Source organism: Pseudoalteromonas sp. A41-2 (assembly GCF_015767615.1).
GTDB classification, from domain to species: Bacteria; Pseudomonadota; Gammaproteobacteria; order Enterobacterales; family Alteromonadaceae; genus Pseudoalteromonas; species Pseudoalteromonas lipolytica.
This window is the reverse complement of the sequence record NZ_CP065231.1, coordinates 337501-395171: the sequence shown is the minus strand read 5'-3', so window position 1 is coordinate 395171 and position 57671 is coordinate 337501. Positions and strand designations below refer to the sequence as shown.

The 57671-nt window shown below is 43.7% G+C and carries 40 protein-coding genes, 1 tRNA gene and 2 rRNA genes (1 of these 43 running past the window's edge); 12 read left to right on the top strand and 31 right to left on the bottom strand.

Going from position 1 to position 57671, the window contains the following annotated elements:
* Positions 1–11 precede the first annotated feature (11 nt).
* The 6 genes from IT970_RS01870 to ilvG form a co-directional block, all read right to left on the bottom strand.
* Positions 12–1190 carry a methyltransferase gene (locus IT970_RS01870; protein ID WP_036971512.1) on the bottom strand — a complete coding sequence of 393 codons (1179 nt, stop codon included), beginning with the start codon at positions 1188–1190 and terminating at the stop codon, positions 12–14.
* A gap of 51 nt (positions 1191–1241) precedes the next feature.
* Positions 1242–2246, bottom strand: a complete 1005-nt coding sequence (locus IT970_RS01865) for an ABC transporter substrate-binding protein (protein WP_065978264.1) — start codon at positions 2244–2246, stop codon at positions 1242–1244.
* Positions 2247–2364: 118 nt separating this feature from the next.
* A complete protein-coding gene (gene ilvA, locus IT970_RS01860) occupies positions 2365–3918 on the bottom strand; it encodes a threonine ammonia-lyase, biosynthetic (RefSeq protein WP_065978247.1) in 1554 nt (517 codons plus the stop codon).
* Between the two features lie 2 nt (positions 3919–3920).
* A complete protein-coding gene (ilvD, locus tag IT970_RS01855; RefSeq protein ID WP_036971518.1) occupies positions 3921–5777 on the bottom strand; it encodes a dihydroxy-acid dehydratase in 1857 nt (618 codons plus the stop codon).
* 109 nt (positions 5778–5886) lie between these two features.
* Positions 5887–6132, bottom strand: coding sequence for an acetolactate synthase 2 small subunit (gene ilvM, locus IT970_RS01850; RefSeq protein WP_036971521.1), 246 nt, complete (start codon positions 6130–6132; stop codon positions 5887–5889).
* Positions 6129–7778, bottom strand: coding sequence for an acetolactate synthase 2 catalytic subunit (gene ilvG, locus IT970_RS01845; protein ID WP_196857563.1), 1650 nt, complete (start codon positions 7776–7778; stop codon positions 6129–6131). Before ilvG ends, ilvM begins: the two co-directional genes overlap by 4 nt.
* A gap of 526 nt (positions 7779–8304) precedes the next feature.
* On the opposite strand from ilvG, the gene IT970_RS01840 reads away from it, so the two are divergent.
* Positions 8305–9183 carry a TraB/GumN family protein gene (locus tag IT970_RS01840; RefSeq protein ID WP_036971526.1) on the top strand — a complete coding sequence of 293 codons (879 nt, stop codon included), beginning with the start codon at positions 8305–8307 and terminating at the stop codon, positions 9181–9183.
* 24 nt (positions 9184–9207) lie between these two features.
* Here the strand turns inward: IT970_RS01840 and modF are convergent, their stop codons facing one another.
* On the bottom strand, positions 9208–10665 hold the full coding sequence (gene modF / locus IT970_RS01835) for a molybdate ABC transporter ATP-binding protein ModF (protein ID WP_269216516.1): 1458 nt from the start codon (positions 10663–10665) through the stop codon (positions 9208–9210).
* 128 nt (positions 10666–10793) lie between these two features.
* Here modF and IT970_RS01830 point away from each other — a divergent pair, with 128 nt between their 5' ends.
* On the top strand, positions 10794–11417 hold the full coding sequence (locus IT970_RS01830) for a DUF4097 family beta strand repeat-containing protein (protein WP_196857562.1): 624 nt from the start codon (positions 10794–10796) through the stop codon (positions 11415–11417).
* A gap of 18 nt (positions 11418–11435) precedes the next feature.
* On the opposite strand, the gene IT970_RS01825 is transcribed toward IT970_RS01830, so the two are convergent.
* The 20 genes from IT970_RS01825 to IT970_RS01730 form a co-directional block, all read right to left on the bottom strand.
* Positions 11436–13097 (bottom strand): response regulator, encoded by a 1662-nt coding sequence (locus IT970_RS01825; RefSeq protein WP_231387304.1) that lies wholly within the window; start codon positions 13095–13097, stop codon positions 11436–11438.
* A 186-nt stretch (positions 13098–13283) separates the two neighbouring features.
* A complete protein-coding gene (locus IT970_RS01820) occupies positions 13284–15620 on the bottom strand; it encodes a fatty acid cis/trans isomerase (RefSeq protein WP_036971537.1) in 2337 nt (778 codons plus the stop codon).
* The gene (locus IT970_RS01815; protein ID WP_036971539.1) at positions 15617–15997 is read right to left on the bottom strand and encodes a hypothetical protein; all 381 of its coding nucleotides are present in this window, start codon (positions 15995–15997) and stop codon (positions 15617–15619) included. Before IT970_RS01815 ends, IT970_RS01820 begins: the two co-directional genes overlap by 4 nt.
* Positions 15998–16136: 139 nt before the next feature.
* Positions 16137–16802 carry an SDR family oxidoreductase gene (locus tag IT970_RS01810; RefSeq protein WP_180311327.1) on the bottom strand — a complete coding sequence of 222 codons (666 nt, stop codon included), beginning with the start codon at positions 16800–16802 and terminating at the stop codon, positions 16137–16139.
* A 169-nt stretch (positions 16803–16971) separates the two neighbouring features.
* The gene (locus IT970_RS01805; protein WP_065978254.1) at positions 16972–17688 is read right to left on the bottom strand and encodes a hypothetical protein; all 717 of its coding nucleotides are present in this window, start codon (positions 17686–17688) and stop codon (positions 16972–16974) included.
* A gap of 70 nt (positions 17689–17758) precedes the next feature.
* On the bottom strand, positions 17759–19558 hold the full coding sequence (locus IT970_RS01800; RefSeq protein WP_074989873.1) for an alkaline phosphatase: 1800 nt from the start codon (positions 19556–19558) through the stop codon (positions 17759–17761).
* Between the two features lie 11 nt (positions 19559–19569).
* Positions 19570–21159, bottom strand: coding sequence for an alkaline phosphatase (locus tag IT970_RS01795; protein ID WP_196857561.1), 1590 nt, complete (start codon positions 21157–21159; stop codon positions 19570–19572).
* Positions 21160–21676: 517 nt separating this feature from the next.
* Positions 21677–22861: an elongation factor Tu gene (gene tuf / locus IT970_RS01790; protein ID WP_036971551.1), complete on the bottom strand. Its 1185-nt coding sequence runs from the start codon at positions 22859–22861 to the stop codon at positions 21677–21679.
* Between the two features lie 60 nt (positions 22862–22921).
* On the bottom strand, positions 22922–25036 hold the full coding sequence (fusA, locus tag IT970_RS01785; protein WP_036971554.1) for an elongation factor G: 2115 nt from the start codon (positions 25034–25036) through the stop codon (positions 22922–22924).
* A gap of 27 nt (positions 25037–25063) precedes the next feature.
* Positions 25064–25534, bottom strand: a complete 471-nt coding sequence (gene rpsG / locus IT970_RS01780) for a 30S ribosomal protein S7 (RefSeq protein WP_036971557.1) — start codon at positions 25532–25534, stop codon at positions 25064–25066.
* Between the two features lie 97 nt (positions 25535–25631).
* The gene (gene rpsL, locus IT970_RS01775; protein ID WP_002958885.1) at positions 25632–26006 is read right to left on the bottom strand and encodes a 30S ribosomal protein S12; all 375 of its coding nucleotides are present in this window, start codon (positions 26004–26006) and stop codon (positions 25632–25634) included.
* A 193-nt stretch (positions 26007–26199) separates the two neighbouring features.
* On the bottom strand, positions 26200–30372 hold the full coding sequence (gene rpoC / locus IT970_RS01770) for a DNA-directed RNA polymerase subunit beta' (protein ID WP_036971561.1): 4173 nt from the start codon (positions 30370–30372) through the stop codon (positions 26200–26202).
* A 97-nt stretch (positions 30373–30469) separates the two neighbouring features.
* Complete coding sequence (rpoB, locus tag IT970_RS01765; RefSeq protein ID WP_036971565.1) at positions 30470–34495, bottom strand: DNA-directed RNA polymerase subunit beta; 4026 nt, start codon at positions 34493–34495, stop codon at positions 30470–30472.
* 272 nt (positions 34496–34767) lie between these two features.
* Positions 34768–35130: a 50S ribosomal protein L7/L12 gene (gene rplL, locus IT970_RS01760; RefSeq protein ID WP_036971568.1), complete on the bottom strand. Its 363-nt coding sequence runs from the start codon at positions 35128–35130 to the stop codon at positions 34768–34770.
* A gap of 81 nt (positions 35131–35211) precedes the next feature.
* Positions 35212–35706 (bottom strand): 50S ribosomal protein L10, encoded by a 495-nt coding sequence (rplJ, locus tag IT970_RS01755; RefSeq protein ID WP_036971571.1) that lies wholly within the window; start codon positions 35704–35706, stop codon positions 35212–35214.
* A 319-nt stretch (positions 35707–36025) separates the two neighbouring features.
* Entirely contained in the window at positions 36026–36730 is a 705-nt protein-coding gene (rplA, locus tag IT970_RS01750; RefSeq protein ID WP_036971573.1) for a 50S ribosomal protein L1, read from the bottom strand.
* A gap of 4 nt (positions 36731–36734) precedes the next feature.
* A complete protein-coding gene (gene rplK / locus IT970_RS01745; protein WP_036971575.1) occupies positions 36735–37163 on the bottom strand; it encodes a 50S ribosomal protein L11 in 429 nt (142 codons plus the stop codon).
* A 214-nt stretch (positions 37164–37377) separates the two neighbouring features.
* Complete coding sequence (gene nusG / locus IT970_RS01740; protein ID WP_036971577.1) at positions 37378–37935, bottom strand: transcription termination/antitermination protein NusG; 558 nt, start codon at positions 37933–37935, stop codon at positions 37378–37380.
* Between the two features lie 4 nt (positions 37936–37939).
* Positions 37940–38317, bottom strand: a complete 378-nt coding sequence (gene secE / locus IT970_RS01735) for a preprotein translocase subunit SecE (protein ID WP_036971579.1) — start codon at positions 38315–38317, stop codon at positions 37940–37942.
* Positions 38318–38449: 132 nt separating this feature from the next.
* Positions 38450–38526 (bottom strand) — tRNA-Trp (locus IT970_RS01730).
* A gap of 167 nt (positions 38527–38693) precedes the next feature.
* Here IT970_RS01730 and IT970_RS01725 point away from each other — a divergent pair.
* Positions 38694–42641: a two-component regulator propeller domain-containing protein gene (locus tag IT970_RS01725; RefSeq protein WP_075594523.1), complete on the top strand. Its 3948-nt coding sequence runs from the start codon at positions 38694–38696 to the stop codon at positions 42639–42641.
* A 123-nt stretch (positions 42642–42764) separates the two neighbouring features.
* Complete coding sequence (locus IT970_RS01720; protein WP_075594522.1) at positions 42765–43907, top strand: CsgG/HfaB family protein; 1143 nt, start codon at positions 42765–42767, stop codon at positions 43905–43907.
* Between the two features lie 127 nt (positions 43908–44034).
* Here the strand turns inward: IT970_RS01720 and IT970_RS01715 are convergent, their stop codons facing one another.
* Both IT970_RS01715 and deoC read right to left on the bottom strand, forming a co-directional pair.
* Positions 44035–44535, bottom strand: coding sequence for a hypothetical protein (locus tag IT970_RS01715; protein ID WP_036971583.1), 501 nt, complete (start codon positions 44533–44535; stop codon positions 44035–44037).
* Positions 44525–45268: a deoxyribose-phosphate aldolase gene (gene deoC, locus IT970_RS01710; RefSeq protein ID WP_036971793.1), complete on the bottom strand. Its 744-nt coding sequence runs from the start codon at positions 45266–45268 to the stop codon at positions 44525–44527. Before deoC ends, IT970_RS01715 begins: the two co-directional genes overlap by 11 nt.
* Before the next feature lie 272 nt (positions 45269–45540).
* Here deoC and cysG point away from each other — a divergent pair, with 272 nt between their 5' ends.
* The 8 genes from cysG to IT970_RS01670 all read left to right on the top strand — a co-directional run bounded on the left by cysG (position 45541) and on the right by IT970_RS01670 (position 54238).
* On the top strand, positions 45541–46962 hold the full coding sequence (cysG, locus tag IT970_RS01705) for a siroheme synthase CysG (RefSeq protein WP_036971795.1): 1422 nt from the start codon (positions 45541–45543) through the stop codon (positions 46960–46962).
* A gap of 35 nt (positions 46963–46997) precedes the next feature.
* Complete coding sequence (gene cysD / locus IT970_RS01700) at positions 46998–47897, top strand: sulfate adenylyltransferase subunit CysD (RefSeq protein WP_036971584.1); 900 nt, start codon at positions 46998–47000, stop codon at positions 47895–47897.
* The gene (gene cysN, locus IT970_RS01695; RefSeq protein WP_036971586.1) at positions 47897–49321 is read left to right on the top strand and encodes a sulfate adenylyltransferase subunit CysN; all 1425 of its coding nucleotides are present in this window, start codon (positions 47897–47899) and stop codon (positions 49319–49321) included. The genes cysD and cysN overlap by 1 nt, the downstream gene beginning before the upstream one ends.
* A gap of 32 nt (positions 49322–49353) precedes the next feature.
* Entirely contained in the window at positions 49354–51081 is a 1728-nt protein-coding gene (locus tag IT970_RS01690; protein WP_036971588.1) for an SLC13 family permease, read from the top strand.
* 21 nt (positions 51082–51102) lie between these two features.
* Positions 51103–51699, top strand: coding sequence for an adenylyl-sulfate kinase (gene cysC, locus IT970_RS01685; protein WP_036971590.1), 597 nt, complete (start codon positions 51103–51105; stop codon positions 51697–51699).
* 3 nt (positions 51700–51702) lie between these two features.
* Positions 51703–52473 carry a 3'(2'),5'-bisphosphate nucleotidase CysQ gene (cysQ, locus tag IT970_RS01680; RefSeq protein ID WP_036971592.1) on the top strand — a complete coding sequence of 257 codons (771 nt, stop codon included), beginning with the start codon at positions 51703–51705 and terminating at the stop codon, positions 52471–52473.
* A gap of 157 nt (positions 52474–52630) precedes the next feature.
* Positions 52631–52822, top strand: a complete 192-nt coding sequence (locus tag IT970_RS01675) for a hypothetical protein (RefSeq protein WP_036971594.1) — start codon at positions 52631–52633, stop codon at positions 52820–52822.
* 153 nt (positions 52823–52975) lie between these two features.
* Positions 52976–54238, top strand: a complete 1263-nt coding sequence (locus tag IT970_RS01670) for an aromatic amino acid transport family protein (protein ID WP_118843942.1) — start codon at positions 52976–52978, stop codon at positions 54236–54238.
* 877 nt (positions 54239–55115) lie between these two features.
* On the opposite strand, the gene rrf is transcribed toward IT970_RS01670, so the two are convergent.
* Both rrf and IT970_RS01660 read right to left on the bottom strand, forming a co-directional pair.
* Positions 55116–55230: ribosomal RNA gene (gene rrf / locus IT970_RS01665) — 5S ribosomal RNA — on the bottom strand.
* Between the two features lie 121 nt (positions 55231–55351).
* Positions 55352–57671, bottom strand: a 23S ribosomal RNA gene (locus IT970_RS01660) (it continues 566 nt past the right edge of the window).

Genomic DNA, 57671 nt, shown 5'->3' with positions numbered 1-57671 from the left:
CTTTACGATTTTTAATAATTAGCTTGGATCAAGATATTCCTTGGTGTGAGCTGTTTTTCACAAAACGTACTTACTGATACCTGATAGCCTTGTTGTTGCAAATATAAAGCACGATCGAGCACGAGCCAAACTTCAATTGCTCTTCTGAACACATGTCGGATGAGTTCAATGCGTTCTGTGACCCTTTTACGCTGCTTACCTATCTCTAAAAATGCATTGTAATCAATATCATCTGGTATATGTAGTGACTTTTTATCAGCTGCCCACAAACAAAATGACCTAAAAGAATCAGAAAATACCGCTTTATTCACGGAAGGTACACTCACATAGTGCTGAACACCGGTAATTGATTTACGTAATGCATCAAAACCAAGTCGCCACTCGACTTCTGTTTTTCTCACTTTATCAACCCGACTTGGTGCGGTCACGGTTTCTTGCAAGGCCAGCTTTAAATCGCGATGGGTTAGCGTCAATTGACTATGCTGTGCATGCTCACTCATTGCTTGGTAGGCATCGTCGGTAAATAAGTGATAACAACAGGGTGAAAAGCTTATCTGCTGGGTTTTGGCCCGACTTGCCTGCTGCATAAATGTTTGGTGTAAACGACCACATGCATGTAAAGCGACGGCATGTTGCTCTGTTTTAAAAAATGCATCGGTGTTATCCGTTAATACATTCGCTTGTGAAAACTGCATGGCTAATTGTTGCTGCTTAGCACTATGAGCTCCCTGCTCACACAGGTGCTCTTGTAGTTCAATACTGTGTACCGAGGGTGCGCCACTAAATGCCAGCATCCGCCCTAAGTGTCCTTTGCCTGCACACCACTCTAAAACAGGGTGTTGCTGTGAATTTTGGCTGATCGCTGCAACAAAATCTTGTAACTGCTCAAACTTGCGTCCTTTGATGCCATTACTGATCCAAAATGGAAACTCATTCCTTGGCAACTTTGTTGTGGGCAGTTCGCATAAGGCATTAAGTTCATCAACACCGTCTATAGCATCGCAAAAGTATTGATATAAAGCATGCTGGTCGGCATCAAGTTCACTCACTTGGCTGTCATCAATCGCCCATAATAAAGACGTTAATTCAGGCCATGGAATATCATCAAAGTCAAATGCCGTGCATTGCCAGTATTGGCGAGTTGAATAAAGCAGTGTATCTAAAGCAGCAAAGTGCTGGGCAAGTGTCATAACTACAAAAACGACAAAAAATAAAAGTGAGTATAACAGTTTTTAAGAGGTTTAACGCCTTCCATTGCTTATTAGACCAATGTACAAAGGAACACATGCAATGCTCAATATTATCGCTAGAATAAGCATCCAAGATAACTCTATGCCCTCGCTTTGCTGTTGATCATACATAAACCCTGAAAATGCATGATCAAATTCGTCTTGATCGATGTTGTAAAGGTCAGCGATAAGTCGCCATTTAGCCATCGACATGCCCCCCAACTTGCTGCCCGGTGGCTGAATATAGTTAGCGAGTACATCGGCTTCATAAGCAAGTTCCTGCATACTTTTGTGCGGGGCATAATCACGCTGAGTGACATTAATACTCTCATTCATATTATGCAGTGCATAACGCCACCCTTTTAAACTTGCTTGATAAAAACGCTCAACTATATCCGGTTTATTTTTAAGCATAGCCTGCGAGGTATATAAAATATCGCCATACACATTCAGGCCAAATTTTTGTGGACAAATTAATCGGTGCCCAACACCACGCAGTGTTAAAGTATACGGCTCATTAGTTACATACACTTGCACGGCATCAAGTTCGCCAGCTAACCACTGCTCTATTCCGCCTTTTTGGCTTGCAGCCATTAAACTTTGATAATCAAGCCCCGCCCTTTGCAGCATGACTAACAACTCTGCGTTTTCAAGTGAGCTAATTTTACTGAGTTTTTTACCCGCAAAATCACGCGGCTGGAAAATATCAGAGTTATTTTTAACCATCCAACAATAGGGGGAGAACTGCAGCATAGCCGCTAAGGCAACAACGGGGGCACCTTGCACACGTTGTTGCAAAATACCAGAATGCGTAATAGCAAAGTCGGCTTGACCATTTAACACCTGATCAAACGTGTTAGGGTTGTTAGGATCTGCGGGTAAAATAGTGACATCAAGTCCAGCGTCTTTATAAAAGCCTTTTTTTGCTGCCATGTAATAGCCAGCGAACTGGAATTGATGAGTCCATTTTAGTTGCAAGGTCACCTTGTCAGAGCCATTGGCACTTATGCTTAGCATTAAACAGAGTAACCCTAAGTAATAACGCATTCCTCGCACGCATCGTCTTTGCTTTACAATCGTGCAATAACTATAGGAAAAATATGCAAAAAATCAAGGCTCCTCGATGGAGCCCTGTTTATTGATTGGCAGCTTTAGCTTCACTCAACTTTTGACCTTGAGTCGTTAAAAATTGTGTGAAACATGGATTATTGGTTTCATCCTGAACATTATAACCAAGACGATTTAAATGCTCGTTAAATACGTCGTAATCACTCGGTTCGATGGCAAATGCAGCAAGTACATTACCTACAGAGCCACCATGATTGCGATAATGGAATAACGTAATATTCCAGTTACTGCCTAACGTATCTAAAAATCGCGCTAATGCACCTGGGTATTCAGGAAATTCAAAACGTAATAATCGCTCATGTAATTGCGCTGGTGCTTTACCACCCACCATATAACGAATGTGTAATTTAGCCAATTCGTTATCTGACAGGTCACAAAATGTATAGCCATTTTCAGTGAGTACCGCTTTTAATTCATCTAGCTCTTGCTGACCTTGGCGAAGTGCAATACCCACAAATATTTGTGCTTCACCCGGTCCTGCATAACGGTAATTAAACTCTGTAATAGCTCGGCCACCTAACGAAGCACAAAATTGCTTAAAGCTGCCTTTTTCTTCTTTGATGGTGACGGCGAGTAATGCTTCGTTCTTTTCACCCAACGCAGTGCGCTCAGCAACGTAGCGTAAACGGTCAAAATTTAAATTCGCGCCCGATAAAATAGCAGCAACATTTAAGCCTTTTACACCGCTTTGCTGACACCATTTTTTCAAACCCGCTGTCGATAAAGCCCCTGAAGGCTCAGCAATTGCACGGGTAGAAACAAAGATATCCTGCATAGCAGCACAAATCTCATCGCCACTCACGGTCACAACTTCATCACAAAACTTTTGTGCTAAGCGGAACGTTTCGGTGCCGATTATTTTTACCGCTACACCATCAGCAAAACTACCAACGCGGTCAAGCTCCACAGGTTTCCCCGCCTCTAATGCTGCTTTTAAACACGCACTTTCATCCGCTTCAACACCAATTACTTTGATATCAGGTCGCAATGATTTTATGTACACAGCCATTCCTGCCAACAAGCCACCACCGCCAACAGGAATAAAAACGGCATCAAGGTCGTTTAGCTGCTGCATCAGTTCTCGCGCAACTGTGCCTTGACCAATAATGACATCGGGGTCATCAAAAGGAGGAACAAATACGCCATTGCGCTGCTCTGTTAGCGCTAACGCGTGGGCTTTTGCTGCATCAAAGTGATGACCATGTAATACAACCTCACCACCTAGCGCGCGCACTGCACTCACTTTAATTTCGGGTGTGGTTACCGGCATAACAATTGTCGCTTTGTGCCCTAAAAACGATGCACTTAACGCGACGCCTTGAGCATGGTTGCCAGCCGATGCAGTGACCACATCAGAGCCCTTTGGCAACTTACTCAACTTATGGAATGCACCGCGCAATTTAAACGAATAAACCGGTTGTTGGTCTTCACGCTTCAACCACACATGATTACCGAGCCTTGCGCTAAGTTCGGCCATTTCACTGACCTCAGTAACCTTTGCAAGCGGCTCCATATTTGCTTGGATGATAGCGCGAAAATAATCGAGCTCCTGTGAAACCATGATTAACTTAACTCCTCAAGCTTAGCTAAATCACGGACCGCCCCTTTGTCTGCACTGGTTGCCAATAATGCATACGCTTTAAGTGCCGATGATACATAACGCTCACGATCGCGTGGTTTAAAGGCCTCTTTACCACGTGCTAATTGCTTTTGCTTACGTGCTTCAAGCTCTTCATCGCTCAGGGCTAAGGTGATTTCGCGGGTGGCGATATCAATAATAATTTTATCGCCGTTCTCTACATACGCAATTGCTCCCCCGCTGGCAGCCTCAGGCGAGACATGACCAATCGATAAACCAGAGGTACCACCCGAAAAACGGCCATCAGTGATCAATGCACATTTTTCACCTAAACCTACCGATTTTAAGTAGCTGGTCGGGTACAACATCTCTTGCATACCTGGGCCCCCTTTTGGCCCTTCATAGCGGATCACCACAACATCACCCGCTTTTACTTCACCATTTAATATACCTTCAACTGAATCATCCTGTGATTCGTAAACCACTGCTGGGCCTTCAAAATGCAGCATTTCTTCAACAACACCGGCACTTTTAACAATACAACCATCCAGCGCTAAATTTCCCGACAGCACCGCTAAGCCACCATCTTGACGAAACGCATTTTCAACACTGCGAATACAGCCATTTTCACGATCGTTATCCAGTTCAGGCCAACGACATTCTTGGCTCATCGCCTTCGTGGTGCGGATACCCGCTGGGCCTGCTTTATAGAACTTTTGCGCAACGGCATTGTTTGGATCTGTGGCATTCCACTTCTCAACTAACTCCGCCATCGTCATCCCAGCAACGTGATCCACAGACAAATCAACTAAACCCGCTTTACCTAGCTCACGGATAATTGCCATCATGCCACCAGCGCGGTGCACGTCTTCAATGTGATATTTGCTTGTGGCAGGTGCAACTTTACATAAAAAAGGCGTTTTGCGTGAAAGCTCATCAATATGCGACATATCAAAATCGACACCCGCTTCTTGGGCTGCGGCTAATAAATGTAACACCGTGTTTGATGAGCCACCCATTGCAATATCCACCACCATTGCATTCATAAAAGCGGTGCGATTGGCGATGGCACGTGGTAATACGTCGGCATTATCTTTTTGATAATACTCACGGCATAAATCAACGATGCGTGCGCCTGCTTCAACATATAACTGTTTACGGTCTTTATGAGTGGCAAGTGTTGTGCCGTTACCAGGCAATGCCAAACCAATTGCTTCTAATAAGCAGTTCATTGAGTTAGCCGTAAACATCCCCGAACATGAACCACACGTTGGGCACGCTGAGCGCTCTACTTTGTCTGAGTCTTCGTCGCTGACTGAGCTATCGGCACCTTTCACCATGGCATCAACTAAGTCGAGTTTAATGTCGATATCAGCAAGGCGGGTTTTACCTGCTTCCATCGGTCCACCTGACACAAAGATAACCGGAATATTTAAGCGTAATGCAGCCAGCATCATACCTGGGGTGATTTTGTCGCAGTTAGAAATACAGATCATCGCATCGGCACAATGCGCGTTAACCATGTACTCTACTGAGTCAGCAATCAGATCGCGAGAAGGTAGCGAATACAGCATACCGCCGTGGCCCATCGCAATCCCATCATCAATCGCAATGGTATTAAATTCTTTTGGTACACCACCCGCTTCAGTAATCGTTTCGGCCATTAACTCACTGAGTTGATTTAAATGAACATGCCCTGGAACAAACTGCGTGTATGAATTCACAACAGCGATAATTGGCTTACCGAAGTCCTTATCTGTCATTCCTGTTGCACGCCACAATGCACGTGCGCCTGCGCGTTTACGACCTTCTGTTGTTGTTGCACTTCGTAATTTAGCCATAGTTACCTCTGTTGTTGCAGTGGCGTGCCACTGACTTCCTCATTCCTAATTTATTTCTTACTAAAGCATAGTCTGTGCTGCTCTAGTTACCTGTTGAATTTGTCTGTGATTAAATTGCTTGCTGTTGCAGCTGACTCTCAAGCGTCACATGCTTTACATCGACCAATTTATTTAACTGCGACGTTAATAAATGAATGGGTTTATCGCTAACCACTGTCATAGTCACTCTGAATGCATCTTCTGCCATTTCTAAGTTCATTTTTGTTAGATCAAAACCGCGATGACGGGCAACGCGTAAAAAGCGCTCAACAGCGACACTTTGATTTTTGAGTGCAATCGTTAGGGTGTGTTTCATTTTACAGTCTCCGTCATCATCTCATCATTGGCTGCACCGGGTGGTACAAGCGGCCATACATTTTCTTTGTCATCGATACACACATGTAAAATGTAAGGACCTTGACTATTCACAAGTGCATCAATCGCCGTGTCAACTTCATCCGCTCTTGTCACAGTTTGACCTGGGATACCAAACACTGCAGCGAGTTGAACAAAATCAGGGTTATCTGAAAGATTGGTCTCAGAATAACGCCCCTCGAAAAATAACTGCTGCCATTGACGTACCATGCCTAAACGCTGGTTATCTAAGATAAGTATTTTTACTGGTAAATTATTACGGCGAATTGTCGCCAGCTCTTGAATGTTCATCATGATTGAGCCATCACCTGAGACCGTAATAACAAAATCGTTTGGGCGTGCCACTTGTGCACCTATTGCCGCAGGCAAACCAAAGCCCATCGTACCCGCCCCGCCACTGCTTAAATGATTGCTGGGGTGCGAAAACTTCATATGCTGTGCAACCCACATTTGATGCTGGCCCACATCACAGCACACCACACCGGTCTTCGGCATTTTTTGGCTCAGTTGATTTAGCAGGTAAGGCGCAAATACTTTTTCACCCGGATAGTCATAACGCCACGCATGCTCTTTCATCATACTTTCAATATGTAAAAGCCACTCATCTGGGGTTACAAAGCAATCGAGTTGCGGTAGAGACGTTTTTAAGTCAGCGACGAGAGACGCTTTTACAGGCTTTCGTTTGCCGATTTCTGCTGCATCGATATCCAAATGAATAACTTTAGCTTTTGCGGCAAACTTACTTAGGTTGCCCGTAACTCGGTCATCAAAGCGCGCACCAATACACACTAAAACATCGCATTCTTGTACTGCTAAATTAGCCGCTTTGCCACCGTGCATACCTAGCATGCCAAGGTCGTACTCGTAATCAGGTAACACACTCCCCAACGCTTTTAACGTTGTTACCGCTGGCATGTGGGTTTTTTCTAAAAACTGCATAAGCTCGTTTTGTGCATCTGCGGCTTGTACACCGCCCCCCACATAGGCAACGGGTCGTTGTGCTTCACTTAATATTTGATTCGCAATGGCAACTTGGTTGGAGTCAAGTTTTGGCAACGTATCTTCTGCCGCTAACCAAGGATGGAATGGCACCTGTGCCATTTGAATGTCTTTAGGAATATCGACTAACACAGGACCCGGACGCCCTGTTTGCGCTAGGTGGATGGCTTCTTGCAGTATTTCAGCTAAATCTTCAGGGCGTTCAACCATGTAGCTGTGCTTTGTACAAGACAACGACATACCGAGTACATCAATCTCTTGGAATGCATCTGAGCCAATCGCTGCGGTAGGCACTTGCCCCGTTATCGCCAGTAATGGCACCGAATCCATCATCGCATCAGCCAATGCCGTGATAAGGTTGGTCGCACCCGGGCCTGACGTTGCAAAACACACTCCCAACTTACCCGTACTACGTGCAAAACCTACAGCGGCAAAGCCAGCGCCTTGTTCATGACGGGTCAAATAATGTTTGACTGGCGCGCCATACAAAGCGTCGTAAATAGGCATGATGGCACCACCCGGGTAACCAAAGACATCCTTTACGCCATGTTTGGCTAATAAATCGATTGTTAACTCTGCGCCTGTCATCTTAAATCCTCATTCCTCAGTGACATTGTGTATTTTTTGCGGTTAAAACAAAAAGCCCCCCGGACTGTTAAGTGCGGGGGGCTTTTTTAATGCTTCACTTTTCTCTAAGCACTAAGTAGCCCCCGCGGTAATAATAATCACCACGACGTTAATTAGGATTAGAGATAGTTTATTTGTAAGCATTTACTGATACCAAATTCGTGTCATTTGTTGCGGAAATCTAGCCATCCCGCTGCCTTTTTCTATTAGTACCGCGCCCAGCCCCTCAAGTCAACATAAAAATCAATTCAAAAAACATCACGAAAAACGAAATTAAAGAAATAAATATCTAATATTAACTGTATTTAAGATTAAAAATTCACATATAGCTAGCTATTGAAATTTCACACCTCGTTATAACCAATTAAATGATTGATTAATTTTTAGCTTTCATAGGTAATTTTTTTCGGGTTGTCCTCATTTTATTAAACCTCTCTGTGAAAATTAGTTTAGTATTGAAAACAACAACAGCATGAAAAGGAAAGTTATGAAATTCATACAGCGTATTAATGCCCTGTTTTTTGTTCTACTACTACTGGGCTTTAGTCAGCAAGTATTTGCTGAACCAGGACTTTGGAAAGTAGAGAAAAACGGCATTGCCTCATATTTATTCGGCACGGTGCATGTCGGTGATAAAAGTATGCAAGGACTGCCAAGCAAAGTAACCAATGCACTTGATAAGACCGATAAAGTCATCGTTGAAGTCGATATCAGTGCGATATCTCCTGTCGATATGCAACGTCGCTCATTGCCTTTTATGATGCTAAAAGACGGCAAAACATTACAGTCAGAACTCTCTGAAGCTAACTATGCCAAACTGCAAAAATACTTTGCTGATAAGTCCATAGATATTGCTATGTTTAAAAACTTAGCACCGTGGGCCGTCATGATAACCATGATGCAAATGGAGTTTCAAAAAGTGGGGTTTTCTGACCAATACGGAATTGACAAGCAAGTCCTTGCTTACGCTAAAGACCATAAAATTTCAGTGGGTGAGCTTGAAACGCTAGAACGACAAATGGAAATGTTTGAACACTTGGCAATCATGAATGATAAAATGATTGAAGAAACTTTCGCGCAACTCGCCGATGCCGACACCTATTTCTTTGGTTTAATAAACGCGTGGAAGTCGGGTGATATGGAAACACTCACTCAATTTTATAACGAAAGTTTTGATGACTCACAGTATGGTGAACTCAGTGAACAAGTGATGCTAATTGATCGCAACAACAACTGGGTTGAGCAATTATCTAAGCGTATCGGTAAAGAAAAGCTATTTATAGCAGTCGGGGCACTGCATTTGCCTGAGCAGCACGGTTTACTTAAACAGCTAGCCGATAAAGGCTTTACGGTGACACGCATTTAAATCAATTGCATGTCCAAAAAGCGCCTAAGGCGCTTTTTTTATGTCATTTTCCATCTCTAAATAATGCGCTATTCCAGCAATGTGATCGCTTGCATGGTGATTAACATAAATCACGGTACTGGTTTTTGCGCTGCAAATTTTTTCGATTAATAATAAAACCCGCTGTCTGTTTGCCTCATCAAGCCCTAAACATGGCTCATCGAGAATGAGTAAGTTAGGATGCTTAACCATCGCGCGGGCAATCAACAACAAGCGTTGATCACCAAATGACAACTGAGTAAATGAACTGTTTTGTTTATCACTTAAGCCAAGTAGTGCTAGCCAATTTTTAGCTATAGCCAGCTGTTTATCACTCGCTTTTTGATAAAGGCCAATACTGTCATAAAAACCAGAAATAATCGTATTCAACGCCGAAGTACCCACACGGTAGTCCATGTGTAACGCATTAGAAATATAACCAATATGCTGCTTTATTTGCCAAATACTTTCGCCACTCCCCCGCTGATAACCAAATACCTTGATGTCGTTGTTATAACACTGTGGGTTATCGCCAGTAATGAGGTTTAATAGGCAGGTTTTACCAGAACCGTTTTTGCCGGTTAATTGCCAATGCTCGCCTTGATTAATTTGCCAATTAAGCTTTTCAAAAATAGCTTTTCCGCCAAAGCTGACCGACGCATTCGTGAGTTTAACCAGGATAGGGTCAATAAGCGGTGGTGCTTGATGGTCACTATCAGCCTCTGGTATCTCTAAATCGGTGTGTGTTAGATGCAATAGTTTAAGTAAATCATCTCGCTGTTCAGCACTTGGCTGCGCTAATTGATGAGTAACTTTACCGTCTTTTATAAACGCATAATGATCAACACAGTCTGGAATCTCAGATAAGCGATTAAGCACAAAAACCATCGTTGTTGTTTCACTTAACTTTGCTAACTGATGGTTCAATTCAGTCATCGCTGCTACATCTAAGCCATCAAAGGGCTCATCAAGTACCAATAGCTCAGGCTGACCTATTAACGCTTGGATCAGCATTAATTTACGTGTTTCACCGGTCGATAAATCACGAAACGCTTTATGTAGTTTACTTTCAAAATCAAAGGTCCCTAATAGCTGATTGAGCAGCTGATTGTCGATTTGTTGAGGGCTTCGACCTGCTAAAATGAGGTCGCTGACACGACTGAATGAAGACACCCCTTCAATAATATCGTCCTGATCTTTGTTTAATTCTTCTGCAAGTAATTGCTTTTGTCTATCTGGCGATACCAGCGCGACGCGCTCAAAACTATTTGTGTACTGGCCTTTTTCGATAGTAGCAAACCCAGCGATAACAGCCGCTATTGCCGACTTTCCGGCCCCATTTGCACCTAGTAACACCCAGTGCTGCGATGCTGATACTGTCATGCTTAAATTGTCTACACAATATACATCATTGCCCTGCCCTTTTAGGCTGGCTTTAACATTAACCAACTGCGTTTGTTGCACTTTGAACCCTCATTCCACGTTATGTTTAGTTCGACGTTACCGCATTCAATAAAAAATTAAAAACCGTTTAAACCTTTTTTAATCACCGCTGCGACTAAGGTATAAAAGGTCATTAACAGGAACATACAATGAAAAAATTACTGGGTGTAGCAGCAGTGGGCTTAATACTGACAACCTCACAAGCAATGGCAAAAGATTCACGTGAACTCAATCACACGTTTGCGATTAATAATGCCAGTCAGCTTGATATCGACTTTCCGGTGGGCAGCTTAGAAGTACAAAGCTATGACGGCAGCGAAGTACACGTCACCATTCGTATTGAGCCAAAAAATGACAAAGGCTGGTTTGGCTCAGAGATTGACTTGTCAGACATCGAACTGAACCACTCTCAACGCGCTAATCTATTAAGTTTGAAATTAGATAACGATGACATTCAACAAAATTGGTTAGTTAAAATGCCAAAATCAATGGCGATTGATGTTGAATTAGGTGTGGGTGACATTGAGATTAATGAACTGAGCAATTCGGTTGAGATTGAACTGGGTGTCGGTGCAGTGCGGATCGATAGTGCACTTGATGACTACAAACGCATTGAATTAGAGTCAGGTGTTGGTGATACCAAAATTCGTGGCTTAAAAAATGAGTCTAACACGCACCGTAAAGTGGTGAGCTCACAGTCAAGTTACCAAGGCAACGGTCAGTACAACATTGATGTAGAAGTCGGCGTTGGTGACATAAAAGTTAGACACTAACTCTTCATTTTAAACAACTTATCCCTGTTTGCCCTCTGTGAATAATGCGCCGAGGGCTTTTTGCACTGACTCGACTGAAATCGGCTTATACACATGCATATCGGCGCCTAAGTCATAAATTCGTTGCAAGTCCTCATTCGAGGTGTTGGCTGTTACGGCAAGTATCGGCGTTAATAGCGATTGTTCATTGCGGATAATATCTGTTGCCTTAAAACCATCCATAACTGGCATGTTTAAATCCATAAATATCACATCGTATTTTTTTTCAGCTGTCATACTTGTCGCAATTAAGCCATTACTCGCAATGTCATAACTAAAGTCAAACTGACTAATAATACGCCCTAAAATTGTGGCATTGAGAGGATTATCTTCAACTATTAAGCAATGCAGGTTTGTTGGTAGCTGCATTGGCATTTCAGATTTGGGGGCATTTTCGAGATCCAAATGAATAACGACTTTAACCCCATGAGGCTGAACGTTTTGAAACTCAATCTTGCCATTCAGTGCTTTTACAATATGCATAACCCGTAACAGGCCTGTTTTTAAGCCCTGAAAATGCTGTTCGCTATCATGCTCAAAGTCAAGCAGCTCAGCAGGAGGATGCTCAAAACCGGTGCCATTATCTTGCACTTCCAGAATTACCTGTTTGTGACCTTTGCAAATCGCATTCACGGCAATTCGACCTTGTTTAGGGGTGAACTTAACCGCATTATTGATAAGCTCAGAAAGCACTTGTTGTAGCCTTGCGTGATCAGTCACCACGTCTTTGTCTAATGCCTCAGACATATTCACACTGAGCGTAATATTTTTATCGTTACACGCGTACTTATAAGGCGCAATAGCTTGATTCAAGGTGGTTAGTAAGTTGCTTGAATGTGGCTTTAGCTGCCAGTCGCCTGATGATAGCTGTTGTAAATCGAGTAGCTCATCGAGCATAGCTACCAAACGGTTAACGCAGTATATGGCTTGTTGCTTCGTCAGTTGTTGATTATCGCTAATATCAAGCGCTTCTATCGACGAGGTAAGACCTTGCAAGGGGGTTCTGAACTCATGACTTGTTCGCGCAATAAACCGCTCTTTATTTTTATTAACCCGCTCTGCATACTCTTTTTGTTGTTGGTATTTCTGAATGGTATTTGCAATCAGCTTTTCCATTGGTTTAAAAATAAAAATAAGCTCTATGATTAACAACACAATAGCAGCAAGCCAAAACACCACCTCAAGTACCGAGATAATCGTGACTTTATACACCGATTCTTGCTCGAGTAATTTTACCGCTTGATCTAACTTAGTTAGCAGCGCCTCTAATTGTTCGCTCACAAAAATAGAACTGTCTATATTGCTGGAGTTAGTGCGACTATTTAATAACTGCTGAGCCTGACTTATGTAGCGCTTAACATGCGCATCAAGTTGGTTTGGAGGAGAAAAGTAATGCGCTTCGAGTGCAGAGTTTAAATGAATAAATTCGCCATTTTCTTGTTCAAGTAAAAACTGATGTCCTGACACAAATTGTTCTACAGCCTGCTGTAACAACCTACGATGTTGCTCTTTTAGACGCTCTGAATCCTGATAGATCAAGGCATTTCCATGCAGCGCTATTTTTTGTGAAAGCATCCGCTGCTTACCGGCAATGTTGATCACCTTCGCATCCCCTTTTTGCACATAAAAAAGAGTCTGCATTAGGGCAGCAGAGATGGTTATCAAAATAGCAATGGCTGATAACCCCCACCGATATCGTTGTCGGATATCCTTAACTAGCTTCAACATGTATTACTCATTTATTTTTAAGCATAATTGTAGTTCACATTTCACAATAAAGCCCACTCTAGGTGGGCTTTAAACTATCGGTTAACACTATCAATTACTTTATCTATTTTCGAGCCGATTATAATCAAATAGCCCAAACTCAACACCGCGATATTGCTTGGCAACGTGGTGCAAAATATCACTGTATTGCCAAAACTGCGGGTGCGTTCGACGAATGGAAAACTCACTTTTCAAGTCTCTGTACGCTGCTTCATCAGTGACTTTAGCAAGGCCTGATGCGAACGCATTAACTTGCTCAGTATTGTGTAAGTACCAAATCGCTTCAGGGTAGTCACCAATAAAACCAGGCACAATCGTCACAGTATCTTCATCATAGGCACGCTGACCTTCTTCGTTCAATAAGCTCGAAATATTATAATGAGCATTATGGTGAATAATGGTATATGCCTTATGCGCATCCGCCCCCTCTTTCACTAACACAAATGAAATTTGTGGCAATAAGTTAATCGCTTTTACCGGTAACTCATTAATCTGCGAGAGAGGCTCTGGTACTTGCGTGTAATCATAACGCGTACTCAATATAGGCTTTAACTTTGCTTTAAGGATGTTGAATAATTCCGCCTGTGGGTCTGTGGTTTTATATTCAATGCCCGATGGCTGACTAAAGGACAGTTCATCTTCAAAAAAGCTCGTGAGACTTGGCGGTGATTTACGATACCATTGGGCTTTGATTTCTTCTCGTTTGTTCTCTGGTAGTAACGCTAAGTAATTGCCCTCACCCTCTAAGCGTAAAAAGTCCATGTATAAACGCGTTAATAATTGATGGCCTATATTGCCATACACATCAAAGCCAGCCACCAGCAAGTAGTGAATGCGCTCAAACAAAGCATAATCAAGCACCCATGCTGTTTTAGGCTGTTGGCCTATCCAGCCTTTAACCACGGTTGCACTATCAAAATGACGAAAAACGGTGAGTGCCGCATTTTGATTATGACCATCGCCACGCCACAGTAAATCGGTGGTTAAGTGCTGGCCATTAGCGAACATTTTGTTGGCCAAAGCCACTTTAGCAGAGAGATACTTATTTTGACTCTTTGAGTATTTCACCCAGCTTGAAATAGGCAGTGCGTTACTTTCTTCTTCAGCGGGCAATGCCAGTGCATCTTCATGCTGTAATAACAGTTCACCCACCTTAGGGGTTGCTGCCATTTCAGGTTTTGCAAAGGCAACCCAAAATTGATCGTTAATAACATTAAGGGCTATTTGACCACGACATACAGGGCCTTTAATAAACCCCATAATGATCAGTTCAGCTTCATCAAGCATAAACTGATAACGAGAATTTACCGGGATGGCCGCAAATGCTTTAAATGGATTTGAAGCAACATCCGGTTTATAGCTTGGCAGCTTATCAACCTGATACTCTGTTTCGATGAATTGAGCGTGCAAACGCGCAAGTTTTTCATCATTAAGAGCAAGCGGCAGGTGTGTTTTTGCCAAAATAGTTGAACGGTCATGCATCAAACGATAATAAACCCGAGATACCTTGGGATCTTCGTAAGGACGACGCGTACTAATCACTTTAACGTCTTGGCCCGGTGGGGTTGATGAGCGAACGAGTTTAAAGTAGCTGTGTTTATCTCCCTGTTCGGGGAAATAAATATGGGCTAAATACCAGTGCTCATAAATATACCGAGCTGCAAGTTGATGCTTTAAACCCTCTTGGTTTAAAAACGCTTCCCAGCGCTCAACTTGTTTAAGTACGTTTTTTTCTGGCGGCTCAATATGTGCCAGATAGCCCCCTTGCTTTAACCATTTTGCTAAACGCTGAAATTCTTCACTTGAAATACCCGGCAAACCATATGGCATCCCACTGTGCGGGTTGTCCTTTGCAAACGCATCGAACTCATTCATGGTTGTACATGTTTGCTCACGATCGAGACTAAAATCAAACTCATCACCTAAGATTGCTTGTGTCGGAAGCGGGCTACTTTGTTTAAGCACTAACGCATTGTAAAGGACACTGGCAGCCAAATTCGCCTCTTCAGTTTGCACACGCTCATTAAGCACCGGTGTAAAACCTTTTTCTCGCCACTCAGTGGTATCGAGTGCGTCAAACAGCAATCGGCTAGGCTCTTGGGCCAGCAAGCGCGTTCCATCGTAAACACGTTCTTTACTGAGGCCTCTGTCGATGCCCTCAACCGAGGATAACTTCAATTGACACGGCGCATCATAACAGCCATGACACACCACACAGCGACTATCAAGCACTGGCTTTACATCTGCCAGAAACTCAGCACCTTGTGGGGTTGATGCTGCAACAACACGCTGTTGAGGTTGCTCTTTACCAAATAGCTCATCATAGTGCGCTGCCCCTAAATAAGCGCAACCACTTAATAAGATTAAGCCAAATAGTGTCGTGAAGGTTTTTTTCATCCTTCTTCCTCGCTATCCTCTAGGTCATCACCTAAGTCAAAGGTTGGCATCATATCGACTTGAGGCGATACAAAACTGCTGTCGCCCTCAGCGCTGAGCATTGCACTTAATAGTGGCCCACGAACAAGGGTTAGCTGAGCATGGTGCTCACCCTTTATCAGTGACTGATATTGTTCAGCCAATGCTTCGAGTCGATAATCAGTTAAGGCAATAGCCACACTACTATCAACAGCAGGATTCTGGCAAAGCTGGGTAAGTAGATTTTCATCTAACGTGACGTGTAAAAGTAAATCAGGCGACTCAATGTCACGACTATTGAGATGCTCATCGAAATAAAAAAGGGGAAGGGTTAAATCGCTATTTTGCTCTAGTTCCATGTGCTGTTCTCTACATCAATATGGCTGTCATTGTAGAAGTATAGCAAACAAAAAGAGCAAAAATTAGTGAAAGTTATCAGCAGTTAACCGCTTTTTTATTGCTAACTGCTTTACTGTTAATGACTTATTTTCTCACTCTTTACCAAGGTAAAGTTTCACCATTTGAGTGCCAAAAACCACCACTATTATCAAGGTTTAGCTCATCGATGCGCTTTATTAAACGTTCAGCGGCTGTCTCTGGGCTGATATCTCCTGCAAAATTTACCATCTCTGTTTGTACAAACCCGGGATGAAATAGCCCAACGGCTATCTGCTTATCTTTAAGCTCATGAGCCAAACTCACTCCCGCAGCATTGAGTGCGGCTTTTGACATACGATAGCCTATATAACCTCCCGAACCGTTATCAGCGATTGAGCCCATTCGTGATGTAATCATCGCTACTTTGGCATCAATCCCTAAGTTTTGTAATAACGCGTGAGTAATACGAACAGGCGCGATGGCATTCACACTTATTTGCTTTTCAATTGCAGAAAAATCCATCTCATCGAGGGTTTCGTTATGAAAAATACCCGCGTTGTTGATCAAAATATCTATTTTGTCGGCATGAAGATGATTGGCAAGTGTTGTTACATCGTCTGGATTAGCGACATCAATATCACTGATTATTTTCACATCGAGCGCTTTTAGCTCTTCACTTGGCGTGCGAACAACCGCCGTAACACGGTTTCCTAGTGCTAAATAGTGCTTACAGAAATTAAGACCAATACCTTTATTAGCTCCCGTTACAACCACATGTTTTGTCATTCGTCTGCTCCTTCGTTAGCGTATACCCTATACCTTGGGACTGATAACAAAAAACCAAGGGCTGGTGCTTATTGAACTGTGTACTTTAAATGATAAATCGCACAGCCAAAGACGTGCTGTAAGGGTGTGCCGCTTTAATACATTCAGCGGCAACGTTTAGCAAGGCATGTTAATGATGGTGCTGATGCTCACTTTGCAATTGATTACCTTGCGCATCATAAAAACCAGTCGCGCCATGCTCTACAAACCCTAAATTAATCATCTTGGCTAAAAAGGGGTCGCTTTCATTGTCACCAATGTCGGCATAATCTGTCGTTTGAAAGTTATCCCACTTGGCAAATTGTGCTGTTACCGCGTCTTTATTGTGCTCAACCGTGGTTAAAGCAACTGTGCGACTATAAGAAGGCGATGAAATACGCATTTCTTTAACCAGCTGCTGATTAGCAAGCCACGTTAACTCTATTTTTGTCTCTGCTTGCTGGTATTGATAATGCTCAGTCAGCTCACAACCTTCGCCTGCACTGTTTTTTAAAGTCATTTTTTCGAGCAGTGCATTACTTACCAACTGATATTTGGCACTCCAATCCTGTTCGCCCTGAACCTCAGAAGGCTGATATTCAATACCACGCTGTGCGTGTTGAAAGTAACGGATTGGTCGCATTTGCTGATTACGTAACTGTTGCCACAACTCGATAAATTGTGGGTTTTGCTTAGCCACTTGATGAGGCGTACGCCAAAGCGTAAAGGCGTTGTCTGTGTGCTGTTTGTTAGCAACAGCATCGGTTGTAACTGTATAGTTTGCTTTCGCATAACCGGTGTTTGTATCGCACTGACCTGCAACAGCAAGTGGGCTAAGTAATGAAGCAATTAATATCGCAGCTTTCACGGGAGTCTCTTTTATTTTAAAGGTGTTGTATTCGATGTAAGGAGAGCCCCTAAGGGCTCTCTGCTAACATTTATTGGGCTAATTTAGCATCAGCTTGTTTCACAAGGTCAGCGGCATAATCCATCACATGGAAAATAAGGCTTTGCTCATTCGTACCAGTAACTAAATGGGCTCCTGGGCCTACTGCATACACACCAACATCTTCTGCTGCATGTGTTTCAGAGCTAAGCGGTACCACCGCTTCTTGATGGAAACCCGGTGTAGTTGTATCAACATCGGTGAGATCAACACGCCCAGTCACGGGTGCAAAGTTATAGCCCGCATCCGCATCAGTTTCATCACCTAAGTCACGAAAGCCACCGCCATTAGTGTATCCTACAGTAGTGTATGGCATATTATCCGCTGCGAGTGATGGCTCATCACTCCCCACAGGCACGACTTTACCTAAAATTGGGTTACCACGTTTTGGATAACCCGCAATCGTGAACACATGGCTGTGGTCAGCCGTAACAATGATCAAAGTATCTTCAATGCTGGTTTTATCCAATGCAACTTGAACAGCCTTTGAAAGCTCAACCGTATCACTTAATGCGTTGTACGCATTGCCCGCATGGTGAGCATGGTCAATACGACCCGCTTCAACGGTTAAGAAGAAACCTTTGTCATTGTTATCAAGCACGTCAATTGCTTTTGCGGTCATTTCAGATAATGAAGGCTCACCAGCAATATCGTTAGCGCGATCGGCTTCATACTGCATATGTGATTCATTGAATAAACCAAATAAACGCTCAGTTGTGTCTGCATTCACAGCATTAAAACTTGCTTGGTCCATAACATATTGACCCGCTGGGTATTTCGCTTTCCACTCAGCAGTTAGGTCGCGACCATCCGTACGGTCACCTTCAACACTGCTTACAGCGTCCGCAGAGTTAAACGCGGCATCTTTAGGTAAGAAGTGACGACGACCACCGCCCAACACGACTTCTAAGCCATCAACATCTAATCCCGCATAACGTGCTTCAAGGTTTGCTTCGAAGTTAACGAGTTGCGAGGCGATATCTTCACATCCCGCAGCGACAGCCGCTTCTGGCATATCAGATACATCTTCCCAGTTACGGTCAGCCGATTTTGCATAGGTGGCAGCAGGTGTGGCGTGTGTAATTCGCGCTGTTGATACAATCCCGGTCGATTTTCCTGCAATTTCAGCAAGCTCTGTTGCTGTTACCAGCTCATTACCCGCAACCGTCGCACAGTTACCACGTTCGATATCTTCATCAACGCCGATAACACCTGCATCTGTTTTAACACCAGATGCCATTGCTGTCATCGTACCCGCAGAATCCGGCGTTTGTGCGTCAACGTTGTATGTTTTTGCAAAACCAGAAAACGGCATCGCTTCAAAACTCAGTTGATGCTCTTCGCCCAGCTTGCCTTCAAGCTGACCCGCCATAATGCGTGCCGCTGTCACGGTAGAAATCCCCATACCGTCACCCACAAATAGAATGACGTTTTTCGCTTTCCCTGACTCTTTAGCAACCGCAGCGATGCTGTCTTCGCTTGCCGCCATCTTAACTTTTGCGGCCTTAAACCAATCATTGCTCGTCAGTGGCGCAAGCTGCTGTGCGGTCAGTGATGTGGCTGGGTCATTACACGCAACCGTTGTCTCTGTGATTTCTGCTGAGTCTAGCTCACCATTGCGGTTTGTATCTTCACCCGATACGGTTTCTGTACCGCCATTTACACACTGCTCAGACCCGACAGCTAAGGTGTTTTCAACTGTGATTGTTTCAATTGGGCCTTTGTCATCATCATCAGAACAACCCGCTAATGCCACTACTACAGCAAGAGAAATTAAATTTAGTTTTTTCATTGTCATCGCCATTATTCTTCAATTAGTTCTAGAGCTTGATTTATGATGTGGAAAATTACATTTTGCTCCACAACGCCTTGCGCTAACTGCGCACCTGGACCTTTTGCATGCAATGAAATGTCTTCGCCCGCATGCGTCTCAGAACTTAATGGCACAGTGGCTTCTTGGTGGTAACCTGGGGTCGTTGTATCAACACCCGTTAAGTCAACACGGCCAGCAAATGCAGCGTCGTTATATGACGCATCTGCATCAGTCTCATCGCCTAAATCACGAAAGCCTAAACCATTTGCATACCCGACTGTTGTATACGGCATACCGTCTGCAGCTAGAGTCGGCGCTTCTTTACCAACGGCAACCACTTGACCCAGTATTGGATTACCGCGTTTTGGGTAACCCGCAATGGTAAATACATGACTGTGATCTGCGGTGACTAAAATAAGCGTTTCTTCTGGGTTAGTGTTTTCAACAGCCGCTTGCACTGCTTTTGCAAATTCAACGGTGTCGTTTAATGCGTTGTAAGCATTTCCCGCATGGTGAGCATGGTCAATACGTCCTGACTCAACCGTTAAGAAAAATCCTTTATCATTATTTTTAAGAATGTCGATAGCTTTAGAGGTCATTTGTGATAATGAAGGCTCGCCCGCAATATCGTTACTACGGTCTGCTTCATACTGCATGTGTGACTCATTAAATAGTGCAAACACGCGTTTTGTATCTGCATTTAGTGAATCGAAACCAGCTTGATCCGTGACATACTGACCCTCTGGATAGAGTGTTTTCCATTCTGCAGTTAGGTCTCGCTCGTCTGTGCGGTCCCCTTCGACTTCACTAACAGCATCAGCTGAATTGAATGCCGCATCTTTCGGTAAAAAGTGACGACGACCACCGCCCATCACAACCTCTAAACCATCCACGTCAGTACCGACAAAACGTGACTCTAAGTTCTTCTCAAAGTTAACAAGTTGAGATGCAATATCTTCACAACCAGCTTCAACGGCATCAGCCGGCATATCAGAAATATCTTCCCAGTTACGATCCGCCGATTTTGCATAAGTTGCAGCAGGTGTCGCGTGTGTGATTCGTGCTGTTGATATTACCCCCGTTGCTAGGCCTTTAATTTCAGCCAGTTCAGTCGCGGTGATTAATTCATTGCCAGCAACTGTCGCACACTTGCCACGCTCAATATTTTCATTAACACCAATCACGCCAACGTCGGTTTTAACTCCTGAGATAATAGCCGTCATCGTCCCCGCTGAATCAGGTGTTTGTGCATCCACGTTGTAAGTCTTAATTTGCGCAGAGTAAGGGAACTCTTCAAAACTTAAAAAACCTTCTTCGCCAGACTTACCGCTCATTTGACCTGCCATGATGCGTGATGCAGTAAGTGTCGACACCCCCATACCATCACCCACAAATAAGATCACATTCTTCGCTTTAAATGCCTGTTCTGACTGAGCTACCTGTTCTTTCTTGATTAATTTAGCTTCAGCGGCACTGTACCACTCATTTTGTTTTTGACTATCTGGTAACACACCGGCATTTGCCGTCGCTGACAATGCCAACGTAAAGCCAATTGCTGAGGCAATTTTATTCATTTTCATCGTTACGTTCCGTTAGTACGTTATTTTAAGAATTGTATGCGACTAATTAAGCTGCACATGGATAATTAGCGAGCTTATGGTAGGAAGTATTTATGACTGAATAAGTGACTTTTAATGACGAAAATATTAAACAACTGATTAACAGCCAAAAGAAAGAAGCACTGTTTTAAGGTGGTTAATAATGGCGAGTAGCGAGTAGCGAGAAGCGAGAAGCGAGAAGCGAGAAGCGAGAAGCGAGAAGCGAGAAGCGAGAAGCGAGAAGCGAGAAGCGAGAACAAAATAAAGCCACGTTAACCTCAAGCAAACTTTTTGATGTTTAATTACACCAGTAAGTAACCCCCGCTCGGTAACTGACTTCTAATATCTACCTTCTAATATCTACCTTCTAATATCTACCTTCTAATATCTAGCTTCTAATATCTAATTTCTAATATCTAATCTCTATTTTCTCATCCATAAAAAAACCCGAGACTAAGCTCGGGTTTTTCTTGAATGCTTAATGCATCACTATAGTTGATTACTCAACGATAGTTGCAACAACACCAGCACCAACTGTACGGCCACCTTCACGGATAGCGAAGCGTAAACCTTCGTCCATCGCGATTGGAGCGATTAGCTCTACAGTCATCTTGATGTTATCACCAGGCATTACCATTTCAACGCCGTCTGGTAACTGTACGTCACCTGTTACGTCAGTTGTACGGAAGTAGAACTGTGGACGGTAACCTTTGAAGAATGGAGTATGACGGCCACCTTCATCTTTAGAAAGTACGTATACTTCTGAAGTGAATTTAGTGTGTGGCTTGATTGAACCAGGCTTACAAAGTACTTGACCACGCTCAACGTCTTCACGCTTAGTACCACGTAGAAGTGCACCGATGTTCTCACCCGCACGACCTTCGTCTAGAAGCTTACGGAACATTTCAACACCCGTACATGTTGTCTTCGTAGTTTCTTTGATACCTACGATTTCAACTTCGTCATTCACGTTGATGATACCAGCTTCAACACGGCCAGTTACAACTGTACCACGACCTTGGATTGAGAATACGTCTTCGATAGGCATGATGAATGGCTTATCGATGTCACGCTCTGGCTCTGGGATGTATGAATCTAGCGCTTCAGCTAGTTCAATGATTTTCGCTTCCCATTGCTCTTCGCCTTCTAGGGCTTTAAGTGCTGAACCTTGGATTAGAGGTAAGTCGTCACCTGGGAAATCGTACTCAGAAAGAAGTTCACGAACTTCCATCTCTACTAGCTCAAGTAGCTCTTCGTCATCAACCATGTCACATTTGTTCATGAATACGATGATGTAAGGTACGCCAACCTGACGAGAAAGTAGGATGTGCTCACGTGTTTGTGGCATAGGACCGTCAGTTGCAGCAACTACTAGGATTGCGCCGTCCATTTGAGCAGCACCAGTGATCATGTTTTTAACATAATCGGCGTGTCCTGGACAGTCTACGTGTGCGTAGTGACGAGTTGGTGTATCGTACTCAACGTGTGAAGTTGAGATTGTGATACCACGCTCACGCTCTTCTGGAGCGTTATCGATTGATGCGAAGTCTTTAGCTGTACCACCGTATACTTTTGCAAGTACGTTAGTGATTGCTGCAGTTAGGGTAGTTTTACCGTGGTCAACGTGGCCGATTGTACCAACGTTTACGTGCGGTTTTACGCGTTCAAACTTTTCTTTTGCCATCTTAAAAAATTCCTATAAAGAAATTAACGCCTGACCCACTATTGGGCCAGACAAGCTAAATCATATAACAGCGCGAGCTGCAATTATTGCATCTGCAACATTCTTAGCGGCTTCTGCATACTTTAAAAACTCCATAGAGTAAGATGCACGGCCTTGTGTTGCAGATCGCAGATCAGTTGCATAACCAAACATTTCAGAAAGTGGCACTTGTGCATTAATTTGCTTAAGACCACCGAATGCTTCTTCCATGCCTTCGATCATGCCGCGGCGACGGTTTAAGTCACCAACTACATCACCCATGTTTGCTTCAGGAGTGATAACTTCAACCTTCATTACTGGTTCTAGAAGAGCAGGGTTTGCTTCAAGCGCCCCTTTCTTCATCGCCATTGAACCTGCAATTTTAAATGCCATCTCATTCGAGTCTACATCATGGAATGAACCATCATATAAAGTCGCTTTAACGCCAAGTAATGGGTAGCCTGCCAGCACACCTTGAGCCATTTGCTCTTGGATGCCTTTATCTACCGCAGGGATGTATTCTTTTGGAACGGCACCACCAACGACTTCGTTAACGAATTCGTAAATTGGGGCGTCGTTGTCCGAAATATCCATCGGTTCAAGTTTAAGCCAGACGTGACCATATTGACCACGACCACCTGATTGACGTACGAACTTCCCTTCAACTTCAACAGTTGAACGGATAGCTTCACGGTATGCAACCTGCGGCTTACCAACGTTACATTCAACACTGAATTCACGTTTCATACGGTCGACAATGATATCAAGGTGAAGTTCACCCATACCAGAAATAATAGTCTGGCCTGATTCTTCGTCAGTTTGTACTCTGAAAGATGGATCTTCTGCTGCTAGTTTACCTAGTGCAATACCCATCTTATCTTGGTCAGCGATTGTGCGAGGCTCAACCGCAACAGAGATAACTGGCTCTGGGAACTCCATACGCTCAAGCGTAATAATAGAGTTCGGATCACACAGTGTTTCACCTGTTGTTACGTCTTTAAGACCAATAGCCGCTGCGATGTCGCCTGCATAGACTACCTTGATCTCTTCACGTGAGTTTGAATGCATCTGAACGATACGACCAAGTCGCTCACGCTTACTTTTAACTGGATTGTATACCGCGTCACCCTGTTTAACAGTACCAGAGTAAACACGGAAGAAGGTCAAGGTGCCAACGAACGGGTCTGTCGCAATCTTAAAAGCAAGTGCGGCAAACGGTGCGTTGTCATCAGCAGGACGCTCTTCCTCAGTACCATCTTCAATGATACCTTGGATTTGTTTCACTTGTGTTGGCGCAGGCATATATTCAATAACAGCATCAAGCACAGCTTGAACACCTTTATTTTTAAATGCGCTACCACACGTCATGGGAACAATTTCGTTTGCTAATGTACGCTGACGTAACGCTGATTTAATTTCAGCTTCGGTCAGGTCTTCACCTTCTAGATATTTATCCATTAGCTCTTCTGACGCTTCAGCAGCGCTTTCAACTAAGTGAGAGCGCCATTCTTCTGCAAGCTCAAGAAGGTCTGCCGGAATGGCCTCATAAGAGAAAGTCATGCCTTGATCTTCGGCATTCCAGTTAATGGCTTTCATCTTAATGAGGTCAATAACACCTTTAAAATCGTCTTCAGCACCAATTGGTAGCTGAATTGGAACAGGCGTTGCTCCAAGACGAGATTTCACCTGGCTAACAACCGTTAAGAAGTCAGCGCCAGTGCGATCCATTTTATTTACGAAGATCATACGAGGAACTTCATATTTGTTCGCTTGACGCCAAACTGTCTCAGTTTGCGGCTGTACACCTGATGAAGCACAAAGAACAACTACCGCACCATCAAGTACACGTAAAGAACGCTCTACTTCGATAGTGAAATCTACGTGTCCTGGAGTATCAATAATATTGATACGATGGTCGTCAAACTGCGCGTCCATCCCTTTCCAGAAACACGTTGTTGCAGCAGAAGTGATTGTGATACCACGCTCTTGTTCCTGCTCCATCCAATCCATAGTTGCAGCGCCATCATGTACTTCACCAATCTTATGAGAAAGACCGGTGTAGAACAGAACACGTTCTGTTGTGGTGGTTTTACCTGCATCTACGTGAGCGCAAATACCTATATTACGATAGCGCTCAAGTGGAGTTGTACGTGCCATAAAATCCTCTTAAAGGTTAAGGGCAGATTACCAACGGTAATGAGCGAATGCTTTATTCGCTTCAGCCATACGGTGAACGTCTTCACGTTTCTTAACCGCAGTGCCTTTGTTGTCAGCAGCGTCAACGATTTCTTGAGCTAAACGTAAGCCCATAGATTTTTCGCCACGCTTACGTGCAGCGTCTACTAACCAACGCATACCTAATGCGTTGCGACGTACTGGACGTACTTCAACTGGTACTTGGTACGTTGAACCACCAACACGGCGAGATTTAACCTCTACCTGTGGGCGAACGTTATCAAGTGCAGCTTCAAAGATTTCTAGGTGCGACTTGCCTGATTTCTCAGCAGCCACGTCTAACGCACCATAAACGATTTTTTCAGCAGTAGATTTCTTGCCGTCTAACATTACTACGTTAACGAATTTAGCAAGAAGTTCCGATCCGAACTTAGGATCTGGAAGAATTTTACGTTGACCTATTACGCGTCTTCTAGGCATTTTGTATCTCCGGTATCTTCAGGTTTGCTCTTTTAGAGTCAATACCCAAAACAATTAATTTAAAAATTTAGTGCTTGGCCTTACTAACGGAGAACCATTAGCCCTTAGGGCGTTTAGCACCGTATTTAGAACGAGCTTGACGACGGTCGCTTACGCCTGCACAGTCAAGTGCACCACGAACAGTGTGGAAACGCACACCTGGTAAGTCTTTAACACGACCACCACGGATTAGGATTACACTGTGCTCTTGTAGGTTGTGGCCTTCACCACCAATGTAAGATGTTACTTCGAAACCGTTTGTTAAACGTACACGCGCTACTTTACGTAATGCAGAGTTTGGTTTCTTAGGTGTAGTTGTATATACGCGAGTACATACACCACGCTTTTGCGGACACGCTTTAAGCGCAGCTGAGTTACTTTTAGTAACCTTGCTACGACGTGGCTTACGCACTAGCTGGTTAATAGTTGCCATTTAAATAGCTCCTGAAATTAAAATTACTACTGAAAAAATAAAAAAATCCGCCCTGTTTACATGCTCGTTACAAAACGTGCAGGCAAATGGGTGGCGGAATTTTAATGAGCAAAGTTTAACCTGTCAACCTTAACTCATCGCAAGGCAGCAGATAACTGCCTCGCGACTACTTAATCTATTGATTAAGTTGAGATTATTGGTTTCCAGAGATATCAGCATTAAGTGCGTCAGTTAATGCTTGAGTTGCCTCTTCAGCGCTAACAGTCTGCTCTTCGATGATTTCACCTTGCTTACGACGGTTCAAACGGTCTTGGTGATACGCAAAGCCAGTACCGGCTGGGATCAGACGACCCACGATTACGTTCTCTTTCAGACCACGAAGCTCATCGCTCTTACCATTTACAGCGGCTTCTGTAAGGACACGTGTTGTCTCCTGGAACGAGGCTGCTGAAATGAAAGATTCTGTTGCAAGTGACGCTTTAGTGATACCCATTAACTGGATTTCAAATTTAGCTGGGATCTTGCCTTGCTTTTCAAGGTCGCGGTTCGCGATATTAACGCGTGCCACTTCAACTTGTTCACCGGCTAAGAACTCAGTGTCACCGCCGTCAAGAATGATACATTTACGTAGCATTTGACGAATAATTGTCTCAATGTGCTTGTCATTGATCTTAACGCCCTGCAAGCGGTAAACCTCTTGCACTTCGTTAACGATATAGTTTGCAACATGAGTTACACCACGTAGGCGTAAGATGTCATGTGGTGATTCTGGACCATCGGCGATAACCTCACCTTTAGACACTTGCTCACCTTCGAACACGTTAAGTTGACGCCATTTAGGAATCATCTCTTCGTATGCGTCACCCTCTGCTGGCGTGATTACAAGACGCTTCTTACCTTTCGTTTCTTTACCGAAGCTAATTGTACCGGTGATTTCTGCAAGAATTGCAGGATCTTTCGGTTTACGTGCTTCGAATAAGTCAGCTACGCGAGGTAGACCACCCGTGATATCACGAGTCTTCGAACCTTCTTGCGGAATACGTGCAAGTACGTCACCTGGGTTTGCTGTCGCGCCGTCTGTTACTTCAATCGTTGTGAATGAAGGAAGACGTGTTTCTTGCAGACCACGCTCATCGCTTTCGATGATTAGTTTAGGTTCTTTCGCATTTACTTTACCTAAGTCTTTAACAACCACACGTGTTAAACCAGTTAACTCATCTGTTTGTGCTTCGGTATTTGAGTCATCAATATCGCTGAACGAGATTTTTGACTTATGCTCAAGAACGATTGGGTGACTATGCGGATCCCAAGTCGCAACGATATCGTTACCTTGAACTTCCGAATTATCTTGTACTGTTAACACGGCACCGTAAGGTACTTTATAACGCTCTTTCTCACGACCAAAGCTATCGATGATAGTGATCTCTGTTGAACGAGACGTGATAACAATCTTACCGTCTGTGTTTAATACGTACTTCGCATTGTGTAACTTCAATGTACCGTTAGTTTTAACTTGTACACTGTTCTCAGCAGACGCTCGAGATGCCGCACCACCGATGTGGAAGGTACGCATTGTAAGCTGTGTACCCGGCTCACCGATTGATTGTGCCGCGATAACACCTACTGACTCACCTGGATTGATGATGTGGCCACGCGCAAGGTCACGACCGTAACACTTAGCACATACACCAAAGTCATTATCACAGGTGATAACTGAACGAACGCGTACTTCATCCACTGAGTGCTCTTCTAAAAGGTCACACAGTTTTTCGTCAAGCATAATGTTACGCTCAACAAGTACTTCGTTAGTACCAGGAATAACAACATCTTCAGCAACAACACGACCAAGTACACGTTCGCGAAGTGCTTCTACAACGTCACCACCTTCAATAAGCGGTTTCATTGTTAAGCCATCTTCTGTGCCACAATCGTCTTCGTTGATTACTAAGTCTTGTGCAACGTCTACTAGACGACGCGTTAAGTAACCCGAGTTTGCTGTTTTAAGTGCTGTATCGGCAAGACCTTTACGCGCACCGTGCGTTGAGATGAAGTACTGTAGTACGTTTAGACCTTCACGGAAGTTCGCCGTGATTGGTGTCTCGATGATTGAACCATCTGGACGTGCCATTAGACCACGCATACCCGCTAACTGACGGATCTGAGCGGCGCTACCACGTGCACCAGAGTCGGCCATCATAAACACTGAGTTGAATGAAGATTGCTCTTCTTCTTCACCTTTCGCGTTGATTACCGTGTCTTTTGATAAGTTCGCCATCATCTCACGTGATAAGTTTTCATTTACACGTGACCAGATATCGATAACTTTATTGTACTTTTCACCAGCCGTTACAAGACCTGATTGGAATTGTTGGTTGATTTCAGTTACTTCAGCTTCCGCTGATTCAATGATTTCTGCTTTAACCGGTGGGATAACTAAGTCATCAATACCGATTGAAACACCTGACTTCATTGCGTAGTGGAAACCGGTGTACATTACTTGGTCAGCAAAGATAACAGTATCTTTAAGACCTAGACGACGGTAACACTCGTTTAATAAGCCAGAAATCTGTTTCTTACCTAGGGCTTGGTTGATTAGCTCAAACGGCATGCCTTTAGGTAGGATAAGTGAAAGAATCGCACGACCTACTGTTGTTTCAACAATAGTAACGTAATCAACTGCTTCACCTTCTTCATTCTTAATTGTCTCGCTGATACGTACTTTTACGCGCGCATGTAGCTCAGCGTTGCCGCTGCGGTATGCTTTTTCAGCTTCTTTAGGATCTTTAAATACTGCACCTTCGCCTTTCGCATTAATGCGATCACGCGTCATGTAGTAAAGACCTAATACAACGTCCTGTGAAGGAACGATGATTGGCTCACCATTCGCTGGAGACAGAATGTTGTTTGTAGACATCATTAGAGCACGTGCTTCTAACTGTGCTTCAAGCGTTAACGGTACGTGTACCGCCATTTGGTCACCATCGAAGTCAGCGTTGTACGCCGCACATACTAATGGGTGTAAATGAATCGCTTTACCTTCAATTAGCACAGGTTCGAACGCTTGGATACCCAAACGGTGAAGTGTTGGTGCACGGTTAAGTAACACTGGATGTTCACGAATTACTTCGTCTAATACATCCCATACTTCTGCTACTTCACGCTCAACCATCTTCTTCGCTGCTTTGATAGTCGTAGCCATGCCGCGACGCTCAAGTTTGCCGTAGATAAATGGTTTAAACAGCTCAAGTGCCATCTTCTTAGGAAGACCACACTGGTGTAGTTTAAGCGTAGGACCTACTGTGATTACAGAACGACCAGAGTAATCTACACGTTTACCAAGTAAGTTCTGACGGAAACGACCTTGCTTACCTTTGATCATATCAGCAAGCGATTTAAGAGGACGTTTATTAGAACCTGTAATCGCACGACCGCGACGACCGTTATCAAGTAGCGCATCAACCGCTTCTTGTAACATACGTTTTTCGTTGCGTACGATAATATCTGGTGCCGCTAAATCTAATAGACGCTTAAGACGGTTATTACGGTTAATAACACGACGGTAAAGGTCATTTAGATCAGATGTCGCAAAACGACCACCGTCTAGTGGTACTAATGGACGTAGATCAGGTGGCAATACTGGAAGTACTGTCATGATCATCCACTCAGGGTTGTTACCTGATTGGTGGAACGATTCCATTAATTTAAGACGTTTAGTGATCTTCTTACGCTTCGTTTCAGAGTTAATTGTTGGTAACTCTTCACGCATTTCAGCAATTAATTGGCCAAGATCAAGTTCACGAAGCAAGTCTAATACTGCTTCTGCACCCATCTTCGCTTCAAACTCATCGCCGTGCTCTTCTAGCGCATCTAGGTACTCTTCTTCACCTAAAAGCTGACCACGCTCAAGCGTTGTCATACCCGGCTCAGTTACCACGAATGATTCGAAGTAAAGTACGCGCTCGATGTCACGAAGTGTCATGTCTAGCATTAAGCCGATACGTGACGGTAATGATTTTAAGAACCAAATATGCGCAACTGGGCTAGCAAGCTCAATATGACCCATACGGTCACGACGCACTTTGGTCAGCGTTACTTCAACGCCACACTTTTCACAAATAACACCACGGTGCTTAAGGCGCTTATATTTACCACATAAACACTCATAATCTTTCACTGGGCCGAAGATACGGGCACAGAATAAGCCGTCGCGCTCAGGCTTGAAAGTACGGTAGTTGATTGTCTCAGGTTTCTTTACTTCACCGTATGACCATGAACGAACCATATCTGGCGAAGCAAGACCAATGCGAATTGCATCGAATTCTTCGGTCTTATTTTGTTGCTTCAGAAACTTAAGTAAGTCTTTCACCTTAGCTCTCCTGTCGGAGGTTAATCTTGAGGGCGAATAACTCGCCCCTACATTCTATTCGGCCTAACAGGTGCGGCTTATGCCGCACCTAAATGGCTTAATTTTCTTCCAACTCGATGTTGATACCCAGTGAGCGGATTTCTTTCAACAATACGTTGAACGATTCTGGCATACCTGGTTCCATCTTATGGTTACCATCTACGATGTTCTTATACATCTTAGTACGACCGTTCACGTCATCCGATTTCACTGTTAGCATTTCTTGTAGTGTATATGCAGCACCGTAAGCTTCTAGTGCCCACACCTCCATCTCACCGAAACGCTGGCCACCGAACTGCGCTTTACCACCCAGCGGCTGCTGAGTAACAAGGCTGTAAGAACCAGTTGAACGCGCGTGCATCTTGTCATCAACCAAGTGGTTAAGTTTCAGCATGTACATGTAACCAACGGTTACTTGACGTTCAAACTGATCGCCAGTACGGCCATCATAAAGTGTAACTTGACCGCTTCTTGGATAACCACCAAGCTCTAGTAAGTCTTTGATTTCGCTTTCACGAGCACCATCAAAGGCTGGAGTTGCGATCGGTAAACCACCTTTCAAGTTTTCAGCTAAGCGACGAACTTCATCATCAGAGAATGAGTCGATATCGACTTTCTGACGACAATCACCTAAATCGTAAACTTTCTTAACAAAGCTACGGATTTCGTGCAGTTCACGCTGCTCTTTCATCATTTCTTCAATGCGCTCACCCACACCACGTGCAGCAAGACCCATGTGTGTTTCTAGGATCTGACCGATGTTCATACGTGATGGTACACCTAGCGGGTTCAGAACGATGTCTACCGTACGACCTTTGTCATCGTATGGCATATCTTCTACTGGTACGATAGTCGAGATAACACCTTTGTTACCGTGACGACCCGCCATCTTATCACCCGGTTGGATACGACGTTTAACAGCTAGGTATACTTTAACAATTTTAAGTACGCCTGGTGCTAAGTCATCACCCTGAGTGATCTTACGACGTTTGTTTTCAAACTTCTTATCGTATTCAGCTTTAAGCTCATCGTACTGGGCAGCTAGTTGCTCAAGCTCTGATTGCTTGTCTTCTTGAGCAAGGCTTTGAGTAAGCAGCTTTTCAGCATTAAGTGATGCAATTGTGTCTGCGTTCAGACCAGCGTCAACAAGTAGCTTACGAGCACGGTCTAATACACCGGCTTCTAAGATACGGAACTCTTCGTTGAAGTCTTTCTTCGCTTCGCGAAGCTGCATGTCTTCAACTTCTAACGCACGCTTATCTTTTTCAACACCGTCACGGGTGAAAACTTGTACGTCGATTACGGTACCTGTTACAGAGTTTGGTACACGTAAAGAGCTGTCTTTAACGTCTGACGCTTTCTCACCGAAGATCGCACGTAGTAGCTTTTCTTCTGGTGTTAATTGCGTTTCGCCTTTCGGAGTCACTTTACCTACTAGGATATCGCCGCCTTTTACTTCAGCACCGATATAAACAACGCCTGATTCATCAAGCTTGCCTAGTGCAGATTCACCTACGTTAGGGATATCTGCTGTGATCTCTTCAGGACCTAATTTAGTATCACGTGCGATACATTGTAGTTCTTGAATGTGGATAGTCGTTAGACGATCTTCTTGAACTACGCGCTCTGATAGTAGGATTGAATCCTCGAAGTTATAACCATTCCATGGCATGAATGCCACGCGAAGGTTTTGACCTAGTGCTAAGTCACCTAAGTCAGTCGAAGGACCATCTGCTAACACATCGCCACGTGTAACCGGCTCACCAACCATACACGTTGGTTTTTGGTTAATACATGTATTCTGGTTTGAGCGTGTGTATTTAGTAAGGTTGTAGATATCGATGCCCGCTTCACCTGGAACGCGCTCATCTTCATTTACATTTACAACGATGCGGCTTGCATCGGCATACATTACTTCACCACCACGCTTAGCAACGATCGTTACACCAGAATCTTTTGCTAGTGTAAGCTCGATACCTGTACCTACCAGCGGCTTGTCCGCGATAAGTGTCGGTACTGCTTGACGTTGCATGTTTGAACCCATCAATGCACGGTTCGCATCATCGTGTTCTAGGAACGGGATAAGCGCGGCCGCTACAGAGATCACCTGTTGTGGTGATACGTCCATATATTGTTGGTCCATTTTGCCCATAAAGGTTGATTCACCTTTGTGACGGCATGGAATTAGTTCATCAACAAACTCATTGTCATCGTTCAAGTTTGAGTTCGCCTGAGCGATTACAAACTGACCTTCTTCAATGGCTGATAGGTAATCAACTTCATCAGTTACAACACCGTTTACCACTTTACGGTAAGGTGTTTCTAAGAAACCATAGTCGTTTGTACGTGCGTACGTAGACAATGAGTTAATTAGACCGATGTTTGGACCCTCAGGTGTTTCGATTGGACATACACGACCATAGTGGGTTACGTGAACGTCTCGCACCTCGAAGCCAGCACGTTCACGTGTTAAACCACCCGGGCCTAATGCAGAAATACGACGCTTATGCGTTACTTCTGAAAGCGGGTTATTTTGGTCCATGAACTGTGATAACTGAGACGAACCGAAGAACTCTTTAACCGCTGCCGAAATTGGCTTAGCGTTAATAAGATCTTGTGGCATTACCGCATCAAGGTCACCTAAGCTTAAACGCTCACGTACTGCACGTTCTACACGTACTAGACCAACACGGAATTGATTCTCAGCCATTTCGCCAACGCTACGGATACGACGGTTGCCTAAGTGGTCGATATCATCAACATCGCCAACACCGTTACGAATAGCGATAAGCACTTTCATAACAGCTACGATGTCTTCTTTCGATAATGTGCCAGGGCCTGTATCAGTGTCATAACCTACACGGCTATTGAACTTCATACGACCAACTGTTGATAAATCATAACGCTCTTCAGAGAAGAACAAGTTATCAAATAAGGCTTCAGCCGCGTCTTTCGTCGGTGGCTCGCCTGGGCGCATCATGCGATAAATTTCTACTAATGCTTCTAAACGGTTGCTTGTTGTGTCGATACGAAGGGTATCTGACATGTAGGCGCCGCTGTCAACTTCATTGATATATAACGTATCAATCTTAGTGTGACCTGCTTTAACCAACTCAGCCATTAGCTCAAGTGATAGCTCGTCATTCGCGTTAGCGATGATCTCACCCGTTGACTCATCAACGTAGTTTTTAGCTACAACACGACCAATGATGTACTCATGCGGTACTTCTAATTGGTTAATACCTTTTTTCTCGATGTTCTTGATGTGACGCGCAGTAATACGACGACCCGCTTCAACAAGGACTTCACCGTCATCGCCTTTGATATCAAAAGCGGCAGTTTCACCACGTAAACGTGAAGGCACAAGTTCCATAAGAACTTTACCGTCAGTTACTTCAAACGCAGTAGTATCGAAGAAGATATCTAAGATTTCTTCTGTAGAGAACTCTAGTGCACGTAAGATAATTGACGCCGGTAATTTACGACGACGGTCAATACGTACATATAGGTTATCTTTTGCATCAAACTCGAAGTCTAACCATGAACCACGGTAAGGAATTACACGCGCGTTATAAAGTACTTTACCTGACGAGTGAGTTTTACCGCGGTCGTTATCAAAGAATACACCAGGGCTACGGTGTAGCTGAGAAACGATAACACGCTCTGTACCATTGATTACAAAGGTACCGGTATCAGTCATGAGCGGAATTTCGCCCATGTAAACTTCTTGCTCTTTAATGTCTTTAACTGTGCCTGGTGCTTCTTTGTCCATCACCACAAGACGCAATTTTACGCGAAGTGGAGCAGAATAAGTCACACCGCGAATTTGACATTCTTTTACATCGAATACTGGCTCACCAATACGATAACTTACGTATTGAAGCTCAGAATTTCCCGAGTAGCTTTTGATCGGAAACACAGAACGGAAAGCAGCTTCCAAACCGTGATCGCCATCAGCGTCAGGGACTAAGAATTTTTTAAACGATTCTAACTGCGTCGACAGTAAGAAAGGTATATCCAAAACTTGTGGACGTTTACCAAAATCCTTACGGATACGTTTCTTTTCAGAATAAGAGTAAGCCATGGGGTTCCTCAGCTTGCTGATCTTTGACCCGACCTGTTCTTGTAAGAACAGACTTAACTGGCATCTATGCCAAGATGTACAACATTAAATTGTTGTTCTAGTTCACTCTGCTACTTTCAACACCTTTACAGGTAACAACTTGAAAATAAAGAGAAAATTAGATTTTATTTGCACTATAGGAAAACATCGCTCCATAGCGCAAAAAGGCCGGTGATTAAATAATCACCAGCCCTTGCCTGATTACTCAGGCAGCGAACCTAGCGTAAGCTAGATTACTTAACCTCAACTTCAGCACCAGCTTCAGTAAGGTCTTTTGCAAGCGCTTCAGCTTCTTCTTTAGATACACCTTCTTTGATAGGTGCAGGAGCTGATTCAACAAGTGCTTTAGCTTCTTTAAGGCCAAGACCAGTTGCACCACGTACAGCTTTGATTGCAGCAACCTTGTTAGCGCCAGCGCCAGTAAGGATTACGTCAAACTCAGTCTTCTCTTCAGCAGCTTCAGCAGCTGGACCAGCAACAACAGCAGCTGCTGCAGTTACGCCGAATTTTTCTTCCATTGCTTCAACTAGAGCAACAACGTCCATTACTGACATTTCAGCAATAGCATCAAGGATTTGGTCTTTAGTTACAGACATTACAAATTTCCTAATTATTACGGACTAATTTTAGTCCAAAAAAAATATTACACCGAAAGTGAACAAAAAAACAGCTTAAAATTAAGCAGCTTGCTCAGCTTTCTGTACACGTACTGCTTCAATTGTTTTACACAATTTGCCAGCAGACGCTTCTTTCATAGCGCTCATTAAGCGTGCAACAGCTTCGTCGTAAGTAGGTAGAGTTGCTAGCATAGCTGCGTCTACTACGTTACCTTCAAATGCAGCGGTCTTAACTTCGAATTTCTCGTTCTTCTTCGCGAAATCTGAGAAGATACGCGCAGCAGCACCAGGGTGCTCTGAAGAGAAAGCGATTAAGCTTGGACCAACAAATGAGTCAGAAAGGCACTCAAAATCTGTTCCTTCAACAGCACGTTTAGCTAAAGTGTTACGAACAACTTTCATCCATACACCAGCTGCACGAGCTTCTTTACGAAGGGCAGTGATAGCACCAACTGTTACACCACGAGAATCTGCAACAACTGCAGAAAGAGCACCAGTGGCTGCTTCGTTGACTTCAGCAACAATTGCTTTTTTGCCTTGAAGATTTAAAGCCATGGGTGTTACTCCTGGTTTAATGGGTCGCCGATATTGGCTTCCCTGTTCTACTCTTCCCCATCAATGATGGAGATGCTTTTTACGGCGAGAGCCAGAAGATTAGGAAAAATCTATCTGGGGATTCACACCGTCTACGTAGGTAAAAATATTAAGGCCGAAGCCGCCTACGGTCTTGGACGGAAGCCCAATTTATCGTTTATACCCGAAGGCGTACGAAATTATGGACTTCAACCCGAATTCTTTACTTGTTTTGAAATTAACTTTCTCAACAAAATGGCGCAAAATTATAGTTCAAATTTCGCGCCATGTAAACTCTTAATTAAGCAACAGTTGTGCTTAGAGAGTTTTGGTCAACAGCAACACCTGCGCCCATTGTTGTAGAGATAGTTACTTTCTTCACGTAAGTACCTTTTGCTTGAGAAGGTTTAGCCTTCTTAAGCGCAACAATAAGAGCTTCAAGGTTTTGTTGAAGTTGCTCAGCAGTGAAATCAACCTTACCGATAGTAGTATGGATGATACCGTTCTTGTCGTTACGGTAACGAACTTGACCTGCTTTCGCGTTTTTAACTGCTTCTGCAACGTTAGGTGTTACAGTACCAGTTTTAGGGTTTGGCATTAGACCACGTGGACCTAAGATTTGACCTAGTTGACCAACAACGCGCATAGCGTCTGGAGATGCAACAACAACGTCAAAGTTCATCTCGCCTTTCTTAACTAGATCAGCAAGATCTTCCATGCCCACTAATTCAGCACCGGCTTCTTTTGCAGCTTCTGCATTAGCGCCTTGAGTGAATACAGCAACACGAACGTCACGACCAGTACCGTTAGGTAGTACAGTTGCACCACGAACGTTTTGGTCAGATTTACGAGCATCGATACCAAGGTTAACAGCAACGTCAACACTTTCTACGAATTTAGCTGTCGCTAACTCTTTTAAAAGAGCAACTGCTTCGTTGATTTCGTAATCTTTAGTCGCATCCACTTTTTCGCGGATTGTACGCATACGTTTAGTTAATTTTGCCATTATCTTAGTCCTCTACGTTCAAGCCCATCGCACGCGCAGAACCTGCGATAGTGCGAACTGCAGCATCCATATCAGCTGCTGTAAGGTCAGGTCGTTTTGTCTCAACGATTTCTTCAAGTTGAGCACGAGTTACTGTACCCACTTTTTCAGTGTTAGGACGGCCAGAGCCTGATTTGATACCTGCAGCTTTCTTAAGTAAGTAAGCAGCCGGTGGCGTTTTCATTTCGAACGTGAAAGAACGGTCGCCGTAAACAGAGATCACTACAGGAACTGGAGCGCCTTTTTCGATAGATTCTGTACGTGCGTTGAACGCTTTACAGAATTCCATGATGTTTACACCGTGCTGACCTAGTGCTGGACCTACTGGAGGACTAGGATTAGCCATACCAGCGGCAACTTGTAGCTTGATAATAGCTTCAACTTTTTTAGCCATAATAAATACCTCATTTGGTGGGTCATAGCCTTGTGCGCGCGAGGACGCGTACTCTAACGGCTTCCCAGTTTAAAAATTGGTTCTCACTTTATGTGATAAAACAAGTTACTACTTGCCCTAACACAAAAAGGCCGCTGATTATAAGTTAATCAACGGCCTTTTTCAAGCATATTGCCAAAATATTAAACGATTTTGGCTGCTTTAATTTTTTATCTTACTTGTCTTGTTCAACTTGACCAAATTCAAGCTCAACTGGCGTAGAACGACCAAAGATAAGTACCGATACTTTTACGCGGCTCTTTTCGTAATCCACTTCTTCAACAACACCGCTGAAGTCAGCAAATGGACCATCGATAACACGAACAACTTCGCCTGGCTCAAATAATGTAGCTGGCTTAGGTGCTTCAGAGTTCTCTTGAAGACGGTTTAAGATGCGATCTGCTTCTTTTTGGCTGATTGGCGCTGGACGATCTGACGTACCACCAATAAAGCCCATTACACGTGCAGTGCTGTTTACTAAGTGCCAGCTTGCATCGTTCATGTCCATTTGTACAAGTACATAACCTGGGAAGAATTTACGCTCAGATTTACGCTTTTGACCTGCGCGCATCTCAACAACTTCTTCCGTTGGTACTAATACTTCACCAAAACTATCTTCCAAACCTTCAATCTTGATATGCTCAAGAATAGTTTGTGCAACACGCTTCTCATAACCTGAGAAAGCTTGTACTACGTACCAACGTAGTTTCTTTTCGTTCTTCTCATCCGACATGGGATTAGATCTCCAATCCAGTTAAAAAGCCTACGGCGCGGAATAAAATGCCATCTAATCCCCAAAGGATAAGTGCCATAATCACAGTTGCAACCATTACAATTAATGTCGTATGGGTTGTTTCTTGGCGTGTTGGCCACACAACTTTACGTACTTCGATACGTGCTTCTTTAGCAAATGCTAAAAATGTACGACCTTTTTCTGTTAGTGAGGCAATGCCTAAACCCGCTGCAACAGCGACCACTACACCAATAGCACGCAACAATACAGACTGATCTGCATACATGTGATTACCAACTACTGCGCCTGCAAGTAGCGCAATCGCTACAATCCACTTAACTGAATCCATCGCACTTGATGGTGTTTCTACATTCGTGCTCATAATATTATTACCTTAACTACAGACACAACAACCCTGCGCGAAGGCAGGGTTAATCCATTAAAATCTAAACTTAAAAACAGACTTATTTAAACCGATTTTTAATTTCAGACTCCACACTTATTGTGTAAAAAGTGGCAGGGGCGGAGAGATTCGAACTCCCAACCGTCGGTTTTGGAGACCGCTGTTCTACCAATTGGAACTACGCCCCTGCAAAGTGGATGCCTATTATACTTACGCAATTCATTAACACAAGAGTAAAAGATACCCAGAAGTTAAAATCTCACCTGTTAGTATAAAAATCAATATTAACATTGATTAAAAAGCAGTTTACTATCAGCCTAATAAAGGAACAAAAACACCAACAAGATGGATCTCTGTGCTGTATTTAAACACCCTATTATGCCTAATATTTTTCAGCTTAGCTGTTCTGAAAAGTCATGTTGTAAGTGCGCAATCACTTCACTTAAGCATCTTTGATAGCGAGCATGGCTTAAGTCAAAACTCCATCAATTGCAGTCTCACTGATGCGCAAGGGTTTCAGTGGTTTGCCACACAAGGAGGGCTCAATCGATTTGATGGCTATGAATTTAAACGCTTTAAAGCACATACTTCAGCGACCAGTATTTCCGGTAATTGGATTACCGCATGCTTAAAAGGCACTGATAACGACCTTTGGTTTTCAACAGCCAGTAAAGGACTAAACCGGCTTGATCCCACCACGGGCCAATTTTACACCTATTCGACCTTTACAAACCCACAACTCAGTGATGATAAAATATGGTCTTTGGCTTTTGATAAGAGTGGCAATATGTGGTTGGGTCATGAACAAGGCACACTCAGCTACTTTGATATTGCAGCGCAGCAATTTGAGACTTATCAGGTTGCTGAAAATACACAACAAAACATTGTCATCAGAGACATTATTGCAGTACAAAATACCCTGTGGCTTGCAACCAGCCATGGTCTGCTGTCGTTTAACCCTAAAACCAAACAATTTAAACATGACATCGCCCTCACCTCGCCACTTTGGCATCTTAACAAGTTAAGTTCAAATCAATTGCTCATCGGTGCAAAACAAGGGCTGTATATATTTTCAATCGATACAGAGACATCTTCCGAATTGCCGCAATTTAAGGGAGTTTGGATCACTGACAGTCTTCTCGACAATCAGCATAACCTGTGGCTAACAAGTTATGGGCAAGGCGTATACTTTTTAGCTGCGGGGGCAGATATATACACTGACGTTGCACACTATCGTCATGATGTACAAAAGCCTAACGGACTCAAAAATGATTACTTACTCTCTATATATCAAGACCCACAAGGAATTATTTGGATTGGGACCGATGGTTTTGGTATACACAGATACGATCCGAAACAGCAACAATTTGGACATCAAAGCACAACGTCAAGCCCTCACTCTCTCACGCATAATTTTATTCGTGCGATTATTAAACGTAAAAATGGCCAGTTGTGGGTTGGCACGCGCGAGGGTTTAAATCGTGCGATACCGCAAGGCTATCAGCACTATACAACCCGCTTACCCAATACCAACATATTTAGCTTACATGAGGATAAAAGGCAGCAATTGTGGGTTGGGACATACGGCGGCGGGCTTCTTAAATACCAAGATGAAAGCGATGATTTTGTCAGCTATACCATGCAAAGCCACCAGCTTAGCAGTGATCGCGTTTATGCAATTGAGAGTGATAAAGACGGCATAGTGTGGCTCGGTAGTAACCAAGGATTAACTCGCTTTGATCCAGATTCAGAAACAGTGACCCATTATCAGCACAATGCAACCCATAACAGCTTAGCCAATAATACCGTTTTCACACTTGCGTATGATAAGAATGATCACGCTTTGTGGGTGGGTACGCGTGCGGGACTCAATAAGTTTTCCATCGAAACAGAGCAATTTACATTACTTAATGAACGCACAGGTCTGAGCCATAACATGGTCACGTCGTTATTACTCAGCGACGATAAAACGCTGTGGGTCGGCACAATGCAAGGCCTCAACAAAGTCAATAAACAAAACTTTGATGTGGAGCATATTAGCGAGCAACATGGCCTAGTAAATGACAATATTTTTGATATTTTAGCCGATAAACAAGGCTATTTATGGTTAGCTACCAATGGCGGATTAACGCGTTATCATCCAATAACGGGCAGCATACAACCGTTTTTACCTGAAGATGGAATCCAGCATCAATCCTTCATTCTTGGGGCTAGTTTTCAAGCGACAGATGGCGAGCTATTCTTTGGCGGGATAAATGGTTTTAATCAGTTTTACCCTGACAAACTCACCTTAGATCACACTCCCCCCACTCCCGTATTAACCGAGTTATTGCTTAATAACCGTGAAATTAGCACTGATTTTTTTGACCACAGCACCGACACGCTGATCAATGCGACAAACACATTCTCTTTCGCAAAATCAGCGGGAGTTATTGGCTTTAAATTTAGTGCATTGAATAACGCCGCCACACCAAAGCATTATCAATATGGCTATAAACTAGCGGGGTTTGACCAACAGTTTTTATATAATGATGCATCGCAACGTCAAATAAACTACCCGCAGCTTCCTGCTGGACATTATCAATTACAGCTAAAAGTAAGGGATCAATATGGGCAGTGGAGTGAGGATACCACCCTACTCGAACTGAAGGTTGTTCCACCTTGGTGGCAAAGCAATGTCGCTTATATATCTTACACACTATGTGCAATGACATTAGCATGGCTGGTTATTAGTTCAATTTATCAGCGCAAGCTGGCCGAACAGCAAAAACAAAAAGAAATTGAGTTAAATAAATTAAAAGATCAGTTCTTAGATAATATAAGTCATGAACTAAAAACCCCATTGAGCTTGATTCTGGCTCCTATTAGCCAGTTACAGCAGTCCACCCACAGTTCGAAGGCTCAATCGCAATTAGCAAGCATAAAACGTAATTGCCAACGCTTGCTTGACTTAATAAATCAACTACTGCAACTGAGCAAACGACCCAGTACGGCCGTGCATTATGTATCCGCTTATTCATTAACGACTTTTTTAACTGATCTCATCGATGACTTTGCGCCGCTATTCGCCCAAAAACAGCTTAAATTTAATTTTCAAGATCACTGTGAAACTGTGTGCACTATAAATATCGCGCCTAATCATGCGCACTCTATCGTCAGTAACCTGATCAGTAATGCGCTTAAATACACCCCGGCAGGCGGTGAGGTTCGAGTGTGTTTGCATCAAAGCGATAACCTCGCGCATATCAGCGTGTCCGACACAGGAATTGGCATTGCAAAAGACCAACAGGTGAAAATATTCGAAAGGTTTACTCGCTTAGACACATGTTCAGAAACCGGCAGTGGTATTGGGCTTACATTAGTGAAACAACTGGTCGAGGATTATGGCGGTGAAATATCACTAACTAGCTCGCCAGCGCAGGGCAGCTGTTTTACGGTCTCGCTGCCTACAGTTATCAGTGCAACAAAACAAAACTTGCCAACGGTCACCACCCAACCTGGCTTAAGGCAAACACTCATGATTGTTGAAGACAATAGTGATATGAGTGAGCTGCTCTTGTCACTATTTAGTGAGCAGTTCAATTGCATCTGTGCTTGCGATGGCCAACAAGCCTTGTCACTTTGTCAGTCTGAATTACCCGACCTTATTATCAGTGATGTTATGATGCCTAACATGGACGGATACCAAATGCTTGCGAAGCTTCGTGCTGATAACGCGACCAGTCATATCCCCGTTTTATTATTATCTGCCAAAGCTGACACGCCTAGCCGTTTAAAAGGCCTTGATTTACTAGCTGACGACTTTTTAAGTAAACCCTTTGAACCGTCTATTTTACTAAGCAAAGTAAAAGGCCTACTCAGTTTACGTTATTTACTAAATCAACACTTAGCGGCTCAACTTACCTCTGAGATACAAAGCGACAATAATGAGTACGTTACGGTGCAAACTAAAGACTCTGTATTTACAGAGAAGCTTAAAAAGGTGGTCCGAGAAAACTATCAGTCGGATCAGTTTTCAATTGAACAGCTGGCATCAGCACTGTGTTTAAGCCCTCGGGCACTGCAGTTAAAAATGAAAGCACTGTATTCACTCACCCCTTCTGACTATTTACGTAACACACGTATTGAGTATGCAGCAAAACAGCTAATAGAAAGTTCATTAGCCATAGGCTTAATAGCAGAAAATAATGGGTTTAGTTCTCAAAGCTATTTTGCTCGCAGCTTCAAAGGACACTTTGGTGTATCGCCGAAGCAATATAGAGAAAAGCATCAGAAACAGCCTGATTTTCGCCTAAGTGAATAAAGTCTTCGCATATGTACTATTAATAAAGCACTGATTTTTATAGCTTATCCATACTATCGTTCATAACTTTGCCTCCCCGTTATGACGTTTATTTACTGCATGGATATAAGTTAAGGAAATCAAATGTTCGCTAAAAAATACCCTATAATTACGGTGGCCTTACTCAGTGCTGCATTATGCGCATGCCAAAGCACAACAACTTCAACAACAAATCAAAACAGTCCAAATGTGAATGAAGTAGCACAGCAACAGTATAACGGTCCAAAAGCACGTATTGCCGTGGCGCGCTTTACTGATAAATCAAATGATTCACGATGGTGGCGAAAAGAAATTGGTGAAGGCATGGCTGATCAATTAACGACTGCGCTGGTCAGTACGAACCGTTTTATTGTATTAGAGCGTCAAGCACTTGATGCCGTCTTGTCAGAGCAAGATTTAGCGGTATCTGGAAGAGTAAGCGCTGCATCGGGGGCGGCTTACGGTGAAATTGAAGGAGCTGAAATTGTGGTTGTGGCCGCAGTAACCGAATTTGATGACGACAGCTCAGGTGCCAGTGTTGGCAGTGGCGGCTTTATTGGTGATGTGTTTAGCTCGGTATCGGCAGGCTTCTCAGGCTCGCATATGGCAATTGATCTACGCTTAATAGACACACGCACTTCGCGTATTCTGGCAGCCACCAGCGTAGAAGGCGGAAGTAAGGACTTTGACTTCACCTCAGCAGCCACTAACTTTGGCGGCGCACTCGTCGGGGGTAATCTCAGCGGATGGTCAAACACCCCTAAAGAAAAAGCCTTACGAGAAGTGATTGTTAAAGCCGTCGAGTTTTTAGAAAGCAAAGTACCTAGCACTTACTATCGCTACAATAGTGATAATACCATTGCTACAGGACACTCTGCTCCAGCCCCTCTAAGAGTGACAGCAAAAGCAACTGGCGCAAAAACCGCCGTCGCAAACACACCGTCAGTCACAGTGCCCACTCATAGAATGCCCCATTACGAAAAAATGGACTTGGCAATGTCTCGTCTAAACTTAGTCTGCTTGGGCTACTTAAAAAACCAACCTCATTACGAAGAGTTTGAAACAGAAGATGTAAAATACGATCGCGCAACGGTTATTGCACTCACTGAATATCAACAAGAAAATAAACTCACCGTCACAGGTTTGGCAGATGAAAAAACCAAACAGTCACTCGATAATACCCAATGTATTGCTAAAACGAATAAATCAGGGCTGGAAAGCTTAGGCAGTATGTTTAAATTTAACTAATTGAAGTAACCAAGCTTAATAACGTCAATTAGCCTTATACAGCCAGTAATAACCACTGGCTGTATTGGCAAAAATGAGTGACGGTGTCCCTGAACGGTTTATTCTCATTTTTGCTAACATCTTCCATTTATAAAATTTGTACTAGTTCACCACGATAAAAGTCACACAATAACCAAATTTGCTGGAATGGATGCCCTTTTGGTACATCGAGATGAGTGAGCACGGCCTTAAAATCATCTAAGTGCCAAATAGTGCTGGCATTACGGATCAATAACCATGGATGCTCTGATTCATACTGTTTTTTCGCTTTTTGCGCGAGTAACCGATGCAGTGCACAATGTAAACGCTGATCGCTTGGCTCAAGTGCCATCTCAGCAAGGTCGCGCTGCATACCAATTGACAAGGGCCGTCCTAATACGGCCATCGCCTCTGTTTCACTGGCGTATAAATGCGCAATTTCAATATCGAGACGCTGCTCACCTTTATAGCAGCTCACATCAGGCTTACTTGGTGTATTATGCCAAATATTGCGCATTTTGATCCCAAACTCTTTTTCATAACAGCGCAAAAATAATTTTGCGGCGCCATGCTCAAGGGCTATTTTTTCTTGCTCACTATCACGATTCATTTAATGTCGCATATACATCACTTAATAACCCCGAAGCACCAAACCTAAATAGTTTAGGCTTTATATAGGCTTCACCCATTATAGATTCAGCTAAGGCCAAGTATTGAGCGGCATCAGCAACGGTTCTCACTCCCCCTGCGGCTTTAAAACCGACGTTTTTACCGCTTGCTTTAATTGCGGTTAAAATTATCTCTGTTGCAGCTAAGGTTGCATTAACCGCCACTTTACCCGTACTCGTTTTGACAAAATCAGCCCCGCCATCAATCGCAAGTTGGCTCGCTTTAGTTATTAACTCATCTGTTAATTCGCCACTTTCGATAATCACTTTTAACACGGCTTTATTGCCGCAGGCATCTTTTGAGGATTTGACGTACGTTAAAACCTTCTCTTCATCACCTGCAATAAGGGCTTTGTATGGGATCACTAAATCAATTTCGTCAGCGCCACGCTCAATAGCAAACAAGGTTTCATTTATCACCTGTTCTAAAGGCTGCTCTCCTGTTGGAAAATTGGTGACGGTGGCCACCTTTACTTGCTTTAGCGCACGCTCTGCCAACGCTAATTTGGCATCACTAACAAACTGACTATAAACACACACCGCCGCAGGTACGCCTAACTTTGGCTGAATACTGGCAATAAGATCTTCAATTGTTTGTGCCGTATCGGTGTCATTGAGGGTTGTTAAGTCCATGAGTGCCACAGCTTGGGCTGCGATTGTTTGCATGTTTTTCATAAATCTTATTTTTGTGTTGCCATAATAGTGACCCATAGTAGCAAATTTTTATGTTCTGGCTATAACTCATAACGAATCACCATAAGCCTAGTTATTTTCTTGTAACTCGCCGCAATCCCTTGTTAACTAAGTCTTAAGCCAAATAGAACCACCCAATATAACTTTTAGTTATATAAATTGGGTTTTAATTATTTTTTACTTAACAATACGCACTATATTCTGCTTGTCTGCAATAAGCAGTTTCTGTGATGTTTTTTAGGGGTATAAACAACGTGCAATATTTACCTATCTTTACCAAATTAGACGACAGGCCCGTATTGGTAGTCGGCGGTGGAGATGTTGCGTTACGCAAATGCCGCGCATTTTTAAAAGCGCGCGCACACGTGACGTTAGTAGCCCCTGAATTTTGTGATGAGCTTATAACCCTTGCAAACACGGGTGAAGTCACGCTAATTAACGACATATTTCAAGAGCACCATTTAGATAAACAAATGTTGGTTATTGCCGCAACAGATAACGACGCAGTTAACAGCACGGTTTTTGAGCTTGCTAACGCACGCAATATTTTCGTTAATGTCGTTGATGATCAACCTAAGTGTAGTTTTATCTTTCCCTCGATTGTTGACCGTGACCCTATCACTATTGCTATCTCAAGCGCGGGGACAGCCCCTGTTTTAGCACGTCGCTTACGTGAAAAGCTCGAAACGCTTATTCCACAACATATTGGCCCTTTGGCTACTTTAGTCGGGAGTTTTCGCGACAAAGTAAAGCAACGTTTTAAACATTTCGCCGACCGTCGCCAGTTTTGGGAAGGTGTGTTTGATTCATCGGTTGTGAGTAAAGTGCAAGCAGGCGACACCACCGCAGCGTCGGCGCAACTAGAGCAACTACTCGAAGCCAAGCCTGAGCCCGAAGGTGAAGTATATGTTGTGGGCGCAGGCCCTGGTGACCCAGAGCTATTAACGTTAAAAGCCCTGCAATTAATGCAACAAGCCGATGTTGTTGTGTATGACTACCTTGTGTCTGATGAAATTATGGAACTAGTGCGTCGCGATGCCGACTTAGTGTGTGTTGGCAAGCGCTTGGGCGATCATAGTGTGGCACAAGAAGATACCAATCAAATGTTAGTTGATTTTGCTAAACAGGGTAAAAAAGTATGCCGCATTAAAGGGGGCGATCCATTCATTTATGGCCGTGGCGGTGAAGAAGTACAAGTGCTTGCTGCCAACCAGATCCGCTATCAAATTGTTCCTGGTATTACTGCTGCAGCCGGTTGCAGTGCTTATGCGGGTATCCCATTAACACATAGAGACCATGCACAAGCCATCCAATTCGTTACTGGGCACTGTAAAAAAGAGGGTCAAGAACTCGATTGGCAGTCGCTTGCTAAACCTAATCAAACCTTAGCGATTTATATGGGGGTGATTAAGTCACCTCATATCCAAGCACAATTATTAAAACATGGTCGCGGTGCAGATACACCAGTGGCCATCATTGAAAACGGCACACGTAAAGAACAACGTGTCGTGACGGGGCAGCTAGGTGAATTAGCCGATTTAATTTCACGGCACAGTATTATTTCACCAGCGTTATTAATTATTGGCGAAGTTGCATCACTGCATCATCAACTTGCTTGGTTTGGCCAAACGGCACAAACCAGCAGCTTTGCCCAGCCTTTAACAGGCGTAGCGTAATTTAACTTTTAATCATTTTAGTAGGACGACTAACAATGGCTTTAACACACCTTCAGCAATTAGAAGCTGAAAGTATCAAGATCATGCGCGAAGTTGCTGCTGAGTTTGAAAACCCGGTTATGCTTTACTCAATCGGTAAAGATTCATCGGTGTTATTACACTTAGCACGTAAGGCATTTTACCCAGCAAAAATTCCATTTCCTCTTTTGCATGTTGATACCAACTGGAAATTTAAGGAAATGATCGAGTTTCGCGATCGTTTAGCCAAAGAATATGGCTTTGATTTAATCGTCCATAAAAACCCTGAAGGTTTAGCGATTGATATTAATCCGTTTGTTCATGGCTCAGCGAAGCATACCGATATCATGAAAACCCAAGGCTTAAAACAAGCGCTTGATAAATATGGTTTTGATGCTGCATTCGGCGGTGCTCGCCGCGATGAAGAAAAGTCACGTGCCAAAGAGCGTGTTTATTCTTTCCGCGATAAGCACCACAGATGGGATCCTAAAAATCAACGTCCAGAGCTGTGGAATACTTACAACAGCCAAGTTAACCCGGGTGAAAGTATTCGTGTATTCCCTTTATCTAACTGGACTGAGCTTGATATTTGGCAATACATCTACCAAGAAAACATTGAAATGGTGCCGCTATATTTAGCCAAAGAACGCCCTGTTGTTGAGCGCAATGGCACTCTCATTATGGTTGATGATGAGCGCATGCCGCTTGAAGAAGGCGAAGTACCGCAAATGAAGTCGGTCCGTTTTCGTACCCTTGGCTGTTATCCACTTACTGGTGCTGTGGAATCAACCGCCAGCTCATTAACTGAAATCATTGAAGAGATGTTGTTATCAACATCATCTGAGCGTGAAGGTCGCGTGATTGATCACGACTCTGCAGGCTCTATGGAAAAGAAAAAACGTGAGGGTTATTTCTAATGTCTAAAACTAACGACACGATTAATGAAGTAAGAGAGCTAGGCATCGACGCCTACCTTGCGCGTCAACAAGACAAAAGCCTTTTACGTATGCTGACATGTGGCAGTGTTGATGACGGTAAATCAACGTTAATCGGCCGCCTTCTGCATGACAGCCACCAAATTTATGAAGATCAACTTGCAGCCCTTCACAAAGACAACGAAAAAGTTGGTAATGCAGGTGAAGAGCTTGACTTAGCCCTACTCGTTGATGGCTTGCAAGCTGAGCGAGAACAAGGCATCACGATTGATGTTGCGTATCGTTATTTCTCAACAGCAAAACGTAAATTCATTATTGCGGATACGCCTGGACATGAGCAATACACCCGCAACATGGTAACAGGTGCATCAACCAGCGATGTGGCAATTATCCTAGTCGATGCACGTTATGGCGTGCAGGTACAAACTAAGCGTCATAGCTTTATTTGTGACTCTTTAGGGATTAAACAATTTGTTGTTGCTATCAATAAGATGGACATCGTCGATTTTGACGAAACCGTGTATGAGAAAATCAAAGCCGATTACCTTAAGTTTGCAGAGCAGTTAAACGTCACAAATATTAAGTTCGTACCTATGTCAGCACTGAAAGGCGACAACGTTGTAGTACGCTCTGAACATACACCTTATTACACCGACAAACCGCTTCTTGAATTACTCGAAGATTCCCCTGCGGCTGAAATTGATACTGGCTTTGAAGCACGCTTACCTGTGCAATATGTTGTGCGCCCTAACTTAGATTTCCGCGGTTTCCAAGGAACACTCACTTCAGGTACGTTCAGTGTAGGTGATGCCGTAAAAGTATTACCATCAGGAAAAAGCTCAAGTATCAAAGAGATTGTCACCTTCGATGGGAACCTTGATACAGCCGAAGCAGGCCAAGCAGTTACATTAACGCTTAACGACGAAATTGATATCAGTCGTGGTGATGTAATTGTACCTGCCGCATCTAAAGCCGCTGTAACAAACCGTATTCAAGCCAAACTTGTGTGGATGCATGAATCCCCCTTGGTGTTAGGTAAAAACTATAACTTTAAGTTAGGCAGCAAAAATACTTCAGCGGTGGTGAAAAAAATTGATCACACGATTGATGTAAATACCTTAGAACATGGCCAAGCAGACTCTCTGCAGCTAAACGAAATTGCTATTGTAACCCTCGAGCTTACAGAAACAATTTTGGCTGATGAGTATCACGACAACCATGAAACAGGGGCATTTATCTTAATCGATCGCCTATCAAATTTAACGGTTGCAGCAGGTATGATCGAACAGTTATTAAGCACTGAAGAGCAACAAAGTGGCTTTAGCGACTTTGAAGTTGAGTTTAATGCACTTGTTCGCAAGCACTTCCCTCATTGGCAAGCGCTTGATATAACTAAGCTTAAATAATCACAATTCGCCTGTTATAGGAAGTAAAAAGCATGTATCAACAGCTGGTATTAACAGGCATTATGCTGGTATTAGTCGGGTGCCTATTTGGCACACGATTAAAACCAGCATGGTTATTTGTGAGCGCCATTGGAATTAGCTATCTTTCTGGGCTTATTAGCCTTGAGGATATGCTTGTTAATTATGCCAACCCCTCGTTAATCACCCTGATACTTTTAGTATTGGTATCAATTGCGGTAGAAAAAACCACATTGGTACAGAAACTTGCCCAATCCTTATCAAAAGGTAGCCTGACAAGCTCTGTCACTAAGCTTGGCTTATCGACCGCCTTTTTGTCATCGTTTACTAATAACACAGCCGTTGTGGCATCTCTTATTAGTGCCATAAAAGAGAGCCCGACACATTCGCCATCAAAACTATTACTGCCTTTGTCGTACACCGCAATACTCGGTGGCACAATTACTTTAATTGGCACCTCAACTAATTTAATCGTCAATGGTTTTGCTGTTGAAGCAGGCATGGCTCCCTTAGGTTTTTTTGATTTTACACTGGTTGGTTTAGGCGCATTAAGTGTGGGCCTGATCACCATTATTGTAATGCTTAAATACCTACCCGATAACGGTAAAAATAACCAAGAAGTCGTGCCATTTTACTTAGAAGGCAAAGTAGAAGCTGATTCAAAGCTGATTGGTAAAAGTGTTGAAGAAAATGGTCTGCGTGAATTAAAAGATCTCTTCCTTGCTGAAATCATTCGTGGTGACAAACGTATTTGTGCCGTCACCCCAAAACAAGTAATCAAAGAAGGTGACGTATTATTATTTGTCGGCGATATAAAGTCTGTTCCTTTACTGACTCAATTTGATGGCTTAAAAGTGGTTCATGACAAGCACGAGAAAGATGTTGAACACCTTGTTGAAGTGGTCGTGAGTCACTCCTCTAAATACATTGGCAAAACGATTAAAGAAATTCGCTTTCGCGAACAGTTTCATGCGGCAGTAATTGCAATTCGTCGAGGTCATGACCGTTTACAAGGAGGCCTAGGTAAAGTGCAATTACAAGCTGGTGATTCCTTGATTCTCGCGCCGGGTAAAGCATTTTACACACTCCCAAACTTAAAGCGTGAGTTTGTTTATATTTCGGGTCTCGATTTACAAACACATTTAAAAGCAAAGCAATCAAACATTGTGTTGGCTAGTTTTGCAGGGGTTTTAACGTTAAGCATTATCGGTTTAGTCCCCTTAGTAAAAGGCTTATTGGTGTTACTCATTGGCCTAATGCTCAGCGGCACAATTAAGCTCAGTGAAGTTAAACGTCGCTTCCCTATCGAATTACTGGCGGTTGTAGGCAGTGCGATTGGACTCGCCAAACTCATGATTGGCACCGGTTTAGCTGGTGAAATATCGAATGGCATGCTTTATGTGTTAGGTGACTTTGGCCCTTACGGGGCATTTATTGCTATCTTCTTAATGACGGTCATGTTTACCGAATTGATTACCAACAATGCAGCCGCCGCACTTTCATTTCCTGTTGCGTATGCGCTGGCTATTGGCTTTGATGTTTCCCCACTGCCCTTTATTATGGCCGTGGCCTTCGGTGCATCGGCCAGCTTTATCTCACCATTTGGTTATCAGACCAACCTTATGGTGTACAGTGCGGGAAATTACCGCTTAAAAGATTACATTGCCATGGGCCTTCCTTTATCGATTATCTATTCGATTACGGTACTTACATTGATACCACTGGTTTTCCCATTTCAATAACAAACAACGAGAACAGATACAATGAATGAGAATATCGTTTGGCATAACTACGCAATCACTAAAGCACAACGTAGTGAGCAAAAAAAGCATAAGCCGACTATTTTATGGTTCACTGGCTTTTCTGGCTCTGGTAAAAGCACCGTGGCCAATGCGCTAGAAAACGCACTAAACCAACTTGGTGTTCACACCTATCTACTTGATGGTGATAACGTACGCCATGGGTTATGTAAAGATTTAGGCTTTACTGATGAAGATCGTGTTGAAAATATTCGCCGCGTAGGCGAAACAGCGAAACTCATGGTCGATGCTGGTCTTGTGGTACTCACCGCATTTATTTCACCCTTCCAAAGTGAACGCGATATGGTAAGGAACTTGGTAGATGATGGTGAGTTCATCGAAGTGTTTTTAGATACCCCACTCGACGTATGTGAAACTCGTGACCCTAAAGGGCTTTATAAAAAGGCACGTGCGGGTGAAATTAAGCATTTCACAGGTATTGATTCAGACTACCAAGTTCCAACATCACCCGAAATTAAAATCGATACGAGCAAAAACACCCTAGACCAATCGGTGCAAGAACTGGTAGCGTATCTAAAACAACAGCAAATTATAGGTTAAATCATGAATCATACGGAACTGCTAGAAGAAATCTTACTGCTGGCGCGCCAAGCAGGAAATGCCATTATGGGTATTTACGAAAAAGATTTTAACGTCGAATACAAAGCCGATGAAAGCCCAGTAACCGACGCCGATCTAGCAGCTCATAAAGTGATTGTTAATGGCTTAAAACAGTTAACGCCAGACATTCCGATTCTAAGTGAAGAAAGTGCAGATATTAGCTGGGATGTTCGTCAAACCTGGCAACGTTATTGGCTAGTCGACCCGATTGATGGCACAAAAGAGTTCATCAAAAAGAATGGTGAGTTTACGGTAAATATTGCGCTTATTGAAAACGGTAAGCCTATTTTAGCCGTTGTCGATGCACCTGCATTGGGTGTCTCATATATTGCAAGCAACGCCATTGGTGCATTTAAAGATAAGGGCGATGAACGCATCGAACTTAAAGTTACCCGCAAGCCAAATAAAGGGCTTATTCGTGTTGTTGGCAGTCGCTCACACCCTTCCCCTGACCTAGCTGAATTTGTAAAACAATTCGATGACGTAGAAATGGTCTCAAAAGGCAGCTCATTAAAACTATGTTTAGTAGCCGAAGGCAGCGCCGATATTTACCCACGCTTAGGCCCAACCTGCGAGTGGGATACAGGCGCAGGCCATGCGATTGCCGAAATAGCAGGAGCAACGGTTAGCAAACTCGATGGCAGTCCACTGCTGTATAACAGTAAAGAAGAATATCTGAATCCGTATTTTGTAGTATCGGCGTTACAGGACTAGTCTTTAGCAGTCGATGTTATAGAGTGAAATACTACATAAGCTGGGTAACGCGAAGCGAAACCCAGCAAAACTTACCCTCTCTAAATTAACGTTAAACTAGCCTTTATGCCTGTGTTCCGATAATATTTTGCCCTCTTAATCTATTAAAGGAATGACGATGACGACTGTTGAAAAAGCCATTGAGGCAGCTTACCAAGCGCAAATCACTTCTCTTTACAAAGCACTATCACAAGGTGTGCTTGCTGCTAATGGCGATGAAAGTGAAATCACAGCTGCTGAAGCTCGCTTTAAAAAAGGCTTAGCATTTGCTGCTGATATAAAAGCCCGCGCACTTGCAGCAGCAGAGTAAACACCACAACTGGGCTTAACTAAACTAGCCCAGCATTTCCTTTTGTAAGTCTCTCCTTACAGCATAGTTATCTAAATACAACGCTAAAACATGCATTCTTAGTTGCTTTTCTATATGCTGCGCGACAATTATTATTCTAATAGTGGAGTGCTAATGAACACACAACAAGATGCTGCGCAGTTTAGTGCATCGACAACAAGTAGTAACTCGAAATGGAATCTTCACGACACCCAGTGGGTATTAAGTTTATTTGGCACAGCAGTGGGTGCCGGCATTTTATTCTTACCCATTAATATCGGTATAGGCGGGTTCTGGCCATTAGTGATTATGGCGTGCTTAGCCTTTCCTATGACTTACTTAGCTCATCGTGGCTTAGCTCGTTTTGTATTATCATCAAAGCAACCAGATGCTGACTTTACCGATGTGGTAGAAGAGCACTTTGGCATGAATGCTGGGCGACTAATTTCTCTTTTATATTTTCTTTCTATCTTTCCTATTTTACTTATTTATGGCGTTGGCCTAACCAATACCGTAGACAGCTTTATCGTTAATCAATTAGGTATGGAATCACCACCACGCGTGCTGCTATCAGGCATTTTAGTGGGTGGTATGATTAGCTTAATGCTAGGTGGAGAAGCACTCATGTTGCGTGCTTTTGCTATTTTGGTCTATCCACTCGTCGGTATTCTGTTTTTCTTATCGTTGTATTTGATCCCAAGCTGGCAGATGCCTGACGTATCAGTTCCTGAGTTTTCAGGCTTTATGAAAACGCTCTGGTTATCAATTCCTATTATTGTGTTCTCATTCAGCCATGCCGCTGCAATCTCAAGTTTTGTCCATGTACAGCGAGCTCATTACGGCAATAATGCTAAAATGAAGTCAGAAGCAATTCTGAAGCGCACCAGCTTATTGTTAATCGTATTTGTATTGCTGTTTGTATTTTCGTGTGTGTTGTCTTTATCATCAGAACAAATGCTGCAAGCTAAGGCCGAAAACGTTTCTATCTTGTCGTTTCTTGCCAATATTACTGATAACTCATTCATTGCCACACTAGGCCCGTTGGTAGCGTTTATCGCCATTACGTCATCTTTCTTAGGCCACTTTTTAGGAGCCCGCGAAAGTTTCAATGGTCTTGTCAGTAAGCAAGCACATATGAACCCTAAACTCGTTGATAAGATTGGCACTGTTATCATGTTCTTCGCTATTTGGTATTGCTCGGTGATCAACCCAAGTATTTTAGACATGATGGACCAGCTATCAGGCCCAATTATCGCCATGATCTTATTCATTATGCCCATGATTGCCGTGTATAAAGTCCCTAGCCTGCAAAAATACAGGCACCGCTTAAGTACTTTATTTGTGCTAGCTATTGGCTCTCTTGCTGTTCTTGCGCTTATTTACAGCATGATTAAATAACAGTAAGTACTGAATATATAAATATAAAAGCCCAGCGGGGAAACCTGCTGGGCTTTTTCGTATTTATTCGTCAAGCACCGCGTTGTTGTGTTGCTCATTAATGAGAGACGGATTAGCGTAACCCATTTTAGAGCCCCTTGCACTTCTGTCATCGTGATTAAGAAGCGTAGGAGCGGCTTTCATCGTGAACGTCAGGGGTGTTGTATGAAGGGCATATCAGATACTTTCGGCACTAAAGTGCCTCCTACGCGCTAATTAGGTTAGCGTAAAGTGAAGTAGCCAATTTTAGAGCCTTCAACCTTGTCATCATGATTAAACAACATGGAAAGCGTGATTGAACATCGTGATTACAAAGCGTAGGAACGGCTTTAGCCGTGAATGTCTCTGGTTATGTGTGAAGAGCATATCAGACACTTTCGGCACTCAAGTGCCTCCTACGTCCTAATTGTTTGAGCCAGAAGTGAAATGAGCGATTTAGAGCCCCTTGCACTTCTGTCATTGTGATTAAGAAGCGTGGGAACGGCTTTAGCCGTGAATGTCAGTGGTTATGTGTGAAGGGCATATCAGACACTTCGGCACTAAAGTGCCTCCTACGTCTCTTCATCTTGCGCTGATGCGTCTTTTATCTCTGTATGCAATCTCAGTATGATACTGGACGATTTAGCCCTGAACGCAAAAAACCCGCTGCATTGCTGCAACGGGTTTCTCTAATTAGGAGCCATGGTGCGCTACGCAGTAGGATGTCCTACTTTCACATGGTCAATGCCACACGATGCTTACAAAGATATAGGTCGTAGGGGTCTTGGTTGGGTATTTTATTTTTCTACAGGCAACAAAAAACCCGCTGCATTGCTGCAACGGGTTTCTTTAATTAGGAGCCTGGCGATGTCCTACTTTCACATGGCAAATGCCACACTATCATCGGCGCTGTTTCGTTTCACTACTGAGTTCGGCATGGGGTCAGGTGGGTCCAAAACGCTATTGTCACCAAGCATATTCTGGTCGTTAATCGCATCTGCAATTAACTAAAATTCGGAATTCTGATAATCGTAAATCTACTTTAGTATACTAACTTCTGTCTGTTACGCTGTCATAAAACGCGTTTGGCGTTGTATGGTTAAGCCTCACGGGTAATTAGTACAGGTTAGCTTAATGGCTCACACCACTTCCACATCCTGCCTATCAACGTTGTAGTCTTCAACGGCCCTTCAGAGACTTTAAAAGTCTAGTGAGAACTCATCTCGAGGCCTGCTTCGCGCTTAGATGCTTTCAGCGCTTATCAGTTCCGAACGTAGCTACCGGGCAATGCCATTGGCATGACAACCCGAACACCAGCGGTTCGTTCACTCCGGTCCTCTCGTACTAGGAGCAACCCCTCTCAATTCTCAAACGCCCACGGCAGATAGGGACCGAACTGTCTCACGACGTTCTAAACCCAGCTCGCGTACCACTTTAAATGGCGAACAGCCATACCCTTGGGACCGACTTCAGCCCCAGGATGTGATGAGCCGACATCGAGGTGCCAAACACCGCCGTCGATATGAACTCTTGGGCGGTATCAGCCTGTTATCCCCGGAGTACCTTTTATCCGTTGAGCGATGGCCCTTCCATTCAGAACCACCGGATCACTATGACCTACTTTCGTACCTGCTCGACGTGTCTGTCTCGCAGTTAAGCTGGCTTCTACCATTACACTAACCGTACGATGTCCGACCGTACTTAGCCAACCTTCGTGCTCCTCCGTTACTCTTTGGGAGGAGACCGCCCCAGTCAAACTACCCACCAGGCACTGTCCGTAACCCCGATTAGGGGCCAACGTTAGAACATCAAAACTACAAGGGTGGTATTTCAAGGACGGCTCCACAAAGACTAGCGTCTCTGCTTCAAAGCCTCCCACCTATCCTACACATGTAGGTTCAATGTTCAGTGCCAAGCTGTAGTAAAGGTTCACGGGGTCTTTCCGTCTAGCCGCGGGTACACAGCATCTTCACTGCGATTTCAATTTCACTGAGTCTCGGGTGGAGACAGCGTGGCCATGGTTACACCATTCGTGCAGGTCGGAACTTACCCGACAAGGAATTTCGCTACCTTAGGACCGTTATAGTTACGGCCGCCGTTTACCGGGGCTTCGATCAAGAGCTTCGTCCGAAAACTAACCCCATCAATTAACCTTCCGGCACCGGGCAGGTGTCACACCGTATACGTCATCTTGCGATTTTGCACAGTGCTGTGTTTTTAATAAACAGTCCCAGCCACCTGGTCACTGCGGCTCCAATCAGCTTAAAGAGCAAGTCTCATCACCAATCGGAGCGTACCTTCTCCCGAAGTTACGGTACGATTTTGCCTAGTTCCTTCACCCGAGTTCTCTCAAGCGCCTTAGTATTCTCTACCTGACCACCTGTGTCGGTTTGGGGTACGATTCGGTATAATCTGAAGCTTAGAGGCTTTTCCTGGAAGTATGGCATCAACAACTTCACCACCTTAGTGGCTCGTCTCGTGTCTCAGTCTTAAGAGTCCGGATTTTCCTAAACTCTCAACCTACTCACTTTCACATGGACAACCAACGCCATGCTTGCTTAGCCTGCTCCGTCCCCCCATCGCAATTATACCAAGTACGGGAATATTAACCCGTTTCCCATCGACTACGCCTTTCGGCCTCGCCTTAGGGGTCGACTTACCCTACCCTGATTAACATGGGATAGGAACCCTTGGTCTTCCGGCGTGCGGGTTTTTCACCCGCATTATCGTTACTCATGTCAGCATTCGCACTTCTGATACCTCCAGCAACCCTCCCGGGTCACCTTCAACGGCTTACAGAACGCTCCCCTACCACTCAAAATAAATTTTGAATCCGCAGCTTCGGTGCATAGTTTAGCCCCGTTACATCTTCCGCGCAGACCGACTCGACCAGTGAGCTATTACGCTTTCTTTAAAGGGTGGCTGCTTCTAAGCCAACCTCCTGGCTGTCTGGGCCTTTCCACATCGTTTCCCACTTAACTATGACTTTGGGACCTTAGCTGGCGGTCTGGGTTGTTTCCCTCTTCACGACGGACGTTAGCACCCGCCGTGTGTCTCCCGGATAGTACTTTACGGTATTCGGAGTTTGCAAAGGGTTGGTAAGTCGGGATGACCCCCTAGCCTTAACAGTGCTCTACCCCCGTAAGTATTCGTCCGAGGCTCTACCTAAATAGATTTCGGGGAGAACCAGCTATCTCCCGGTTTGATTAGCCTTTCACTCCTAGCCACAGGTCATCCCCTAACTTTTCAACGTTAGTGGGTTCGGTCCTCCAGTTGATGTTACTCAACCTTCAACCTGCCCATGGCTAGATCACCGGGTTTCGGGTCTATACCTTGCAACTCAACGCCCAGTTAAGACTCGGTTTCCCTACGGCTACCCTAATCGGTTAACCTCGCTACAAAATATAAGTCGCTG

Bases quoted from the DNA above. Each gene is read 5' to 3' on its own strand.
- cysD (WP_036971584.1), top strand. From the start codon at position 46,998: ATGGCTTTAACACACCTTCAGCAATTAGAAGCTGAAAGTATCAAGATC.
- IT970_RS01840 (WP_036971526.1), top strand. From the start codon at position 8,305: ATGAAATTCATACAGCGTATTAATGCCCTGTTTTTTGTTCTACTACTA.
- IT970_RS01865 (WP_065978264.1), bottom strand. From the start codon at position 2,246: ATGCTAAGCATAAGTGCCAATGGCTCTGACAAGGTGACCTTGCAACTA.
- IT970_RS01720 (WP_075594522.1), top strand. From the start codon at position 42,765: ATGTTCGCTAAAAAATACCCTATAATTACGGTGGCCTTACTCAGTGCT.
- IT970_RS01795 (WP_196857561.1), bottom strand. From the start codon at position 21,159: ATGAAAATGAATAAAATTGCCTCAGCAATTGGCTTTACGTTGGCATTG.
- rplK (WP_036971575.1), bottom strand. From the start codon at position 37,163: ATGGCTAAAAAAGTTGAAGCTATTATCAAGCTACAAGTTGCCGCTGGT.
- ilvD (WP_036971518.1), bottom strand. From the start codon at position 5,777: ATGGCTAAATTACGAAGTGCAACAACAACAGAAGGTCGTAAACGCGCA.
- IT970_RS01820 (WP_036971537.1), bottom strand. From the start codon at position 15,620: ATGAAAAAAACCTTCACGACACTATTTGGCTTAATCTTATTAAGTGGT.
- nusG (WP_036971577.1), bottom strand. From the start codon at position 37,935: ATGTCGGATGAGAAGAACGAAAAGAAACTACGTTGGTACGTAGTACAA.
- IT970_RS01670 (WP_118843942.1), top strand. From the start codon at position 52,976: ATGAACACACAACAAGATGCTGCGCAGTTTAGTGCATCGACAACAAGT.
- IT970_RS01675 (WP_036971594.1), top strand. From the start codon at position 52,631: ATGACGACTGTTGAAAAAGCCATTGAGGCAGCTTACCAAGCGCAAATC.
- IT970_RS01830 (WP_196857562.1), top strand. From the start codon at position 10,794: ATGAAAAAATTACTGGGTGTAGCAGCAGTGGGCTTAATACTGACAACC.
- IT970_RS01870 (WP_036971512.1), bottom strand. From the start codon at position 1,190: ATGACACTTGCCCAGCACTTTGCTGCTTTAGATACACTGCTTTATTCA.
- cysN (WP_036971586.1), top strand. From the start codon at position 47,897: ATGTCTAAAACTAACGACACGATTAATGAAGTAAGAGAGCTAGGCATC.
- ilvG (WP_196857563.1), bottom strand. From the start codon at position 7,778: ATGACAGGCGCAGAGTTAACAATCGATTTATTAGCCAAACATGGCGTA.
- fusA (WP_036971554.1), bottom strand. From the start codon at position 25,036: ATGGCACGTACAACTCCACTTGAGCGCTATCGTAATATAGGTATTTGC.
- rpoB (WP_036971565.1), bottom strand. From the start codon at position 34,495: ATGGCTTACTCTTATTCTGAAAAGAAACGTATCCGTAAGGATTTTGGT.
- tuf (WP_036971551.1), bottom strand. From the start codon at position 22,861: ATGGCAAAAGAAAAGTTTGAACGCGTAAAACCGCACGTAAACGTTGGT.
- rplA (WP_036971573.1), bottom strand. From the start codon at position 36,730: ATGGCAAAATTAACTAAACGTATGCGTACAATCCGCGAAAAAGTGGAT.
- rpsG (WP_036971557.1), bottom strand. From the start codon at position 25,534: ATGCCTAGAAGACGCGTAATAGGTCAACGTAAAATTCTTCCAGATCCT.
- IT970_RS01690 (WP_036971588.1), top strand. From the start codon at position 49,354: ATGTATCAACAGCTGGTATTAACAGGCATTATGCTGGTATTAGTCGGG.
- IT970_RS01815 (WP_036971539.1), bottom strand. From the start codon at position 15,997: ATGGAACTAGAGCAAAATAGCGATTTAACCCTTCCCCTTTTTTATTTC.
- rplL (WP_036971568.1), bottom strand. From the start codon at position 35,130: ATGTCTGTAACTAAAGACCAAATCCTTGATGCTATTGCTGAAATGTCA.
- IT970_RS01800 (WP_074989873.1), bottom strand. From the start codon at position 19,558: ATGAAAAAACTAAATTTAATTTCTCTTGCTGTAGTAGTGGCATTAGCG.
- cysQ (WP_036971592.1), top strand. From the start codon at position 51,703: ATGAATCATACGGAACTGCTAGAAGAAATCTTACTGCTGGCGCGCCAA.
- rplJ (WP_036971571.1), bottom strand. From the start codon at position 35,706: ATGGCTTTAAATCTTCAAGGCAAAAAAGCAATTGTTGCTGAAGTCAAC.
- IT970_RS01715 (WP_036971583.1), bottom strand. From the start codon at position 44,535: ATGAATCGTGATAGTGAGCAAGAAAAAATAGCCCTTGAGCATGGCGCC.
- IT970_RS01810 (WP_180311327.1), bottom strand. From the start codon at position 16,802: ATGACAAAACATGTGGTTGTAACGGGAGCTAATAAAGGTATTGGTCTT.
- ilvM (WP_036971521.1), bottom strand. From the start codon at position 6,132: ATGAAACACACCCTAACGATTGCACTCAAAAATCAAAGTGTCGCTGTT.
- deoC (WP_036971793.1), bottom strand. From the start codon at position 45,268: ATGAAAAACATGCAAACAATCGCAGCCCAAGCTGTGGCACTCATGGAC.
- secE (WP_036971579.1), bottom strand. From the start codon at position 38,317: ATGAGCACGAATGTAGAAACACCATCAAGTGCGATGGATTCAGTTAAG.
- cysC (WP_036971590.1), top strand. From the start codon at position 51,103: ATGAATGAGAATATCGTTTGGCATAACTACGCAATCACTAAAGCACAA.
- rpsL (WP_002958885.1), bottom strand. From the start codon at position 26,006: ATGGCAACTATTAACCAGCTAGTGCGTAAGCCACGTCGTAGCAAGGTT.
- ilvA (WP_065978247.1), bottom strand. From the start codon at position 3,918: ATGGTTTCACAGGAGCTCGATTATTTTCGCGCTATCATCCAAGCAAAT.
- IT970_RS01825 (WP_231387304.1), bottom strand. From the start codon at position 13,097: ATGCAGACTCTTTTTTATGTGCAAAAAGGGGATGCGAAGGTGATCAAC.